The organism is Tenacibaculum ovolyticum DSM 18103 (assembly GCF_000430545.1).
GTDB classification, from domain to species: Bacteria; Bacteroidota; Bacteroidia; order Flavobacteriales; family Flavobacteriaceae; genus Polaribacter; species Polaribacter ovolyticus.
Map to the genome: position 1 here is coordinate 728 of NZ_KE387165.1, position 57671 is coordinate 58398.

Consider the following 57671-nt stretch of genomic DNA (forward strand, 5'->3'; position numbering starts at 1 on the left):
CCGGTTGTTGTCGTTGTTACTGTTCCTGCTCCTTGACATCGTGTACTAGTTGCTGGACTAAATGCTGCAATGGTGACTGTTGGGGTTACTGTTACAATTGGCTTATCAATAAGTTCACTACTACAAGTACCGTTTGATGCAAGAATGTTATATGTTGTATTTACTATTGGAGTTACATTAAAATTAATATTACCTCCAGTTCCTGCGATTACTGAACCTACGTTACTGTCATCACTATCCAATCTTAATTGGTAATTCACACCAGAAACACTCGAGCTTAGCGTTATTGTTGCTGTAGCTCCTAAACAAATTGTATCATCACTTACAGCTAGTGTGTCATCTACAACACACAAAGTAGCACTAGTTTTTTCTCCACATGAATTATTAGCATGTTTAACTACAACGTAATACGTTTTACCATTTAAACTTGCATTTGGATTTATTCCTAAAACTGAAGTTGTAACATTACTATATGGAGATGTGTTGGTAAGTATCGTTCCTCCTGAATCTGGATCTCCGTCATACCACTGATACGTTAAACCACCAGTTGCATTATTTGGCACACTATAATTAGGTGTTCCTGTTGTGAATGACGTCGCTTGATCAGCTGATGATACAACTGTAAAACTCACTGAACTTGTACTAACAGACGTAGAAACATTGCTTGGAGCAGTATCTATATCTATATTTACTGCTAATATTTCTCCACCTACTACTCCGTCATAACTAGTTCCTAAAATTGCACCTCCAGTTGTTACTTGACCTGATGCATTAAATCCGTCTCCATCTAATATACCATCTGAATTAGTATCTACTCCTCCTGATTCTAAAACATCATTACATCCATCCTTATCTGAATCTAAATCTTGATAATCAGGTGTTCCATCATCATCTGTATCAACAGATGTACATCCTTCAACAATAACCTCTATTGCATCTCCTCCACTTCCTTCTACTCCTGTTCCTGTCCAATTAAATGTAAGTGTCGTAAATGTTCCTATTACGGCCACAGATCCAGCAGCTGTTCCTTCTAAAAGCCCCATTAGAGCTTCTGTACCTGTACTCGTTAATCCTGTTTGGTTAGATCTTCTTATAAAATTACCTTGCACTTCAAAATCATCTGTTCCTGACAATCGAGATAATGTACCCCCTGAGGTTAATTCAAATTCTAAAGAATTAGAAGTCGTTCCACTTGCCCCTCCTAATCTATCTAAATGAATTACTGGATTAGTTACTGGATCAGTAAAGGTAATTGTAACAACACCTGAACCCTTATCATCTGCGGGTAAGTCAATATCTGTTGCAGATGCATCTGGTGTACTATCCCAATTAAGATCTAATAAAAAAGAGTTTGCTCCAACTAATGAACCTGATGCTGATGTCCAAAAATCAGTCGGTCCAAAATTTGCTGAAGTACTACTTCCAAAATTATTTGCATTTCCTGAAAAACTTGTTGTTACAGTTACTCCCGTTCCACTTCCTACCGTAGATGTAAATGAAAAAGGTGCTATTGAACCATTACTCGGGTTTGTTCCTGCCCAAACTCCACTCGCTTGCCCAGTACATAAACCTTCAGCAGTATCTAATATTCCATCATTATCATCATCTAAATCAGTAGCATCATCTATACCATCACCATCATTATCCGGTAAAACCGTAACCGTAACTGTAGATGAACTACAATTGGTAGGCGCTGGCTTACATGTACTATAAAATAATGTATATACACCAGGCGCTGTTCCCGGTGCTACATTAACTGCTCCTGTACTTGTATTTAAACTAACTCCCGCATTTGTTGAACCTACTTCTACCAAGTCTACCTCTGAGACTGGAGGGTTTGTTACAGACCCTACAGTATCATTTACTAAAACGTTTGCCACTGCAACTCCTCCTGAAGTTGTAACAACAGTTCCAGAGTCACTATTTGCTATAATAACTGGAAGCCCCCCTACGCTTGACACAAATACACCTGAATCTAAGCTTTGATCACCTACATCTGCTATTGCAATTTTCATATGATAAGTAACACCAACTATTAAATTTATATTTGTTGTAAATTTTTTAGTTATTCCATTAAACTCTACGTTAATAGGCTTTGCCTGATCATTTAAACTACAAGTAGCTGAATTATTAGGGTCTGCATCATTATCAAGACTATGCCCATTATTAATATATAAAGCTGATTGTGTTAAATCTGTTGGAGTTGTCCCATCTTGTGCACAACCTTTAAACCCCGCATTTAAATTATTAATTGACACCGCATTAGAAGTACCTGGTACTATTGCTAAATTTAAGGCAGGTGTTTCTCCAAAATCATAAGTATTGTTATTATTTATATCTCCATCTGGAACTCCAGGATCAGACCCTGTGGGATCTGAAACAAAGAAACCAAATACATCATTAAAAACTGACCCAACATAATCTGGAAATTCTTCTGAACCAAATTGATACTCAACCAAAACTCCTGTGTAATTTGGTTGCGCAACAAAATCAAATTCAAAAACAACAACATCTCTATTTGCTGTTGTATTTATATTTATTAAATCTTCATCATTAAAACCAAAGCCTCCATCAAATCCTTCGGAATTATAATTATTTAGATTGTTATTATTAAAAGTTGTTGCTATAGATGCAGTGGAAAATGCAATTCCACTATCAACTTCTAAAGCAGCTCCAGCAATTCCATTTGAGAAAATACCTAACTGAGTTCCTACTCCAGAAGTTATTACAGGATTACTAATAATAATACCTGATGACTGCAACTCCGTAGCTATTGCTGCGGCTGTAGGATTTGTACTATATGTTGCTTGTGAAAAGGTTGCATTTATTTTTATAAATAAAAATAGAATGAGTAATAAAGAAAGTTTGTTTTTAAAAAAGTACTTTTTAATCATAATTTAGAGGATTAGATTAATTAATTAATTTTGGTTGTTGATTATATAAGCTATAAACAGATAGTTAATCTGTTTATGAATTAATTTTTTATTTTAAATTTTTAAGTATACTTAAACAGCTTCATTTTCTTAAAACATTAATATACATTTTGGTCTAAATAATTCTTCTTTAACAGAATAAACAAAAGACATATTATTATTTATTTTATCTTGTTAACACACCACAAAACTACTTATCAGCTCCGACACAAAGAATAACAACATTTATACTTAACTGATACACTTACTTATCTTGAAAACTATTTTCAAAAAAAACGCACCAATTACTAAAAGTTAGACTACTTAACTATTAGCTAAAAATGTTAATAAAAAAATCATTTGGTAACTGATCCCCCCATTGGAAGCAATACTCAAAATATTAACAACAATTTAACAAATAATTCGGTTAAATCCAAAAAAATATTTTTCACTAAAAAAACAAAAAAAAACAATCATCTAACAAACAAACATTTAAAATATATTCTAATAAAAAAGTGTGCCTAAATAATTACTCAATGTATTTAATAAAAAAAGTAAAACAACTTATTTTACCATAAAAAAAGTATGGTAAAACCGTAAAATTCACAAAATAGTCAACACCTATATTAAGCGAGTATTAAACCGCACAAAACAAACATAAAGGACTAACATACAGTTTGTTGCGAAATTAAATTTCTATAAAACAGACACATACACAAGCTATTTCACAAATAAATTATGACTCTTCATTAAATACTTACTACATTAATCATAATAGTAAGACACTTTTATTTGTAGCAAGTCACATAAATTAATCTTTTAGTTATTGTTAAAAAAAATAAAATCAAGTAAATAGAAATACCATAAGAAAAAACCAAAAAGAAGAGGTCATAAAATTAACAGAAAGCAAAAAAAGAGCTTTTAAACTAAAATAACAATTACCATAAGAAGTCAATACTCTTTGTTACCTACAGAAAAAGAAGTGTAATAATTTATTATTTTCAAAACGAAATTACCAAGAAGCTAACACATAATTCATGAGCAATAATAATTTGCTCTAGTAGCACTACTCAAACATCTTTTATTAAATATTTAGAAACGATTAAAAATAGTATCATTGTAAGTCATCTTACTATACAGCCCTAAAACTGAAAAGAACTACTCTTTTTCATAATACCGAAAGAGAACTGTAAAATATACTGTAATAGAAAAGACCTTAAACTTTCGTTTAAGGCCTTTTCATCTAACCAAACTTAGTATAAAAACTAACTACTACTATTTTTAATCCCATAAAACATTTTAATAAACTTCTCCTTTTAGAGTTTCCTTAAAAAAGGTTTTCATCTTACTCAGAGAAGTTATGCAAGGGGATATATCTTTTAATATTTTCTTGACATATAACTTTGTCTACATTAAATAAGACACTCTTATTTATGATAAGTCACATAAGTTCAAAAAAAAACTCAAAAAAAGTTTTTTTTGAGTTTTTAATATAAATATTTTCTTAAAATGATTCGATGTTCTGGCTTAGACTTATCGTAATCATCTACGAGTACTTCTAATATTTCTGGCTTTTCGAAACCAACCTCTAATTTTGATTTATATTTAGAGACATATAATTTATAAACTTCTTTATTTTTTTCGAATATTAAAAAATGATGTTCATTTAAGATCGAAAAACAGATTTCATTTCCTGAAAAAACTTCTGATTTATCTTTTATAAAATCAGAAAATTCGTAGTATCTAAAAACACTTTCCATATTAAACAATCTCTGCCGATAAACCTAACTGTAATAATCTTGAGCACTTAGCTTCTAAATCTTTGTACTCACCTGTTTTTACCGCGCACTTACCTTTATAATGAACTAAAACAGAACATTGCTCTGCCTGCTCTAATGTGTGATCACAAACACTTACTAGACTATCAATAACAAAATCAAAAGTATTTACATCATCATTATGTAAGATAATTTCGTGCTTTTTTGTTTCCTGAATTAAAACATCTAGCTCTTCTTGTATTTTTTCTATCGTACTCATTTATGCCGTTTTTTGATACTGCAAAGCTACCCAATTATTTCTTTTAATTGTCTTATTTAATGTTAAACCATATTTAGACACCTCTTCATCAATAATTATAATATCCTCACTATAAAATCCACTTAACAATAATACACCTGTTTTATTCAAACAACTAGTATATATCTCCATATCACTTAATAAAATATTACGGTTAATATTCGCAATAATTAAATCATATTTCTTATTTACTAATAATGATGAATCTCCTTCGAAAACAGAAATATTTTTACAACCATTTCTTTCGACGTTTTCTAATGAGTTTTCATAACACCAAGCATCAATATCAATTGCATCAATTGGCTGTGCTCCTTTCATTTCAGCAAAAATTGCTAAAATTCCTGTTCCACACCCCATATCTAACACTTTCTTATTTTTAACATCTAAGTCAAGTAAGTGTTGTACCATCATATGTGTTGTTTCATGATGCCCTGTACCAAAACTCATTTTAGGCTCAATAACAATATCATACTTTAAATTTGGGTTTTCATGAAACGGCGCTCTTATACTCACTAAATCATCAACTTTAATTTGATTAAAGTTCTTCTCCCATTCAGCATTCCAATTTGTTTGCGCTATTTCTTTGTAATTAAAGTTAATTACAAACGCTTCTGATTTTAAAATATAAACGTCTTCTAGCATATTTTCTTTCCATTCATTTTTTTGAATGTATGCTACAACTCCGTTTTCGTTTTCAACAAAACTCTCAAAACCAACTTCTCCTAACTCAGCTATTAAAATTTCTGTTGCTGGTTCTTTAGGTGTTACCTCAAAAGCATATTCTATATAAATATTATCCATTAAATCGATTTAATAATATCAATAAAGTCGTCTGCTTTTAAAGCTGCTCCTCCAATTAATCCTCCGTCTACATCTTCTTTTGAAAAAATCTCTTTAGCGTTGGCTGGTTTTACACTCCCTCCATATAATACAGAAATATTATTCGCTACTTCATTTCCGTATTCATCTTTTATAATACCTCTAACAAAAGCATGCATTTCTTGTGCTTGTTCTGGTGATGCTGTTTCTCCAGTTCCGATTGCCCAAACTGGTTCGTAAGCCAAAATTATTTTAGAGAAGTCTTCTTTTTTAAGATGAAACAATCCCTTTTTAAGTTGACTTTCAACAACCTTAAAGTGATTATTAGATTTTCTATCTGCTAACAATTCACCAAAGCAAAAAATCACTTCTAACTTATTTACTAACGCTGCATTTACTTTTTCAGCAAGAAGCTCGTCCGTTTCTCCGAAATATTCTCTACGTTCTGAATGCCCTATAAGAACTATTTTCAAACCTAAAGAAGTTAGCATATCAGCTGAGATCTCTCCTGTAAAGGCACCACTTTTTGTTTGGTGCATATTTTGTGCAGCTACTTCTATTTTAGATTTTTTTGTTCTTTTTACAGCAGTACTTAAGTTTACAAAACTCGGTGCAATAATCACCCTAGTATTATCGTCTACTTTTTTCTTGATTCCTTTCTTAATTCCCTTAATTAACTTTTTAGTTTCATCGAGGTTATTATTCATCTTCCAATTACCTGCTACTATTTTTTTTCTCAAAATTATCTTATAATTTATGTTCTTATTTTTCTTTTAACGCTGCTTCTAACCTTGGGTCAAACGACTCCATTACACTAGCTAAAGAAATAATACCTCTCTCGTTTACCACCATGTAACTTGGTACATCATTAATACCTAAACTTTTTGCGTACCCAGATTTAAGAGATGCTGGCAAGAAATAATGATCTCCCTCAATATTAAAGAATCTCTCTATTCCTTTTTTCCATTGAGGAATGGATTTATCTATTGATAAAAACACAAAAACAACATCAGGATTTTCTGCTTTTAATTTTTTAATTTGTGGTATACCTGAAACGCATTCCGCGCACCAAGAAGCACAAACTTCAAACATTACTTTTTTACCTTTATATTTCGCAAGGATTTCTTTAAAAGTAATTGTTTCTTCGTTTAATGTTAAAAATTCTTCATTTAAAACCTCTTTTGAAAAAGCGGCTGGTTTTTCTGCATTACAAGATGCAAATAAAACAAAAACAGTTAAGTATAATATTATTTTCATTGGAAAAATTAGTTTTACAACTGTTAAAAATAAGTTATTTTTTTAATATTTCAGTTATTAAATTGTCAGTTATTTTAGTTTCGTTAAAAATAATTATTTTACCATCTTCATTTAGCACTAAATAACGAGGAATCCAGCTTAATCCAAGAAACTTACAAAAATCTCCTTCCCATCCCGTTTTTAGATAATAATGTTGTCCTTTTATTCCTAACTTATCAACTGCTTCTTTCCATGGTTTTACACCTCTATCTAATGACAAAAACATATATACAATTTCTGGATTTGTCTTTTGAAGCTTCTTTAGTTTTGGCAGCCCTTTTAAACAATCTTTACACCAAGATGCCCAAATATCAATCACAATTTTTTTCCCTTTATTTTGTGTTAAAATATTTTCAAACTTAATCTCTTCGTTATTCATTGACACAAAAGTATCTTCCAATGCTTTACTCGAAAACTCTACGGGATTATAAACTGAGCAACTTAACAATAAATAGGTTGCAATAACCAATACTAAATTTTTTCTCATTTTATTTTATTTTTCACTTTCTGTGACACACTTGATGATTTGTAGAGTTTTATTTCTCCGTTTTCATCTAGTATTAAAAACCTTGGTATTGTTTTTAGTTTTAAAAACGCACCTAATTTTCCTTTTCCTTTTTTAGGAATGTAATAATGTTGCCCTGTTACCTTTATATTTTGTAATCCTCTTTTCCAATCAAAATAAGAATGATCTACTGACAAAAAAGCATATTTAATTGATGGATTTTCTTTCTGAAAAGCAATAACATCATTAAAACTATCTTGACTTACCGGGCAGTAGGTTGCAAAAACCTGTATAAACAATTGTTCACCTTTATTTTTCGCTAAAATTTCTTTTAAAGTAATTGAATCTCTATTTATAGTAACTAATTTCTCTTCTAATGCTTGTTTATCAAAAGATTTAGGCTGAAAAACAGCACAACTATTTAGTGTTAAAAACACTACAAAAAATAAAAATATTTTCATTTTAATTTAGTTTAATTCGAGGGTCTAACCAACTATAAATAACATCAACTAATATATTTATAAGAATAAATAATGTTGCTACTACTAAAACACTTCCCATTATAACAGGTAAATCAAGCGTATTTAATGAGTTTACAATTTCTTTCCCTAATCCATTCCAGTTAAAAATATACTCCACAAAAACTGCGCCTGCTAACATAGAGGCAAACCATCCTGAAATTGCTGTTACAACTGGATTAAGTGAGTTTTTAAGAGCATGTTTATAAACTACTTGGTACATCGTTAATCCTTTTGCTTTGGCTGTTCTTATGTAATCTTGGTTCAAAGTTTCTAATAAAGAGTTTCTCATTAACTGTATTACAACTGCTAACGGACGAATACCTAGTACTATTGCTGGTAATAATAAGTTTTTCCATTGAATATGAGTTCCTTCTCCAAAATCATCAACCTCAAACAAACTACCCGTCATTTCTAAACTGGTATATTCATGTAATACAAAACCAAAAAACCATGCGAATAAAATTGCCGAAAAGAAAGATGGTACACTCATACCTAAAGTACTTATTATCGCAATAACACTATCGAAAAAAGTATCTTTATATAATGCTGATAAAATTCCTAAAAAAATTCCTAATCCTAAGGCGATGACTATTGCAAAAACAGCCAGAATTGCTGTATTAGGTAATGTTTCAGAAATAACTTCTGACACATTTTTTCCGTTTTTTTGAAAAGATTGTCTCAAATACGGATATTTAACAACCACATTTATATCGTTTATCGAAAACAATTTTAATGCGTCATATTTATCTTTAGTCAAAAACGTATAATCATCAACCTGCTTGCTATGTAATGACAATAAAGAAATATCATTTAAATAATATAAATACTGTGTAAATATAGGTTTATCAAAACCATATTTTTTTCGGATATTTTTAAGTTGCTCAGTATCTTCTCGTTGATCTAACATCATTCTAGCAGGATCACCAGGCAGCACGTTAAATAAAAAGAAGATAACAGTAACAACACCAAAGAGTGTCAAAAAACCGTATAAAAATTTATTAATTACATATTGAAACATATATAACAAAGATAAAAGAAAGTGTTAAAAAAGTGTACTTTTGCTTAACTTTTACAACAACTCATGACTACACAACAATTAGTTAACGAAATTAGAAAAAAGAAATCGTTTTTATGCATCGGTTTAGATGTCGATTTGACGAAAATACCGCAACATTTATTAGAAGAAGAGGATCCTATTTTTGCCTTTAATAAAGCCATTATTGATGCTACTCATCATTTATGTGTTGCCTACAAACCAAATACAGCTTTTTATGAAGCTTATGGAATTAAAGGGTGGAAATCTCTTGAAAAAACAATAAGGTACATCAACGAAAAACATCCTGAAATTTTTACGATTGCAGATGCTAAACGTGGAGATATAGGAAACACATCAACAATGTATGCAAAGGCTTTTTTTGAAGATTTAGCTTTTGATTCTGTTACTGTTGCTCCATATATGGGAAAAGATTCTGTTGAGCCTTTTTTAGCTTTTAAAGACAAACATACAATCATGCTTGCCTTAACATCTAATCAAGGAGCTTTCGATTTTCAAACAAAAGACGTAGAAGGAAAGGAATTATATAAACAAGTTTTAGAAACTTCTAAGGCATGGAAAAATTCAGAAAATTTAATGTATGTTGTTGGTGCTACCAAGGCTGAATATTTTTCTGAAATACGTAAAATTGTTCCTGATAGTTTTTTATTGGTTCCAGGTGTAGGTGCACAAGGCGGAAACTTACAAGATGTATGTAAATACGGAATGAACAGTAATGTTGGTTTACTAATTAACTCTTCTCGAGGAATTATTTACGCTTCTAATAAAGAAGATTTTGCAAACAAAGCAGCAAACAAAGCAGAGGAATTACAATTACAAATGAGTGAAATATTATAAAAAAAGCCAAGGTTAATGACTCCTTGGCTTTATAAATAAAATACTACAATTTAAAAATATAAGCTTAAAATTGGTTTACTTAAAACAAACCAATTTTAAACTTCATTAATTAAAGTGGATTTTGAACCATATTAGGGTTTGCATCCATTTCTAACTGTGGTATTAACCATTCCCATTTAATATCTGAAGCAGGAATGTTTATGTTATTGTCAGCCAAAGCAGCAGAATGATTTGCTCCTGATCTATCTAAAGGTAAATTTAACCTTTTAAGATCTAAAAATCTAAATCCTTCTCCCCATAATTCAACTCTACGTTGAATTAAAATTTCGTCAATCAATGCAGCTCCTGCATTCGTTGATAAAGTATAATTACTATCTCTCGATACAGCTAACGTAAATAATGCAGCAGCAGCTAAGTTATCACTACCTTGTCTTGCTAAAGCTTCAGCTTCTATTAAATACATCTCTGCAGCTCTCATATGAGACACATCAACCCTACTATCTCCATTATCAACTGCAATGAATTTTTGACTTGTATAAGGCTTTCTTGCATGAGAACCTAACAAAGAAACTCCTGATGGTAAATTTAAATGCAAACCAGTTGGGTCAAATAAACCTTTTCTTACATCTGTTGCAGAAATTTTATCATATAATAATGAGTTTATAGATCTAGGGTTTCCTCTAATTGCTGATGAACTAAAGTTTCTAGACATATAAGCGCCAAAGTTACCCCATTTATCTGTCTGATCTGCTATAATATGACTTGCCCACATAAATTCAGAATTACCTTGTGAATCAATACGGAAACCTTTTGCATAAGTTGATTGACTCATTAAAGGATATCCTGCTCTAGCTTGTGCTGCCATTGTTGCAGCTATAGGCCAATTTCCTTGAGTTAATGCTACTCTTGCTTTTAATCCCATAACCACATTAGCGTTAAAATGTGATTTATATTCTCTTGAATAACTTGCTAAAGCTATTAACGCAGCATCAAGATCTATATTAACCTGACTATAAACCTCTTCCACTGTAGAACGAGCCGAGTTTAAGGTTTTCGTATCCAACTTAATAGGAATTCCTAATTGTGTATTTCCTCCACCTACAACGTATCTACTTCCATACATTTGAACTAATTGATAATGACACCAAGCTCTATAAGCTAATGCCTGACCTTTAATAGCCATTTTATCTTCTGTTAATCCTTCTGCAGCATCTACACCATTAATTAAAATATTAGCATTCGCTATTAACTCATAATAATATTGCCATTGGTACCTATTGTAATTATCAGTAGTACTCCTCCCTGAATTCCATTTATAAACAGCATTAAACCATTGTTCTCTATGTACAATTTGATCTTCACCCAAAGCATCCATATAAATATAAATTGCTCCTTGTCCAGACCTTCCTTGCGCTCCAAAATCTTTTCTATAGTATAAAGACCTGTGTATTCCATTTAATAATGACTTTGCATTATCTGTTGTAGCTACAGTAGCACTAGCAGACACTTCGTCAGTAGGTACTGTATCTAAGAACTCTTCTTCACATGAAGTGAAAAAAATCATTCCAATAACTAATAAACTATAAATATATTTTTTCATTTGTTAAAATTTTAAATTAACCCCCATTGTAATCACTCTAGATGGCGTATATACATTTGATGTATTCCCACTAAACTCTTGCTGCGAATTAAACCCCTTACGTGCATTTAAAGAAAATAAGTTTTCTGCGTTTGCAAAGAATTTAACACTTGACATATTCAATTTATTTGCTAAATTCGATGATAAATTATACGAAAAACTAACTTGCCTTAAGTTTAAAAAAGAAGCATCAGTTAACCATCTATCAGAAGTAGCTCCCCATTGAGAACTAAAACTAGAATCTAATCTTGGAACATCTGTAACATCTCCTGGCTTTTGCCATCTATTTAATATATCAACACTTTTAGAGCCACCATAATCACCAGCGCTCATAATACCCGCATAATTAAAGTCTAAATTTTCTCCACCTATCTGATAGGTAAACATAAAATTCAAATCAAAATTTTTATAACTTAAAGAATTTGAGATAGAACCTGTTAAATCAGGAATAACAGTACCTGCATAGTGATATTTAGCATTATTAGAATCGGGGGTAACAGCTACCCCATTAACAGTTCTAACACCCGTTGCTGAAGCGTCTTCTGCAACAAACAAACCAGAACCATCTGTTGGATCTACTCCATACCAATCTCTAATCCAATAATCAAATAAAGATCTACCTACTTTTAGTTTTTTAGTTCCGTTAATAATTTCTTCCTGAGGTAAGAATGTAAACTCATTCTGTAAAGTAGATGCATTTACATTAATATTCCATTTAAAATCTTCTTTTTTAAATATATCATAACCTAAACTAACCTCGATACCCCTATTAAATAATGTACCTATATTTTCTTTTTTTGAACCAATTCCATCAGACAATGCAACAGGAACATCAAATAATAAATTATCTGATTCTTTATTATAAAATTCAACAGAAGCATTTAACCTTTCAAAAAGACCAAATTCTATAGCTACATCAAAGTTTTTACTAGTTTCCCATTGTAACTCTGGGTTACCTAAACTAGACCTTAAAAACCCTGATTCGCCTCCATTATTATAATCTAATTCAAATAAGGCCTGAAAAGGATAATACCCAATACCTCTACTATTACCTAACTCACCGTATGAAGCTCTAATTTTTAAATCATCAACCCAAGAGATACTTTCCATAAAGTTTTCTTTTTTCACACTCCAAGATCCACCAACAGACCAGAAAGTACCCCATTTATAATCTGGACCAAATCTAGATGAACCATCTCTACGTAAAGAAGAACTAAAGAAATATTTATTATTAAAATTATAATTAGCTCTACCAAAATAACTTTCTTCTTTTAATCTATCTACAACAGAACCTAAATCTGTAGTTGTAACAAAATTAATTAATTCTGTATTTCCATCTATAATTAACCCTGCTCTATTACCATATAATCGATCTATTTTTAAATCTTGAGATTCATGTCCTAATAAAAAATCTAAATTATGATCTCCAAAAGATTTTTTATAACTTAACAACTGGTTAAACCCTAAAGTTGTAGTTCTTGTATATGATTTAGAAGCATCTCCACCTGGAGCACCATCACCAACTAATTTATTTCTAAAAGTACTTCTATAATAATTTTGTTCTTCATAAGATAAATTAGTTCTAAAAGATAATCCTTCTGCTAAAGTTAAATCAATATAGGTTTTGGCGTTCAAATTATTTGTTTCTCTGAGCTCCTTATTTAACAAAATTTCTTGTACTATATGTCTTCCTGCACTTGCTCCAGAAGGCCTTACCCCTTGATAATCAAATAACTTATCACCATTACTATCTAAAATATAATCTCCAGTAACTGGATCATGCTGGTGAATTGGGTAAATAGGCCCCATCCCTCTTGTAAATCTAAATGGGTTTACAAAAGAATTACTTCCTTCTGTTTGTGCTTGATTTCCTTTTGAAAAAGTACCAGCAATATTTAAACCTGCTTTCAACCAAGGTCTTGCTTCATAGTTTAAATTAACACGTGTAGACACTCTTTCAAAATCAGAATTTAAAAGATAACCATCTTCTTTTAAATACCCCATAGAAGCAAAATAATTTGCATTATCACTTTTTCCTTGATAACTTAAGTCATAATTACGCCTAATACCAACTCTGGTAATTGCCTTTTCCCAATCTAAATCATCAGCATATAACAACCTTGCATTTGGATTCAATTTACCATCAACCCCTACAATTTGATCATTGGGTACATTAAATGGATTGTATCCTAATAAATTAAATATACCATTTGTTGCTCCTGTATTAGCTGTAGCTAAATCCGCAGCTGAAGCTGTACCTGGTACTGCATTAGAATTACGTAAAGCTTCCCACATGATTGGATAATAATCTTTTGCATTAATTCTATCATATTCAGCTATACCTCTTGTAACAACACCTGTTGAAGCACTAAATCTTAATTCTCCTACTTGAGACTTTCCTTTTTTTGTTGTAACAATAACAACACCATTTGTCGCTTTATTTCCATAAAGAGCAGTTGAAGATGCATCCTTTAATATAGATATACTTTCAATATCATTTGGATTAATAGCATTTAAGTCTCCATTAATAGGGATACCATCAACTACATACAATGGAGAATTAGAAGCTCCAAACGAACCAAAACCTCTAATTCTAATAGATTGTCCAGATCCTGGCTGACCACTAGACGCAGTTACAATAACCCCTGGAGAAGCTCCTTCTAAAGCTGTTGATATATTAGAGACAGCTCGATTTTCAATATCTCCTGTATTAATAGTTGTAACAGCTCCTGTTAATGCCTCTTTGCTCGAAGTACCATAAGCTACAACAACAACTTCATTTAAAAGATTACGGTCTTCGACCATCATAACATTAACAATACCTAAATTACCTATTGTCTTTGTAACAGTTTTATAACCTAAGCTGCTAAAAAGAAGAATATCTCCTACACTAACTTTCAAAGAATACTTTCCATCAAAATCTGTTTCTGTACCAGATGTAGTTCCTTTTATAAGAATACTAACACCAGGAATACCTCCTAAATCTGAAGAAACTGTTCCTGAAATAGTTTTTTTTTGCGCCAATAATGATGTGGAAATAAATAAGAACATCAATATTAGAGAAATTTTTACTTTCATAAAATAAGTTTTTAATTATAAATTTATTTTTAATTAATCCGAGAAATAACCATTAATTCAATTAACCATTATCAATAACACTTACCTCCCCTACAATATTAACACTTTTTAGCAATTAATTAACACTAAAACAACTAAATATATCATTTTTTAAGAATCACAACAACAAAACCCCACAATCTATTATATCTCAAAAAGCTTCTCTAATACAGAATACTATTGAATAATAACTTGTTTCTATTTAATTTCAAAAAAATATAACCCTACAAGTTAATACAACCACTTACGAAACAATTCGAATAATCCTTCAGAAAGAAAAACACAAAAAAATAAAACTTTTTTAAAACTATTATATCAAACAAAAAGAAATACAAATCAATATAAAAACTATAGACATATAAAGAAAATCTAATATCGCAAAAAAGAAAAGTAAAACTATTTCATTAGAGTAAAACATAATTATATATTTGTTTCTAATTACCATGTCGAAATTTTCACAACAGATAACAGAAAATACTTATTAAGAGAGTCTTTATCTAGTATTATAAAAAGACTAAACTCTAGCCAGTTTATTAGAATACATAGATCTACAATTATAAACTCAAACTTTATAGATGAAATAATTGCATCTAACTACGGAGAAACAGATGTAAAAATAAATGATAATAAAACTTTTAGAGTTAGTAAAGGTTACAAAAAAGAGTTTCAAGAAATCATGGGAGTTAAATAGTATTAAACTTCACCTTATTCATGAATAAAAAAAGTGCAAAATCTTCATATAAAAGAATAATTTCATTAGTCCCTAGTCAAACAGAATTACTGGTTGATTTAGGACTTGAAGACTCTATTATTGGTGTTACTAAATTTTGTATTCACCCAAGTCATTTAATAAATAACAAAACGATTGTTGGAGGAACAAAAACCATTAAACTTGATAAAATAAAAGGGTTAAACCCTGATATTATTCTTTGTAATAAAGAAGAAAACACTAAAGAAATTGTTAAAGCTTGCCTACAAATTGCACCTACACATGTTTCAGATATTTTTACACTTGATGACTCTAAAAAACTTATAAAAGAATACGGTGATATTTTTTATTGTAAAACACAAGCTCAAAACATCATTAAAAAATTAGATTCTGAAATTTTACAATTTCAGAAATTCATTAAAAACAAAAGAAAAAAAACAGTTGCTTACTTTATTTGGAAAAACCCATGGATGGTTGCTGCAAATAACACTTTTATTAACCACCTTATAGAATTAAATAATTTTAAAAATATTTACAAGAACTTAAACCGTTACCCTGAAATTGAATTACAGGATATTAAAAAAGAAAATCCTAATTTAATTTTACTCTCATCTGAACCTTTTCCTTTTAAAGAAAAACATATTAATGAAATGGCATCAAACGACATTCAATCAAAAATAATTTTGGTTGATGGAGAAATGTTTTCTTGGTATGGTAGCAGATTACTAAAAGCTTTTGATTATTTTAAAAAATTACACAATAGTATTTGATAATTCTTTGTATAAATACTTTACTCGGTTCAACTTTTCTAATATCTGCATTGCTTTAAATGCAGATCGATCACTTTTACACTCGTCTTCATATTTATAATCATTAGCTCTTTCAACTAATTTACGATACCTATCTTCAAGATGTGTTCTATAATTCTGTAATTGATTAATTCTTGACATTTTAGATATAATTAAGGGCTTTATAAATATACGTAAATATTTGACTAACAAAAACATAAATCAAAAAACATTCTTTTTTAAAACAAAAAGAGTTCGCAAATTAGCGAACCCTTCTGTTGGTGTTTTCATAAAATTTTAGAACTTGTCTTGCAAAGCAAATACTTGCTTTAACAAAGCTGTATTACGTAAACCTACTTTTTCACGAATTCCTTTTTCTTCAACAGCTATCATTGTAAAAACTCCTTTTAAAGCTTCTCCTGTAACGTAATCTGTTAAGTCTGGATTTACTCTTTTTACAAAAGGAATACTATTATATTTATTAATCAAATTCGACCAAATTTTATCAGCTCCTACTTTCGCAAAAGATTTTTTAATTACTGGATTAAATTGATTGTACAATGCTGTATTTGTTTTTCCTTGTAAATAAGAAGTTGCTGCGTTTTGCTGACCTAATAAAATATTTTTAGCATCGTTAAAACTTATTTCTTTAACTGCATTTACAAAAATTGGTGTTGCTGTTTTAACAGCATCCTCTGCGGTTCTATTAATTGCTTTTAACCCTTCATTAGCTAAATTACTTAAGCCTATTTTACGTAAACCTTTATCAACAGCCTGTAATTCTTTTGGCAAAATAATTTTAACTAATTCATTTCTATAAAAACCATCTTTAGCTGTTAATTTAGTAACCTGATGTTTAATCCCGTTATCTAAAGCTTGGCGTAATCCATTTCCTATTTGTTGTTGCGATAAAACACCTCCACCTTGAGGTAATTGATTCACTACTTTTTGTAATTCTGCACATCCTGTTAATAAAACTACAAATGCTACTGCTACTATTTTTTTCATTCTTAATTTGGTTTATATATTTTTAGAAACAATTATCTATTAATTGTCACATTATTTAAAACTATCTGTTTTTTTATCGTAACCGTAAGGGCAATGTCTACAACCGCTTTTACAGCAATAACCTCTTTTTAAATGATAACTCTCGGTAAACACTTTATAACCATCTTCATTTAAATAGTAATCCTCTTCAGTTAACTCTATTCGTTTATTGTACATAGTTACAAAAGTATTCTTTTTTAAACACAAAAAGACTGCCAAATTTGACAGTCTTTTATTTTAACAACTAATTTTCATTACAATTTCCTTCTATTATCATCAGATTTAGTATCTATTAACTTATTGTAAGGATCTACACCTACCTCTATAGGTTTCTTGTCTACAATAATAGAAATTTTGTTATCTATTTGAGTAACCTTATGTTTTTGCAAATACAATTCTACTTCTTTTTTCTTACCATCAACTTCTTCTTCTCCAAAAACACCTATATCAATATAATCAGCTAACTTCACTGATAATACTGGTTTTTTCATTTTATCTGTTTTGTAAGTTAATGTGTCTCCTGCCTGTTCTCCATAATAACGTTTTCCTTTTTCATTATTACGATATTTAGAAACTTCAAACTCAATATCTACTTGATATTTACCATTCTCTAATTTTTTAGAATCAACTTTTGTTACTCTATTTTTATATAAAGTAATTGTTTCAAACATGTCTTTAATTACATATTGTAAACTATCTGGTGTTACTTTCCTTATATAATCAACCATTTCTATTGAAGTAGTATATGGCGCTTCTTGAAACTTCACTTTCTGTACATATTCTTTTAAAGTACCATTTAGTTTTTCTTCTCCAATGTAATCGCTCAATGCGTATAAAACCATTGACCCTTTTTGGTAATGAATATATCCTTGACCATCATTATACATTAACGCTTTTTCACGTTTACGCTCAAAAGTACGTTGCTGTAAATAACCATCTAAAGCTTTCTTTAAAAATTTTCGCATTTTTCCTTTACCGTATTCTTTTTCTAATACTTTTAAAGAAACATATTCAGACATACTTTCAGACATCATAGTCGCTCCTAAAACATCAGCACCTATTACCTGATGCGCAAACCACTGGTGCGCAACCTCATGTACAGTAACTGCAAACGGATAATCCACTCCTCCTTCATCAGTATCATCTACATCTGCAATAAAACCAATCGTTTCTGAAAACGGAATTGTGTTTGGAAATGATTGTGCAAAATTCACATCTCTTCTTGGAAACTCAATAATACGGACTTGTTTATGTTGATACTTACTAAAATTAGTAGAATTATACTCTAAAGATGCTTTAATACCTTTAAACATTCTATCTAAGTTATATTCATGTCCTTTTTGATAATAAATTTCTAAGTTCACATCGTTCCATCTATCTTTTTTAACTTCATATTTTGCAGAATTAAACGCATAGAAATTTAAAATTTTACTATCCATTTTATAATGAAAATAACGACGACCATCTTTTACCCACTCCTTCTGTAAGTACCCTGGAGCTATTGCTATTTGATCTTCAGATGTTGAAACAGTTGCTTCAAAATCTATCCAATCTGCATCTTTAGAAATATAGGTATCTCCTAAAGCTGTGCTATCTGATGGATGTGGACGTAATTCATTCTTTGGTAAATCGAATTTTTTTCGTGTTTTATCATCTCTTAATTCTCCTGAAGAAGAATACCCTAAAGATGGATAAATACTACTGTTCATAAACGTTCCATTTTCTAATACTGGAGAGTGGCTACGTAAAAAAGTGTTTTCTTTATTCTGAATCGTAAATTTTAATTCTAAACTATCCCCTGGTTGTAACGGAGTATTAAATTTATAAATATCAAAATTTTGTATAGAATCTTCTAATACCAATGTATTTGGCTTACTAAATTCAAACGTACTTGGGTATTGATTATGATTTAAGAAAACACTATCAATTGCTTCATTGGTTTTATTAATCATTTTATAAGTCCCTGAAGATTTGAAATTCCTCGTTTTAGGAAAAATATTCATAGCAACATTTACAGCTACAATACGAGGTTGCGCCTTACCTTCATACTTTTTATAGTCTTTTTCCCAGCGAACCTGTAATTGTTCACTTTCCTTAGAAGAACGTCGTGTGTTTAAAGTATTATTTTCATAATAAATACGTGCTCCTATGCTAAAGAAACCTATTAATAATAACGTTAAAACTCCAACTACTTTTAAATTGAATCGTTGTTTAAAAATTGCTAATCTCTCTTTAAACGAATGTGGTAAACCACGTACCCAAAATAAACTTGCCAAAACCAAGGCTATTAATCCTCCTAATAACCAATATATTTTATATGTAAAATACCTACCTAACGAAGCTCCATATCCATTCATATCTGAATACGAATAATTTGGACCTTGATTATACTTAAATACCGCTTGTTCTATACCTGCAAAGCTTAAAAATCGAATTCCTATTGACAATACTAATAAGACAAACAATCCTAAATATGGATTTCCAAACAACGATTGAATAAACAATGCTAATAATGCCCATATAACAAAGTGGATAAATTTTAAAGCGTACACTTCATATAAATAATGCCCAATTTCGAAATTATAATAACCTTTATAAATTTGAAATAATATACCTGCAACCACAATTACAGCCAACATTACTAATTGCATTTTTAATAAAGCTACAAATTTTGATACTAATAATGTCCAATTTTTAACTGGTGTTACATCCACAATATGATTTGCCCCAGCAATTTTTGCCCTATGAACTAACATACCCGCATATAAAAAGGTCATTAAATTAATAAACAAACTAAACGAACCTCCAGGAACTAATAACATTTGCCATGTAGTAGGATATGTTTTTGTACCAAACATTTCTCCTGCTGTTACAGCACTTATTAAAATAAAAATTAACCCAACTAATAAAATACTAATAAAAGGTAAGCTTGTAACAATGTATTTAAAATCGATATTTGATAATTTCCAAGTAGTTTTTATATCATTCCAAAATGAATACTCATATACTACCTTAGGTAATTCAACACGAGTTATTCCTCCAAAATTTTGTTTAATAACACGTTCTCCTTTATTCTTTTTAAAACTGAACGAGATTGCATTCTGACTGAATGAAAATAATTTATAAACTCCTGCCAACATCAAACTAGCTAAACCTAACCATAACAATCGGTTATAAACTACTACGCCTTTAAACGGCGGCATTAATTCGTTTTGCTCTGCAACGGTCCAATAACGTGTATAATAATTAGCTGCCTGACCTCCGAAAGGATCGAATAAAGCAGTCCAAAAACGATTGTCTGGATTTGCTAATAAACTCTCTGCCATTGCCTGAACAAATATCAATAATAAAACAGTTATAAAACCTGCTGCTATATTTCTTGTAAAAGTTACGACACCAAAAACAATAACTCCAAATAACAATACATTCGGAATAATATACACTAAATAAGAATGTGAATATGCTGAAAAATTAAAGGCTCCAACAATCTCAGAATTTGTTCCTGGCAATCTAAATCCTATAAACATACCTAAACCAGCAACTAAAATAATTAGTAACACAATTAAAAAAGAGCTTAAAAATTTTGCTGATAAATAATTAATTTTGCTAAATGGATAGGAGTATAAAATTGAATGCATATTACTTTTATAATCTCTATATACCGATGTTCCTATTATAGATGGAAATAAAAAGAATAAGAAAATTGCCAAGGTATTAAACATCCCGTTAATTGCCATTGGTGAATTTACAATTTTAGAGGATCCTGTTGTTACAGTTAAAAAGTCAAAAATACCCGCAGAACTTGCAGAAAAGGCTAATGCTAACAAAAAGAAAATTGCTGCATATATATAAATTGCTGGTTTATTAAACCAGTACTTTAATTCGTGTTTAAATATGGTAAAAAACATATATTTTATTTTTTAAGTTAAAAAATGATTTTGTTGATTAATTACGCCGTTACTGGCTGATCATCTTTTAAAGCGATAAAATACACATCGTCTAATTGAGGTGCTGTTGCTACAAAATCTTCTGTTGGTTTTTCATCTGAAAAAACACGGACATTTAACGTATTATCTTGATTGTAATTAGATGAGAGCACATTAAAAGTAGCTTCTACACTTTCTAAATCATCTCTATTGATAACTTTTGTCCAAATTTTCCCTTCAATTTCTGCTGTAGCTTCCATTGGTGTGGTATGCTTTAAAATACGTCCACCGTTTAAAATTGCCATTTCCTTACATAACTCCTTTACATCTTCAACAATATGAGTAGAAAAAATCACTGTACAGTTTGTTCCTACTTCACGAAGTACATTTAAAAAACGGTGACGTTCTGCTGGATCTAAACCTGCAGTAGGCTCATCTACAATAATTAATTTAGGATTATTTAAAAGTAATTGAGCAATTCCGAATCGTTGCTTCATTCCTCCTGAATAACCAGCTACAAACTTTTTACGAACTTCATACAAGTTTGTAATTTCTAATACTTTTGTTACTATTTTTTTTCGATCAGATTTTGAACTAACTCCTTTTAAAGTTGCAAAGTAATCCAATAAATCCTCAGCAGACATCTTTGGATACACTCCAAAAGCCTGTGGTAAATACCCCAATACTTTACGTAAAGACATCTTATCTTCTAAAACATTAATATCTCCAAAAGTTATTGATCCAGAGTCAGGACTCTGTAAAGTTGCAATCGTTCTCATTAAAGATGATTTACCTGCTCCGTTAGGTCCTAATAAACCAAACATACCTGTTCCTATTTCTAAATTTAAACCATCAATAGCTTTTACGCCATTCTTGTAGGTTTTCGTTAAGTCTTTAATAACTAATTTCATATCTTTTGGTTTTATTGATTCTTAATAGTTTACATATCAGTAGCCTTTAAGATCAAATTGTTACAAAAAAAAACTCTTTTCGGAAAAAACTTTTCTACATACGGAAACAATAAGCACAACTATTTATTTAAAAGTGAAATATTCGCCACAAATAAATTATACTATTATGAAAAAATTATTTCTATTACCAATTGCTTATTGCATGTTAATTATTGGATGTCAAACTACAGATTCTGATGTTTTAGATAACGAAAAAAAAGAAACACTAACTGTTAAACAACGATCGGAAGATATTCCTCTTATAAGAAAAGTTTCAGCTACTTTTAATAAAATTGTTCAAAATAAAGAGGCTTGGAAAAAAATAAAGGCTTTTGTTACTGAAAATCATGTTATACTTAAAAAGAATAATGTTTTCGAAGATCATTTTATAATGAATGCTTTTACTATTAAAGATGATGTTTTTATTGGGAAAACTTCTTTTAAAAATACTTTTTCAGAAACTTATAACGCTCTTTATCCTGAAGATAATATTAATTACACTACTGTTTTGAAACAACTTCCAAAACTTCATTTTGGTTTTCCTGTATCTGCTTTAAATAATTATGATGTATGGAAAGAAAGTGGTTTTCCTATTTTAGCTAAAAGTTATGATGTAGGCAATAATAAATTACAAATAATCAACAAAGAAGAAGCTATTAAATTAGTTGGTATCGATAACTTTAATGAGCTTATTAAAAATTATAAGCAAGAATATGAGAACTATTACGTTTCAAAATCAGATGTTATTTCAATAATAACGGCTAGAGAAAATCAAGGTCATATTATGACTCTTAAAGAAGGTAACTCTACCATTGCTTCCTTTGAAATTAATACTAAAAAACACTACAATCAATTTAAGATTAATGAAAGTAAAGAAACATACTCTATATCACAAAGTAACATGATGTATCAAACTTATATTGATCTACCTAATGGTTGTAATGGTTATTATAGTTTCATTTGTGGAAGCTTAGAAATGAATACTTATACTGAAAAAATGCAAGCTTTAGCCAATGAAACGTGTAATACTTTTTGGAGATGTATTCCTTGTTGTGATCCTTATTCTGGCGGCATCTCTTATTATACAATGATTTTTGAACCAACAGCAATAAAATGTAAAAAAGCACAAAACTATATACAAGCACTAAGTATGTACTCTTTAGAAATTAACAAATAAATAAAAAAGGGTACTTGAAATATTTCAAGTACCCTTTTTTACAATTTCAGAAAAAATCTTATTTCTTATCGCTTCCAGGAGGATATTTTGCCATTATTTCATTTACAAACTCCTTAATACGAGCTTCTTTTTGCATAACACTAGTTGTTTTTAAAGCTCCTGTTCCAATACCTTGCCATACCAATTCTTTCTTTTTAGCATCTAAAATATCTAAAAACAAAGTACCTTCTGTATATTGGTTTACATTTAAACGATTAGCTCCGTTCCACATCCAAGGATTCCAACCCAAACCATAACCATATCCCCAATTATTATCGGCAATATTAACTCGTTCTCTACTCTTTGTAAAAAGACTCACCAACACATCTGGAGTAGATGATTTTGTCATTCCTTTTGCTACTAATTCTGATTCAACAGCACGCATAATTCGTTTTTTATCTAAATCAGAAATTGACGCTTTATCAATTCCTTTTTTATAAAACGCAAACGTTTTGTATTGGTTAAAATTCACTTTAGTATCATAATCTGTAGCTACTCTTACAGAGCTACATGATGTAATAACTAAAGCAATAATTGGCAATAAAAGTAATTTATTTATTTTCATTTTCTTAGGATTTACATGTTATCTAACAATGCATCATCCACTAAATTAGGTACTGTTACTTGCAAGTCTTTTTCAGATTTCATTGCTCGTTTTATCGTAAAAACAGCTTCTTCATTTCTTGCCCAACTTCTTCTTGCTATTCCGTTATTAACATCCCAAAAAAGCATTGATTTTAAGCGTCTTGATGCGTCTTTAGAACCATCAAGAAGCATGCCAAATCCACCGTTAATAACTTCTCCCCAGCCTACTCCACCACCATTGTGAATAGAAACCCAAGTAGCTCCTCTAAAACTATCTCCAATTACATTTTGTATTGCCATATCAGCTGTATAACGAGAACCATCGTAAATATTAGAGGTTTCACGGTAAGGAGAATCGGTACCAGAAACATCATGATGGTCACGACCTAATACGACATTTCCTATTTTACCTTTCTTAATCGCTTTATTAAAAGCCTCTGCTATTTTCATTCTTCCTTCTGCATCTGCATATAAAATACGTGCTTGAGAACCTACTACCAGTTTATTTTCTTGCGCTCCTTTAATCCACTGAATATTATCAGCCATTTGTTGCTGAATTTCTTCTGATGAATTCTTTTTTATCTTTTCTAAAACTTTACATGCAATTGCATCCGTTTTTGCTAAATCTTTTGGATCTCCTGAAGTACACACCCAACGAAATGGTCCAAAACCATAATCGAAACACATTGGCCCCATAATATCTTGTACATAAGATGGATATTTAAACTCTCTTCCAATTGTTGGATTATCTGACATTACATCTGCTCCCGCTCTACTTGCTTCTAGTAAAAAAGCATTTCCGTAATCAAAGAAATAAGTTCCCTTAGCTGTATGTTTATTAATCGCTTTTGCGTGACGACGTAGTGTTTCTTGTACTTTTTCTTTAAACAGTTCTGGCTCATTTGCCATCATTTCATTGGCATCATCAAATGAAATATCTGCTGGATAATAACCTCCTGCCCAAGGATTGTGTAATGATGTTTGATCTGAACCTAAATCTACATGAACGTTTGCTTCATCAAACTTTTCCCAAACGTCAACAATATTACCTAAGTAAGCTAGTGATACTGTTTCTTTGTTCTCTTTTGCTTTCTCTACTCTTGCTACTAATGTATCTAAATCAGTAATTTTTTCATCAATCCAACCTTGATCTAAGCGTACTTGCGTAATTTTTGGATTTACCTCAGCACAAACCGTAATACAACCAGCAATGTTACCAGCCTTTGGTTGTGCTCCACTCATTCCACCTAAACCTGCAGTTACAAATAAGTTCCCTTTAGGTTCTTTATTTATTTTTCTAAATCCGTTTAAAACGGTTATTGTTGTTCCGTGCACAATTCCTTGTGGACCAATATACATGTAACTACCAGCAGTCATTTGCCCGTATTGAGAAACCCCTAAAGCATTAAATTTTTCTAAATCATCTGGCTTAGAGTAATTAGGAATTACCATTCCGTTTGTAACTACAACTCTTGGCGCATCTTTATGTGATGGAAATAATCCCATCGGATGACCAGAATACATGGTTAATGTTTGCTTATCTGTCATTTTAGACAAGTACTGCATCGTTAATAAATACTGTGCCCAATTAGAAAAAACAGCTCCATTACCACCATAAGTAATTAATTCATGTGGGTGTTGCGCAACTGCATAATCTAAATTATTCTGAATCATTAACATGATTGATTTTGCCTGCTCACATTTACCTGGATATTCTTTAATATCTCTAGCATGCATTTTATAAGTAGGGCGAAAACGGTACATATAAATTCTACCATATTGTTCCAATTCATCAGCAAATTCAGGTAATAAAACTTCGTGATGTTTTTTATCAAAATATCGTAAAGCATTTCTTAAAGCTAACTTTTTTTCTTCAGCAGTTAGAATTTCTTTACGTTTTGGCGCTCTGTTTATTGAAGAATCGTAAACTGGCATTTCAGGTAATTCGTTTGGAATACCTTGCTTAATCTGTTTTTTAAATGACATCATAATTTCTTTTTTTAACGGACTGTAAATTCTTGATTTTTAACCATACTTATTAATGCGTTTATATCATCTTTAAGTACACGATCTTCTTCTAATTTAGCAACTTTACTTCTAATTAACTTAAAGTTTTCTTCAATAATAGGAGAAAATGTATTTGGCCTTCTAAAATCCATTGCCTGCGCAGCGTACATAAATTCAATTGCCAATATCTTATCTAAGTTTCCTAAAATTTGATTAAATTTTCGTCCAGAGATACTTCCCATAGAAACATGATCTTCTTGTCCTAACGAAGTTGGAACACTATCTGCTGATGGAGGAAAACATAATGATTTATTTTCAGTAACCAATGCTGCTGTTGTGTATTGTGGAATCATAAATCCTGAATTTAATCCTCCAGCCTCGGTTAATAACCTAGGTAAACCGTGCTTTCCTTCTAATAATAAATAACAACGTCTGTCTGCTATATTTCCTAGCTCAGAAACGGCTATTGATGTATAATCTAATGCCATTGCTAATGGCTGACCATGAAAATTACCTCCTGAAATTGCTTCTGTTTCACTTAATACAATAGGATTATCAGTTACAGAGTTCATTTCTATTTCTGCTAATTCTTTTAAATGCGCATATGCATTTCTCGATGCTCCATGTACTTGAGGCATACAACGGATTGAGTATGGATCTTGTACTCTTGGAAAACTATCATCAGCTGCGTTTTCAGAATCTTTTAACAACATACGCATGCGTTCTGCTACTTTTAAATTCCCTTTAAACGGACGAATCTTGTGTAATTCTTCTTTAAATGGAGAAACATTTCCTGAATATCCCTCTAAAGTCATAGCTCCAGTAACATCAGCTAAATCTAACACATATTCCATTTTATTTAAACCTAAAATAGCATGCGCTAAAATAAACTGCGTTCCATTAATTAAGCCTAAACCTTCTTTTGCCATTAAAGTTAACGGCGCTAAGTTATTTTTCTCTAATACTTTTTTCGCTGATAAAATATCATCTCCTTGCCAAAATTCTCCTTCTCCTAATAACGGTAAAAACAAGTGAGATAATGGTGCTAAATCTCCTGAGGCACCTACTGATCCTTGTTCAGGAACAACAGGTAATAAATCGTTTTCAATAAAATAAATAATACGCTCAATCAATTCTATACGTACTCCTGAAAAACCTTGACAAAGTGCTTGCACCTTACAAATCATCATTATTTTAGATAATTTTTTATCAATAGGATTTCCAACACCAACAGCATGTGTAATTAATAAATTCTCTTGTAATTTACTTGTTTCTTCTGGAGAAATTTGCACATCACATAAAGGACCGAAACCAGTATTTATACCGTAAGTAGCAACATCTGAATTTGCCATTATTTCTACCTTTCTTCTACATTCATTTACCTTATTTTCTGCATCACTAGTAATTACAGCTTTTAAAGTACCCTCAGCAATTGCAATTACCTTATTTACAGTTAATTTATCTATTCCGTATTTAAACATCCGTTTTAGTTTTATTTTTAACAAAGTTATTTTTATTTTTGATAACCAACAAGACTTATAAAGTCATCAACTGATAACTATGAGTAATCAAATAGAACTTCGTCATTTACGTTATTTTTTAGCCGTTGCTGAAGATTTACACTTTAGAAAAGCTGCTGAACGTCTTTATATTTCTCAACCTGGATTGAGTAGGCAAATAAAACAAATGGAAGATGACTTAGATATTAAGTTGTTTATTCGCAATAATAGAAAAGTCGAATTAACTGAAGTTGGGAAATACTTAAAAAAAGAACTTACGCAAAATTTAAAAAACTTAGCGCACGTTTTTAACTACGCCAGATTATTACAAGATGGAAAAGATGGACATTTAAATTTTGGTTATGTAGGTTCTGCAATGCAAGAAATTATTCCTAACCTATTAATTGAATTTAAAAAAGAACACCCTAATGTTCAATTTGGTTTAAAAGAACTAGATAACGAAAAACAAATTGATAGCTTATTATCTCAAGATATTGATATAGGTTTTGTAAGATTAGATCGCGTACCAAGAGGACTTTCAATTAAACCAATTTTAAAAGAATCATTTTGTTTAGTATTGCCTAAAAATCATTTAGTAAATAAAGATAATTTTAAAGGTTTACATCAATTAAAAGATGAATCTTTCATTCTATTCGATCCCTCATATAGTCCCTCTTATTACGAAAAAGTAATGCAGATTTTTGATGATAGTAAATTTGTTCCTATAGTATCTCACAATACAATTCACGCTGCATCAATTTATAAACTGGTAGAAAATAATTTTGGCTTGTCAATTGTTCCTAAATCGCTACAGTATGGGTATGATATGAATGTTAAGTTTATTGAACTTTCTAACATTTCTCAACGCACCACGCTATCTGTAGTTTGGGATAAAAACAATAGAAATCCTATTGTTGACTCCCTTCTAAAAATAATTTAAATAAAAAAGGTTGTCTAAATATTTAGACAACCTTTTAAGCTTTACAACGAAAACTATATTATTATTTAATTCTAATTTTTTTAGTATAATTTACATCTCCTGAATTCATCTTTACGACATAAGTTCCTTTTGCTAATTGCCCTACATTAAAACCAATGTTATAAATTCCTTTAGCATGTTTTTTATTTGAAATTAAAGTTTTTATTTTTATACCTGCAAGATTGTATATCTCTACAGTAATACTGCATTCTTTTTGAACAAAATAGTGAACATTACCTTTTTCAGACATTGGATTAGGATATATTCCTAACACAACAAATGTTTCTTTAATATCTTTATTTTCTTTTGCTTTTATATAATTAACATAATCTCCATAATTTTTATCAGCAGATTTTTTTGACACATTACTTGTTAACTTCACACCGCATACTCCTTTATCTACGTAATAACTTTTGTAGTGATATTGACCTGTATTTGGCTTTGTAATATCTTTCATAAAATACCAATCTGCCTGTACTCTATCTTCTTTTACATCTAAAATATAATAACCATGTTTTGTTAAATTAACATCTTTCATGTGTTTATTTAACTTTTTGGTATACCATTCTGCAATACTTGCAGCAACACCTCCTGCTGCATCTAAATTTTGCGAGGTTACACTTGGCACAATAAATTCTGCCGCTAAACATTTATCATTGTACATTGTATTACCTATATAAGTACTATGAATATCTCCTGTTAACACTACAATATTATCAATACTATTATCGCTTATGTATTTATAAATCTTAGCTCTCTCTTCTGTAAATCCATCCCAAGCATCTTTTGTTGGCACTCCTTTATAGTACATCATCATTACTTGATTTCCTATAATTCGCCATGTAGCACTTGAACTTGATAATTTATTTAATAACCAATCAAACTGAGGTTTCCCTAATATTGATTTATAAGATGCGCTTCGTCCTGCCGTTTTTTCTATTGACTCTTTTTTTAAATCACCCTTCTTAAGTGATTTTTCAAGTAATGAAACTAATTTATCTTCATTAAACCTTGAATCTGCCCTTCTTTTTCCAACAGTTTTATAACTATATACCAAACTTGTTATTCCATCTAGTACAAATTCTTTTTCTGATTTTGTTAGCTTTGATGTTTCAATAAAATATGGCATAATTTCTTCTAAAGCTATTTTAATTTCTTCTGGAGTTTCAACAGCTTGTGTTTTAACCATCCTTTCTACCTTACTTTTCAGCTTTTCTTCTTTAGTATGCTTTTTCTTTTCTTTTACAACGACTCCTTTATTAGCTAATGTTTCCCCTCTTCCTTCTATTCGAGTATCTAACATTAACAAATCTGCTAAATTTCCATAAGAAAAACTTCTATATAATCGATATTCTTGTATTGAATTAGCTCTAACTGGTTGCCATTCAAAATATGCTTTGTAAGCATTATTTTTCCTTGTTTCCCAACTTCCTTCCTTTGATTCTGTATGATTTTCGGCTCCAAATTTATCTGCATCATTCGCAAACTCATGATCATCCCAAATAAGAATAAAAGGATGTTGTTGGTGTAACTCTCTTAACATTGGATCTAAACGATAATATGAATAACGAATTCTATAATCATTTAAAGTTACAATCTCGTTCTTAGGTAAATGCCCACGGCCTATAGATTTTTTATATCCATAACCTCCGCTTTCATATTCATAAATGTAATCTCCTAAATGAATTACAGCATCAATGTCTTTTCTTTTTGCTAATTCTTTATAAGCATTAAAATATCCATTTTGATAATTTGAACATGAAACCACTCCAAAACGTACATTACTCACGTTCTCTGTTGGTGAGGTTCTTGTTTTTCCTATTATCGATTTTTTTCCTAGTGCTTCAAATTGATAATAGTATGATGTATTGGGTTCTAAATCTCTAACATCTATTTTAACAGTATAATCTACCTTATCGTTTGTAACTACACTTCCTTGTTTTACAATGTTTGTAAAATTAACATCTGTTGCCATTTTCCAACTAACATTAACTGCTGCATTATTTGTTGTTATACGTGTCCATATAACCACAGCATCTTTTAAAGGGTCTCCTGAAGCTAATCCGTGATAAAACGGAGCTAAAGAAGTATCAAAATAATCTTCTATGGCTCCATTTTTAGATGATCTCGCAATTTTAGTTACAACACCTTCTTCTTGGGCATTAATCGTTGTAATAGCTAGCAATAAAACTGCTATTATAATGTAGTTTAATCTTTTATACATTTGTGTTAGTTTTTAATAAGTTAATTGGTAATCGTTTTATTAGTATTGTTTCCTTTTACTTTAATAAAGTATTCTCCACTAAAAAAAATTCAGTGTTAATCGTAATGGTTTGATTTTTTTAGAGCATAACTATCTTTATACATCAATTTCCTAAAGCTGAGTATATCGCTATTTCAATATTCCCAACTTCTTTAGAATCTTTAATTCCAAAACATAAGTTGCATTAGAGATTAAGTTCGATAACTTTACAAAACTGTTATTCATTAATTTAGAATTCACTTGCTTAGTGATTTCTTTTTATAAAGGATAATTGTATCAATCTATACCAAAAAAATTCAGCTTCATAATACGCTCTTAGGGTTGTTTTCTGAAGTTTGATGCCAACCAATTATAATAGTAGTTAAAGGATTCTCGGTTAAGACTAATCGGTATTTTATCATTACCTGCCAATGAGGTGAATACAATACTTAAATGAAGTGTCGTTAATAGTTTTTGAAGGGACATATTTTAAAATTTTTACACGAAACTAAACTATTATTAAAGTAAATACTATGCATGCATAGTAACTTAACCAAAAGTTAAATTTCATAACATTACTGTAACTTTTATTTAAAAAACTACTAACCAATAGTTAACACTTACAAAGGCAACATATAATAATTTAGCTAATTATTTAATTCGTTTTTATCAATACTTTTATTCAACTATTTATCAATTCCTCTTGGGCTATCTCATATACTTGTATATTAAATTTTAAATCATTCCATAAAAAAATGAGTATCTTTGGCCAGTGATTTTCATCTCTAAACATATCGTTCCCAAAGGGTTTGTTGGTATTACGCTCTTTCCTTTCATCTTTTTAAAACGAAAAGATTTAAAACTTAATTATGAGCTTGTAAATCATGAAAAAATTCATTTACGTCAACAAAAAGAGCTCCTTATTGTTTTCTTTTACCTTTTTTATTTTTTTGAATGGTTTGTTAAATTTTTAAAATATCGAAATAGTTTTAAAGCATATAAAAACTTAAGTTTTGAGCGAGAAGCCTATCTAAATGAAGAGAATTTGTATTATTTAGAGAAAAGAAAAACTTGGGCTTTCCTTTACTATTTATAATTAATGAAAGAATCCTAATTTCTTTTAAGAAATTCGTAAATTGCACCATCAATTTTCTATAAAATTTACGAATGGAACAAATAGCACCTTATAAACCAATACATAAAGTAAGAATTGTAACAGCCGCTTCATTATTTGATGGACACGATGCTGCCATAAATATTATGCGTAGAATTATTCAATCTACCGGAGTTGAAGTTATTCATCTTGGGCACGATAGAAGTGTTGAAGAAGTAGTAAACTGTGCAATACAAGAAGATGCTAATGCTATTGCAATGACCTCTTATCAAGGAGGACATACTGAGTATTTTAAATACATGTATGACTTACTAAAAGAAAGAGGAGCTTCTCACATCAAGATTTTTGGTGGTGGTGGTGGTGTAATCCTTCCTGAAGAAATTAAGGAATTAATGGATTACGGGATTACTCGTATCTATTCTCCTGATGACGGTCGTGAGTTAGGATTACAAGGAATGATTAATGATTTAGTAAAAACTTCTGATTTTGCTATTGGAAATATTTTAAACGGAGAAATTAATCATTTAGCAGAAAAAGAAATAGGAAGCATTGCTCGTATTATCTCTTCTGCCGAAAATTTTCCTGAAGTAGCTAAAGAAACTTTAGATACAATTCATGAAAAAAATAAAAATTCTAAAACACCCGTTTTAGGAATTACAGGAACTGGTGGGGCTGGTAAATCGAGTTTAGTAGACGAATTAGTTCGTCGTTTCTTAATTGATTTTCCAGAAAAAACTATTGGTTTAATTTCTGTAGATCCATCAAAACGTAAAACAGGTGGTGCTTTGTTAGGAGATCGTATTCGTATGAATGCCATTAATAACGAACGTGTTTATATGCGTTCTTTAGCTACCCGTCAATCAAACTTAGCCTTATCTAAATATGTAAACGAAGCTGTACAGGTTTTAAAAGCTGCTGAGTTTGATTTAATTATTTTAGAAACTTCTGGTATTGGACAATCTGACACAGAAATTATAGAGCATTCAGATACTTCATTGTATGTAATGACTCCTGAATTTGGTGCTGCAACTCAGTTAGAAAAAATTGACATGCTTGATTTTGCTGATTTAGTAGCCATTAATAAATTTGACAAACGTGGTGCTTTAGATGCAATACGTGATGTTAAAAAGCAATACATGCGTAACAACAATTTATGGGATGTTCATATGGATGACATGCCTGTTTTTGGAACTATCGCTTCTCAATTTAACGATCCGGGAATGAATACGCTATACAAACGTATTATGGATAAATTGGTTGAAAAAACTGGAGTTGATTTAAAATCTAGTATGGAAATTACCAAAGAAATGTCTGAAAAGATATTTGTAATTCCACCTAGTAGAGTTCGTTATTTATCAGAAATATCTGAGAGCAACAGAGCGTATGATAAAAAAGTAGATGACCAAGTTATCGTTGCTCAAAAACTATATGGTATTCATCAAACAATTCTTTCGATTGTAAATGTCACGTCGAGTGCGCTCGAGACGTCTTTCATTTCTAAAAATGGAATTGATCAGGATGAAATTTTATCTCTCGACTCCGCTCAAGACGACAAAGAGTTTTTAAAATTATTAATTGCTCAATTTGATAAAGTAAAACTAAATCTTGATCCACATAACTGGGAAGTTATTTTAAACTGGAAAGAGAAAGTTAAAAAATACAAAGACCCTGTTTATAGTTTTAAAGTAAGAGATAAAGTTATAAATATAGATACACACAGTGAGTCTTTATCACACACACAAGTTCCGAAAGTAGCCTTACCAAAATACCAAGCTTGGGGAGATTTATTACGTTGGAATTTACAAGAAAATGTTCCTGGAGAGTTTCCATATACCGCAGGATTATATCCTTTTAAAAGAACAGGGGAAGACCCAACAAGAATGTTTGCTGGTGAAGGTGGACCAGAACGTACAAACAGACGTTTTCATTATGTAAGTTTAGGAATGCCTGCAAAGCGTTTATCTACAGCTTTTGATAGTGTAACGCTGTATGGTAATGATCCAGGAGTTAGACCTGATATTTATGGAAAAATCGGTAATGCAGGAGTTTCAATTTGTTGTTTGGATGATGCTAAGAAATTATTTTCTGGTTTCGAATTAACACACGCTTTAACCTCTGTAAGTTTAACGATTAATGGTCCTGCGCCAATGTTGTTAGGTTTCTTTATGAATGCGGCTATCGATCAGAATTGTGAGAAATACATTAAAGAAAATAACTTAGAAGAATTAGTTGAAGCTAAATTTAAGGAAATTTATGATTCAAAAAATTTAGAAAGACCTGTTTACCAAGGAGATTTACCTCAAGGTAATGATGGTTTAGGATTACTATTATTGGGATTAACTGGTGATATGATTTTACCTGCAGATGTATATGCAGAAATTAAAAAAACAACACTAGCTCAAGTTCGTGGTACTGTACAAGCTGATATTTTAAAGGAAGACCAAGCACAAAATACGTGTATCTTTTCTACAGAATTTGCATTACGCTTAATGGGTGATGTACAAGAATATTTTATTAAAGAACAGGTACGTAATTTTTATTCAGTTTCTATTTCTGGATACCATATTGCCGAAGCTGGAGCCAACCCTATTACACAATTGGCTTTAACATTATCTAACGGATTTACTTATGTTGAATACTATTTATCTCGTGGTATGGACATTAATAAATTCGGACCAAACTTATCATTCTTTTTCTCTAACGGAATTGACCCTGAATATTCAGTAATTGGTCGTGTTGCTCGTAAAATTTGGGCTAAGGCTTTAAAATATAAATACGGTGCTAATTCAAGAGCACAAATGTTAAAATATCATATTCAAACTTCTGGTCGTTCTTTACACGCTCAGGAAATTGATTTTAACGATATCCGTACAACGCTTCAAGCTTTATACGCTATTAATGATAACTGTAACTCATTGCATACAAATGCCTATGACGAAGCTATTACAACACCTACTGAAGAATCGGTACGTAGAGCAATGGCAATTCAGTTAATTATCAACAAAGAATTAGGTTTAACTAAAAATGAAAACCCTATTCAAGGAGCTTTTATTATTGAGGAGTTAACCGATTTAGTAGAAGAAGCTGTTTTATTAGAGTTTGATAGAATTACTGAACGTGGTGGTGTTTTAGGAGCTATGGAAACAATGTATCAGCGTTCTAAAATACAAGAAGAGAGTTTGTACTACGAAACCTTAAAACATACAGGAGAATTCCCTATTATTGGTGTAAATACTTTCTTGAGTTCTAAAGGTTCTCCAACAGTACAACCTGCAGAAGTTATTCGTGCTACCGAAGAAGAAAAAAAGTATCAAATAAAAACAAAAGAGATACTAAACAAAGCCAATGATGGTAAAGTTCAAGAACAATTAGCGATTCTTCAAAAAGCAGCTGTTCAGAATGAAAATTTATTTGACAAATTAATGGAAGCTACAAAGTTCTGTTCTTTAGGTCAAATTACCGAAGCTTTATTTAAAGTTGGTGGACAATACAGAAGAAATATGTAAGCAAACAATGTTTGCTAATAATTATAGAACCTCACATTTACTTGTGAGGTTTTTTGTTTTTAATACGTAATGTTAATCATAAAAAAGAGACTACATTTTAAAATGTAATTATGACACTTACACAACAATTAAAAGAATTAGCCGATAATAGTGAAAAAAGGCATCCTGGTGAGCCTCAAATCATCATGAAAGCTGCTATTACCGAACTAGAAAAAACAAATATATTAGCCGAGGTTATAAAAACAGGTGATACATTTCCTGATTTTTCTTTACCTAATGCAACTGGTGAATTAACCGCTCTTAATACACTTCTTAAAAAAGGGAAAATAGTACTTACTTTTTACAGAGGCGGTTGGTGCCCATATTGTAATTTAGCTTTAAAAGCATTGCAAAACGCACTTCCTGAAATTAATGACAAAGGAGCTACGCTTATTGCAATTACGCCAGAAACGCCTGATAATTCTCTTAATTCAAAAGAAAAAAATAATTTAGAGTTTGAAATCTTAACAGATAGCAATAATGATTTAGCAAGGTCTTTAGGTTTACTATATAAATTACCAGAAAACTTAACAACTCTTTATAATAGCTTTGGAATTAACCTTCTTAAAAGTCAAGGAAATAATGAGAACGAATTGCCTATTGCTGCAACTTATATTATTGATACAGATAAAAAAATAACGTACGATTATATTGTTGAAGATTATAAATTAAGAGCCGATCCTTTAGCTATTATCGCTGCTCTTTAAAATATTTTAATAATGTATAAACACTTAAATAAACTTTCTGAGCAACTTTTACTTCATGTAAAACTAGATAAAAACGTCTCAGAAATTCGTTTAGAGTTAGCCTGTTTCGATTTTAAAAAATTAAATAATTCGCTTATTAATGATACTCAAAAAAAAGCATTTTGGATTAACATCTACAATGCTTTTTATCAAATATTAAGAGAAAAAGAGAAAGTTAACAAACAAATTATCTACAAGAAAAAGCTATTTACAATTGCTGGTACAATGTTTAGTTTAGATGATGTAGAACACGGAATATTAAGAAGGTATCGTTATAAATATTCATTGGGTTTTATTGCTAATTTATTTCCTCCTAAAATAATTAAAAAACTTGCCGTCTCTAAAATTGATTATCGTATTCACTTTGCATTAAATTGTGGTGCAAAAAGTTGTCCGCCAATTGCCTTTTACACTCCTTTAAATCTTGAAGAAGAATTAAACTTAGCTACTCAATCTTTTTTAGAAAGTGAAACCGATTTTTATCCTGATAAAAAAGAAATACATACAACAGCTCTTTTTAAATGGTTTTTAGCCGATTTCGGAGACATAAAAGGAATTAAAAATATATTTAAAACGCAACTAGGTAAAGATATTTCTGATTATAAAATAAAGTACAAAGAATATTCTTGGGAAGAAGATTTAGCGAACTTTAAAGATGAAATTTAAATACCATCGCTACCAAATTCTTCTTTTCTAAGTCAAATTACCGAAGCTTTATTTAAAATTACGTAAACAATATAGAAGGCAATGCCCTCACATCCATTTGTGAGTTTTTTTGTTTGCAAAATTTTCTATTTATAGAATATTTGTAGCTTTAAATATTTAACAAAAAACTATTCAATTTTAATGTGAATTCGACAGAAGAAAAAGGTGTCAGTTCGAGTGAAATTCTGGAAGAATTTATACCAATTCGGATATAAAATGATTGTAAATAAATACGTTTTAATTTTCGCTAGTTTAAGACATAAAATTGAAACATAGCCTTAGCTATATTTCAATTTTATAACGAAGAAATAGTAGAAAAGTAAATGTATTTTACCGATTATATTATGTCCGAATTGATATTAGTATCGAGAACAACCTTTTTCCTTTTTAAATTATACTTCTCGATACTATTTTCTATCAAAAATCACTCGAAGTGACAATTTAAAAATCAAAAATTTTCATGTCGAGCTCATATAATTTTAGGGAATGATGATAAAAGTCATTTTTCTAAAAAATTAGTAGTCGTAAATTAGTATAAACAAAAATCAAAAGATCAATTATGAAATTAAGTACAACAGAAGGACAGTTAAAAATTGTAATGGATAAACCTGCTTTTAACAAGTTTTCTTTAGAAGAGGCTGGTTTAAAAGAAAGTTCGTACACTGTTGAAGGTGGTAATTTACGTTTAAAAATAGAGTTAGGCTATATACAAGATTATCGTTTTTATAAAATGCCAATAATCGAATTAGAGTACGAAAAGAACATCAAAGAAAGTGGATGGATTATTGAATTTAATGGTGAGAATATTTTAGAAGCTAAAGATCATTCTGGTTCTAAAACTGTTTTATTATTAAACCGTAACAAAATGAGTAAATTAATTAATCGTCATGAAAATAATTTAATTATTCATGGTGATTTTTCTGAGGAAGTAAACATTAAAAATTCGAGTAGTTTTAACTTCTTAGAAGAACAAGGACACTAATTTAATTACCCCCAACCCAATAAATTGTGTAAGTTTTAAATTCTCAGGTAACATTTACCTGAGAATTTTTGGTTATAAATACAATAGGTTTAAATACATGTTTCAATAACAAAACTATCTAACATAAAAAAACCGTTTTATAGCTTATAAAAAAGTACTACATTTATTATTCAAAAATTCTACATAGATCTCTAATATGCCAGAATAATAAGGTAAGAAGAATATATATAAACAAGTTAAGAAACATTTAAAAATGACGAATAAACAGTGTAATTCCAATGGATTAGTTGGAGGTATTTATAACTATGGTACAAGGAACCCAAAAATTCATCGGATTTTAAGTATGTTAATTGACCATATAATAATGTGTCTTATAGTTGTGCCATTGGCAATTTTAATATTTGTTTTTGTGTTAAATTTTGAAGATAATTTGAATAAAGAATTTGGAATAGCCTTAATTTTCATTCCATTCTTTATTTACCTAAACAAAGATTTTTTCAATGCCAAAAGTCCTGCGAAACGGATTTTAGGATATCAAGTAATCGACCGAAAAACAAATAGTCCAGCCAATGAATTACAATGCTTCATACGGAATTTGACAATCTGTATTGCTTGGCCATTAGAAGTGGTTATTAGTTTATTAAGTCCTAAAAGACGAATCGGAGACTTTTTTGCTAATACAAAAGTAATCGCATCTGAAAAAGAAAAATTAAAATCGATTTGGACAGATTTAAAAAGTACAACATTGAAACTGAATTTTATCGGAATTTTAGTAATTGGTGGATTTTACTTTTATGGATTAAGTTTAATGTGGCCAAATATGAATTAAAAAAAACGATTTACCTACAAAGTATAAAATTAATTACTGGTTTTAACCTGTTTACAAAATTTTTCACGGATTTTATTACTTAAACACCATTGACCATACACAAACACGTTCTACACAATTTGAAAAAACTAACAATCATATCTATTTTAATTCTACTATTTAGTTGTAAACAGAAAGCTAAAAAAGTAACATCTGAATTTACCGAACAAGATGCGTATGAAATAATTAACGACCACTTTATCGAACAACTAAAAAAATATGAAGGAGACTCAATAATATTTTGGAATAATAGACAGTTGAAAAAACCCAAATTTAAACATACATTTATAGAATCTGATAAAGTTTTAAATTTCCCTGAAAACCCAGATTTTTATCCGATTTTCATTTCTGAATATTGGAAAACAGCCAAAATAAAAAACATAACAGTAGTGGAATGGGATGAATACAATACCTTCTTTAAAAAAAATGATTCTATAGATTTAAAAGCATTATGGAATATAAAATTTAATGGAAAACATGTTCATAATGTTTCCTATCCTATTTATAACCCTGAAACGAAAACTGCAGTTATTAGAGATTATGATTATCGACCATTTCTAATTTGTGGGACTGGATTAGATAACTTGTATCATTATGAGAAAACAGAAAATGGATGGATTATTTTGAAATAAAAAACTATGTACAACAAAGAACTGAGGTAAAAATAAAAACGAGCTCTTCATTAGTTTTACTCAATATTACGCTAAGCTCAAATTAATATCCTTCTCTATTTTTAGCTGTTTTTTTTTAGAACACTATTTTATTCTCTACTGAAATCTCTGAGCCTTCCATTAAAAATACGGAGGTTGGTTTCTGATTTTCTAACTCTTCAAAGCACTTTCCATAAGTTGCTAAAAAATCTATAGCAACTTTATAATCTTCCACCAAATACTGTTTCCATTTTGGGTGTTTCACTTCATACTCTGTTGTTATATTTTTATTTTTAGCATAGCCCCAATAATGTTCTGCAATAAATTCAGCTTCTGAATTCTCTTCAACTCCACACAAAATATTTGAAACCTCAACAGAAATTTCATTCCACTTCTTAGCTTTTTTCCATTGGTAAGAAACCTTTAATTTTTCATCAGACTCTTCCCATACATGTTTCATTGGTAAGGTTTCATAATTTTCATTATAAATGGTATTTGCAACAAATGTAATTGCCGATTTTGGTACGATTTCTTTAATAAACACCACACCTCTTTTGTATTCATTATTAACTTTCCTTTTTACATAAAACCGAAGGTTTACTTCTTCAAAGTTTCTATGAAACGGAATCTTCATTCCTAATATTTTAGTATCTAAAAACATAAAACCAATAACACTAACATAGCATTTATCATTAAAAAAATCGAGTTCAGTACCATTCGGCACATACTTTTGTAATATTTCTGGATTTACTTCGTAATTAATCATTACTAACTTTCGCCACTCTGCATTTAAAAAACTCATATTTTTTTAATTTAAATATATTATAAAAAAAACCGTACTTAAATACCCCCAAAACAGTGTAAACAAAACATGCATTATTGTTTCAAATATTTTCCCTTTCCATAACATCGGAGAATATACAAAGAATTGAAAAACGAGCCTCACAAACCAAAAAAGAGATAAACCAAAGGCTATTTTTCTGCCTAAGTTTGTTTCAATAATTTCTTTTGTTGATGTAAAACATAAAACACCTATTAAAAAAACAACAAAAGCTATAAAAAAGGTATGAACCTTCATCATTTGTTGATTAATTAAACTCAATGTACTTAACTCCTCTTTCCAATTAAAATATTTTGAAAATCCGATATGCAAAAAGGCTAGTAGAGTTAATAATACTCCTATTATTTTTAAATGAATATACATAGATATTTTTTATGGATTGCAACTAAAAACAGACATAAATGGCGTAAGTTTAACCTCTGAAACAGAATTAAAACCTGCTTTTTTGAATACTCTTTTCCATACTTTTCGAGAAAAAAAATGTGTAAATCCTATTGAAAATGCTAAGAAATTTGGAAAATCTCGTAAATGTTCTACCATTATTATTTTCCCTTCTGGTTTACAAATTCTGTAACACTCTTTTAAAAACTGAACTTTCTCAGATTCTTTCCTTATTTCATGAGCTGCTGACAACAAAAAAACAACATCTACAGATGCATTTTCTAATGGAATATAACTTGTCTTAATTTCTTGTGTGTTTGGATATTCCGTTGTTACCTTTCTAGCTCTTACAATAGCTGCTTCGGTATGTTCTTTTACATTGTAAAAATCAAAAACTTTTAAGCTTGCATTTGGAAATTTACGTTTAATAATAAAACTTGTTTCATCAAATCCTGCATTTATATTTACCATACTTTCAGGCTTAATTTTTATAATACTATCCAACCAAGACAATGTATAATACTTTGAAAAATCATACACATACATCGAGACTATTAATGGCATTATAAACCCATAAAGAAATAGTAATAGCCCCCCCAAGAACAAACCATTTGGCCATTTTAATAAAAACTGACTGCCAATTAATACTGCTAGAACGATTAAACCGACAATATAGAAGTGCCTATTAAAGCTTAAAATATTTAAAACTCCTTGAAATTTTCTTCTCGCTACTTCCATAACTCTACGACTCCTTTTTTCCAGTAATACGGTACGTTCTCTATTTTAAAAGCATTGGCTAGCACACTTTTTTCTAGTTTTAAATCATCTAAAAAAGAAATATCATACGCTGTTATATTTACAGGTTTTGGTTTCCAGTTCTTCCGTACTCCTTCAATAATTAAGACTTCTTTTGATTTTTCATTATACGTAAACGTAAAGGGTAACGGGCCTGCAAACCTTCTTGCTTCTTTCCAACTATCAAAAGGTGATAATTTAGGTAAATCAATAGCGCCTATAGTTTCTTTCGTTACGATCTTAAATTTAGATTTTTTTGAATATATTTCTGTAACAACTTCTTTTTTAATTTGATTAATATCTGTAGTTGTATAATTATAATGTGTGAATATATTCCCCATAAAAGCCATCTTTTTTTTATTTGTTTCTGACTTTAAAATATACAACCCTCGTAATTTTTTTCCTTTTGCATTCGTATAGCGAACGAAAACACGGTAGCCTATTAGAAAGAAATCATTTCCTAAAAACTTAGGAAACCCTTTTGGTCTTAAGTTTTTTGTTTGCACTGTTGCCATTGCTATAAACGCCCATTTATCTTTAAATAAATCCAACTCTAAACATTCTGGTATTAACTCTGCTAATTCTTCTTTTGGTACAGCAAAAGTTAAAACAAGTGAACTTTCAAAAAAAGCCTCTACTCCAAATAAATGATTCTTAAGAAACGACATCTTTATTTATTTTTTTAATTAATACAAATTCATTGTAATACACCAATACAACAAACAAGCAGGCATAAACAATATTGAATTTACCCCAAAGTAATATATCTGAAGCAAAGAAGAATTCTATAACATTCATTACAAGAACTATTGTTATTTGAAAAATAGCATTTAATCTAGATTTAAATTGGCTTAAAATCCAAACCACCATTACTAGTTCTGATAATCCTATTAATAGGGTTAATTCACTAGCATATTCACCACCTAAAATTCTTGAAACAATTTGTTGATGCCTTGGTTCAAAATTTAAAATCTTGCAGAAAAGTCCATTTATTAGCCAAATAGCACTAATAAAATAAGTTACTAAACTATTGATTACTTTTAAACTCATGTAAGTATTTCTTTCCATTTGTCTGTTTCTGCAAATTCTTTTATGGTATCATTTCTAAGAATTAGAAAGTTGGTCATATACCTTTTCAAAAACAATAGGTCTGCTAATTTACCCAACATTCCTAATGGAGAAACATACTGTAAAACATCCACCAAAGTTGTTATATTATCTTCATATGAAAAATAGTGTTCATGCCTAAAACTTTTAAAAGCACCTGAAAGCATTATGTCTGCAAAATAATCTGGTGAATCACAACCTATTACTTTTGATGTGAAATTCTGATATATACCCAAATGCTTCGCTCTCCAAGTAACCGTTTCATTTAACGCTATTAATCCTTCCGTTTTCCCTGAAATTGCTTTTTCATTTGTTTTTTTAGTAGAAATTTTATGTAAATCTATACTTCTAGAAAGGTCAAAAACTAATTTTTGAGCTGCTTTTACTTTGGTGAATAATACAATTGTAGGCATAGTTTTTCTTTTTAGGTGATCATTATTTTTTACACGAACTACTTACTCTTTTATTGTTTCAGTTTCTCCTTGCCTACTTGCTTTTCTTCCTTTTAAGAAAAAGAGAATGAAACAGATCATTACAACTCCTAAATAGATTGAAAAACCACCTATTTTACTACTTAAGGTTTCAACTAGATCTTTATAATCTACCAATCCATAGATTTTGATAATTCTTAACGCAAAACCAATATTTAATAAATAAAAACCAATTTTAAAAAGCTTATTGGTTGCCATAGCTATTTCAACTTTTTGATGAAATATATCTAACATAAAAATTTTACTATTTTTAAAAAGATGTTGAGATACAAGTGTTGTTAATCCAATACTAATTGGTAAATAAATTAAATACGCGATTAATTCTAATGATGTGTTCATAATTTTATTTTTAATTGTTTTTATTATAATTCTCTAGTCATTTTACCTAGGTTTATTTTTTCTGCTTTGGTAAACTTTACTTCACGTACCATCGGCATATCTCCCCATAAATATTTATTTCCTTTTAATATTTTGGTTGATTTTACTCTTCGTTGCATAGCGCGTAGTTCATTACTTGTAGCTATTCTTTTTACACCTAACTCACCATACAATTTCACAGCTGGATATTCAGAAAAAACACCTTTAAACAAACTTTTAAGCCAAAGCCATTTACTTGAATTCACTGCTAGTATGCAAACACTTTTATTTTCTTTAGCATTTTCACCTAGTTTCGTTGCAAATTTTTCAAAATAAAAACCTGTTTGATTTTTATTTAAAAACAAAGAACCTATTGGTGTAACTGTTGGTTCATTATGTACGTTTACTGAAGCTATAGAAACGTGCATATTTACTCCGAAACTTTTTTTAAAGTGTACTTTAATTTTTTGCCAATCTTTTTCTAAACTTAACTTCATACTGTTTTGTTTTTAAATTGTTTATGAATTAGATATACTGTATAAATATTTAGCATGTGTAACAAAGCTATAATCAATAAAATGTAACTCAATCGACTACTTATTTCTAGAATCATTGCTACTGTACTAGTAATTTCTTTTAATGAATGTAAACTCCAAACAGCTAAACCTATATTCAATAAATAATATGCAATTCTTAGTAGTTTGTTAATACCATTTCCAAAAGCTATTCTATCTGGAAAATAATTTAAAATATATACCTGTCCGTTTTTATAGCACATATTTCCTACCCAAATAACGATAGCACTTGATAATAAAATATAAATAACATAAGTGAGTTGATTCATATTTCTTTTTTTAAAGTTTCTAAAATATATGTCCAAAAGATTGATAACAATACTGGTATAACACACATTGTTATCCAAATAAATCCTTCATTTATAGAGTTTTTATAAAAATAATCTACAACATACAGTGAAATAAAATAGATTATTACCATACTAAAATAACCTAGAATTAGCCTGCAGTATTTCATATCTATAAACCTCAAATAAAAAAGAGTCATTAAAAATGAAAACACTTGATAAATACCAATAAAAAAAGCTAAAACAGCTGCTAATGAGAAATATTCTTTTTCTACGATTCCAATTAATAGTAATACTAAAAACGGAATTATTAAAATTCTATTAATCCACGTCATAATTGAGATATTTATTTTCATAGTTTCAGAAATTATTGAAAGTTTATTTTCAAATTTTTTTACTTTTTTATCATTTTTGTAAAGCTTGATAATAACCAGTGTTCATCAGCCTTTATCGTTTTATCAAGAATATTATTTACAGTAGTTGTTACGGTAGATAGGTCTTTCATTACCTTTTTAAAAGCTTCTACATCTTCCGATTCTTCTTCAACATCCGTTTGTAATTCTTCTAAAACTTTTAAAACAGGTTCAATCTCACGCTTCTTTCGCTCTTTGGTAACTTGCTTAAATAACTCCCAAATATCTTTATCTGCTACAAAAAACTCTTTACGTTCTCCCATTACAAATTCCTTGCTTACAATTCCCCAATCAATCAATGCCCTTACATTCATATTTACATTTCCTCTCGAAATTTGTAAAGTTTCCATAATATCATCTGCCGATAAAGGTTTTGTAGACACTAATAATAGTGCATGAACTTGCGCCATTGTTTTATTTATACCCCAGCTAGTTGCTAAACTTCCCCAGGTATGTATGTACTTTAATTTTGCAGCTTCTAAATTCATACAGCAAATATATAACATTTTATTAAACTTTCAATAATTATTGAAAATAAAATAATTTATTTTTTTACGCTATCTTGTAATACTTTTAATTCTATGAATACTAATCAATAAAAAACAATTTTGAGTAACGACTTTTACACAACATCTATAATGCCGCATGCAGGGCTTATAATTAAAATTTGTAGAGCATATACAGATTCTCAAGAGGATTTTGAAGATTTTTATCAAGAGGCATGTTTGCAAATTTGGAAAAGTAAGGATGCTTTTAAAGAAAAATCGAAGTGGAGTACTTGGATATACAGAATTACCCTAAATGTTTGCCTAACATTAAATAAGAAAAACAAACGAAGAGGTACTAATGTAGAAATACTTCATGAAGAGTCTGAAAAAAACACCGCTTTTAAGGATGAGAATTTGAATTTACTGTATGACGCTATAAAAAAATTGTCAGAGACAGACAGAGCGGTTATTTTATTGCATTTAGAAGAAAATCCGCACAAAGAAATTGCTGCAATTATTGGTACCAGCCCAAATAACATTGCAGTTCGTATTAACAGAATTAAAAAACAATTAAAAATTATACTAGATGGAAAAATCAATTGAAAAAATATGGAACGAAGCATTTATTAACGAACAGGCCTTAATTGCTCCAAAAATAAATGGATTATACAATCAAAAATCAAAATCGGTTATCAATAAAATAAGAAGAACCTATGAGATAGATAACAAAGGGTTATTACCTATGGCAGGAATTGTTCTTATTGGCGGTATTCTTTTATCAGAGCCTATTATTGGAGCTTACGGAACTTTTTTAATTTTATGTTTATATTATTTTAATAGCAAACTACTAAGTCAATTTGATAGTATTGATGTAGGATCAGATAATTTAACCTATTTAAAAAATTATAAGAGCATTATAAACTCAATAATGAGGGCAACAAAAAAGTTATTTATGTTTGCAATTCCTTTAGCTGTATTATCAATTTTTACACTAGCCTATACTGTTAAAGAAAAAAGCTTCTTTTCTAATTTCATATCAAGTGATACTACAATTTTTGAAGTTTTAGGTATTGGTTTAATCGTTGCTATTATAGTTTTTTTTATTGGAATAATCGTTTATAAAATATCTACTAAAATTTTATACGGTACATTAATTTCGAAATTAGATACTATTATTAAAGAGATGGAAGAATTAAGTTACTAAAACGTATAACTGCTATTTAAGTTCTGATTTTTTTGTTTTCCACAACTTATTTTTTCATAATAAATAATAAAACTACGGCATAAATTTTATTACTTTTTTTACTTAAAACATTGTGTATTAAAGTGTTTTGTTTGATATTTAACATAATTAATGTATAACCCCCGTAAAACTTAATTATTTATTATGAAAAAATTAGCTACAATAGCTTTATGCTTATCTTTTAGTCTCTTTTCATTTTCTCAAGACCTAAGTAAAAGAGTAACAATCAAAAGCCCATCTCAACAAATTCAACAACTTTTAGTAAAAAACGGAATCGATCTCAGATGTGGTAGCACTCACAAAGAAAATAGTATTCAGTTAGAACTATCTACATCTGAATTAAATATTTTAAAAAAAGAAAAGATTCCCTATTCCATCGATATTGAAAATTTAACCAGCTTTTACCAAAAAAGGATCTCAGAAAACTTACCAAAAGCAGTTCGTAATCTTCAGTTAAGAAAGAGTAGAAAATTAGCTAATAAAACTGCTGTTTCAAATACTATAATAAATAGTAGTTTACAATATAATGGCTGTAGTGAAATAGACTGGCAAGTGCCTACTAATTTTAACTTAGGTTCTATGGGTGGTTGTTTAACTGTTAGTGAAACAATTGCTGAACTTGATGAAATGAGAACAAAGTTCCCTAATTTAATTTCAGCTAAAGCTGATGCTTCTCCTACAAATCAAAAAACACATGGAAACCAACAAGGAACAACCACATGGAATGGTCAAACAGTTTACTATGTTAAAATAACGGGAAACCAGAGCTTACCAGAAGGCTCTAAACCTCAAGTATTATACACTTCAATGATTCACTCTAGAGAGGTTAGCAGTTTAATGAGTAACATCTACTTTATGTGGTATTTATTAGAAAATTACGCTACCGATACTGCTATAAAAAATTTAGTAGATAACAACGAATTGTATTTTATTCCAATAGTAAATCCTGATGGCTTACGCTGGAACGAACATGTAGCACCTAATGGTGGAGGTATGCAACGTAAAAACTTAAAACCAAATACTGGCGGTACAGGTAATACCGCTGTTAATAGAGGTGTAGATTTAAATAGAAATTTTGACTATTTCTGGGGTACTGCTGGTAGTGGATCTTCTGGAACTCCAACTAGTGAATCTTACAGAGGGCCTAGTGCTTTTTCAGAACCAGAGTCTCAGATTTTAAGAGATTTTGTTTTAAATAGAAATATTAAAACATGTTTAATGAATCATTCATATGCAAATGGAATTCCTCATCCGTATGGAGGAAATCCTACATTTACATCTGGTAGAGAAGATGAAATGCACAAATGGCATGAAGACATGACTAAATATAATAGATATGTTTCTGGTGCTACCATATTTTCTGCCGCTAATGGTGTTGCCGACGATTGGATGGTAGGCGGTAATACAGATACTAATGGTTCTGCTGGTTCTGGTAAAAACATTCTTGCAACGACTCCTGAACATGGTGATTCTGGTTTTTGGCCAAATCCAACAGAAATAGTACCTATTGCAAAAAGAGCCGTACGTATTTATTTAATGAGTGCTTATCAAGCAGGTAAATATGCAAAATTGCATGATTTAACACAAAGTAACATTACCTCTCTTACAGCTAATTTAACTTTTGGTATAGAACGAATTAGTCAAACTTCTAGTGACTTTACAGTTACTATAACTCCTATTTCTACAAATATTAGCAGTATAATCGCTCCTACTCCAATAACTGGAATTAATATTCTAACACAACAAAATGTAACAGGAAGTTTAGTCTTAAACAACAATATAACTGCTAATGAAAAAATAGAATATAATGTTAAGCTATCTAATGACGAGGGAATCTTTTATGATGCTAACTTCGAAAAATATTATAATCCTACAGTTTTATTAAGTGATTCTCCTGATACTGATGGACTTTCTAACTGGAATAATAATAATGGTTGGGTAAGTAGTACAACAGATGCTTTTTCTGGCAACACAGCATTAAGAAGTAATAGTACTAGTCCCTACCCTAACAATAGTACTAAAACACTAACTTCTAAAAATTCATATGATCTCTCAACCTCTAGCAAAGTGCTTATTCAATTTTATACAAAGTGGGATATCGAAAGGAATTTTGATTTTGTAGAAATACAAGCAGCCACTAATGGAACTAACTGGCAAGCTTTATGTGGTAATTATAACAAACCAAACGCTACTTCTTCTACTAATAGCGCTCATTCTCAAAAAAACGGTACTAGCAAAGCTTTTCAAAGCACAAATAGTTCAGGTAGGGTATATGATGGTGACCAAATGAATAAATGGGTTATGGAAGAAATAGTAATAGATGCTAACAATAATAGCTTTTTATTAAACGCAACGAATGCTTCCTTTAGATTTAGATTCAAGTCTGACGCAAATAATAAAAAAGAAAGTTATTCAACCACTTATGATGGTTATTTTATAGATGATTTCAAAATTATAAGCATTAGTGTACCCTGTGAAGTTAGCATACCAAATAGTATAACAACAAGTAATATTACGAGTAATACTGCAAAAATAAACTGGAGTAATGTTCCTTCTGCTAATTACGATTTAAGATATCGTAAAACAGGTACTTCTAACTGGTCTGTTGTTACAGACATAGTAGGTGCTACAAATACCATAACAAACTTATCTCCTAGTACCGAATATGAAGTACAAGTTCGATCAAAATGCGATACCAATAACACCTCAGCATATTCAGCATCGGTAAATTTAACAACTACAGCTATAAATTATTGTACCTCTAAAGGAGCTAATGTTAACGTTGAATATATTCAAAAAGTAGTTTTAGGAACAATCAATAACACCTCTACAGGAGGTAATGGTTATTCTGATCATACATCAATTTCTACGAATTTAACAAAAGGTGAAACTAATACAATTACAATTACTCCAAAATGGACAGGAACTGCTTATGATGAAGGTTATGGTGTTTGGATTGATTATAATAAAGATGGAGACTTCTCTGATGCTAACGAAACTGTTTGGACAAAAGCAAAATCTAAAACAACTCCAGTTAGCGGAACGTTTACTGTACCAACTTCTGCTATAGAAGGGCCTACAAGAATGCGTGTTATTTTAAAATACAATGCTACACCAGTAGCCTGTGAAGCATCCTTTTCTTATGGTGAAGTAGAAGATTATACAGTAACTATTATTAGTGCCGCACCAGATACACAAGCACCAACTGCTCCAAGTAGTTTAGCTTCATCTAATATAACAGAAACAAGTTTAACCTTAAATTGGGTAGCTTCCACTGATAATGTAGCTGTAACATCGTATGAAATATATAACGGTAGTACAAAAATAGGCACTACGACTAATGCAACCACCTATAATGCAACAGGGTTAACAGCAGCAACAGCATATACCTTTTTAATAAAAGCAAAAGATGCAGCAGGAAACATATCACTAGCAAGTAATACTCTAAATGTAACTACAAATGCTCCAGATACACAAGCACCAACAGCTCCAATAGATGTAATTGCTTCTAATATTACACAAACTACAGCGACATTAAATTGGACAGCTTCAACAGATAACGTAGCTGTAACAGCCTATGAAGTTTTTAATGGAGCTACAAGTATAGCAATCGTTAGCGGGACTTCGGCTAACATTACTGGGTTAATAGCAAATACATCGTATACCTATACCGTAAAAGCAAAAGATGCGGCAGGGAATGTATCAATACCTAGCAGCAATGTAACATTTACTACTTTAAATGCAGTAATTAACTATTGCGCATCAAAAGGAAATAGAGTAACCTACGAATGGATTGATTATGTTTCTTTTGGAGGAATGACCAATACAACTGCAGCAAATGGAGGTTATGGAGATTTCACCTCTAAAATTGCTACGGTAACAAAAGGAAGTACTACTCAACTAGTGGTTAGTGCAGGTTTTAATAATTCAGCTTATTCAGAGTTTTTTACTGTATGGATTGATTATAATCAAAACGGGACTTTTGAAATAAATGAAAAGGTAATGTCTAATTCTTCAAACAGTGCTACAAATAGATCTTCAAACGTAACCATTCCAACAACTGCACTTTTGGGCGCAACAAAAATGCGTGTATCTATGAAATATAATTCAGCATCGACAGCCTGTGAAACTTTTGCTGATGGAGAAGTTGAAGACTACACTGTAAATATTACTGATAATATTAGTAGACAAACAAATATTTTAACCTCGTCAGACTCTCATTATATTATATATCCAAACCCAGCGGCATCGTTCATAACGATAAAAAATTTAGATTTAAAAAGAACCACTTTCAAAATTACAAATGCAATTGGTCAATTAGTAAAATCTGGTCGTCTTATTAATGATAATTTTATCGATATCTTATCATTAAAAAAGGGTGTATATCTGATAGAAATAAATGATGGAGGAAAAAAAACAATAAAAAAGTTCATTAAAAATTAAATACCCAGTATTATACCCTCATCTTATATGATGAGGGTATAATTATTTAGTTCTTGTTCTTTTTTTTAATTTAAAAATACGATCACTGTAATAAGCTACTAATTCATTTACAAATAACATTGGTTGTGTATAAGATGTTAAAACGGTATAGGTATGTGACGATACTAAGTTTTCTAACTGATATTCTAACGTTGTTATTTCGTTTTTTAAATAGGCATTGGTATCAATACTATTCTTTTGTTTTGAGCTATTTTTTAGTACAATTGATGTATTTCCACTAAAAATGTGTGCATGATACGCCTGTAATTCTTCTAAAGTACCTGTTTTATATATTTCTATAAGTTTAGTAGTAATATCTGTCGCTAGTTCTTGTTCATTTTCTTTTAAAGAAAACTTATCAGGATGTACATGAAACATAGCCTCTTTGTATAATCGCTTTTTTTCTTGTTGATTAGAAGCATCAGAAAGTGACGCACTTTTATCAATTACTTTTAAACCTGTTGAAGCAACATAATTTTTTCCTTTCTTTTTCTGCGCTAAACGTTTTTCTTTTTTAGCTTTCTTTTGATTTTTATATAAAGTAGTTAACTCTCTCTCTTCAACTAATAAATCTGAAATAGCATTTCTTAAAGATTGTTCAAACGGAAATAATCTATTTTCTATTTGACTAATTTCATTCTTTAAATAAACTATTCTTTCTTTTAAATCTAAAAAGTCTACATCTGTTTTATTGGTAGGAGATTCACTTTTTTTCATTGAACAATCTTATCTTTTCTTTTGTAAAATAGTAAGTCCTATTCTTATTTGCTCATACGGAACTTTTTCTCCTAAAAACTCAAAATAAGGTTTTAAAGTAGGTTCGTTTTTTAATACTTTTTTTGCGTTTGCTATTAATTTAATCGTGTTAGCATCAATAAACTCATCTAAACTCACGTCTTTTCCTTCTAAATATAATTTAGATAGATGAGAAAAAATTGTTTGTGCTTTTAAATTACGTTTATCAGCAATATCATCTATTGAAAAACCTTCTTTATATAAAGCATAGGTTTCTAAAGTTGTGTCTTTTTTACCTTTCTTTTTTTCTTTTACAAAGGTTTTAATCTCTTCCATAAACTCACCTCCATAAACTTCTAACTTTCGTTTTCCTACTCCGCTTATTGCCATAAATGCGGAATCTGTTTGTGGTCGTTCGTTTTCTAATTCACGTAAAGTCGCATCACTAAAAACTAAATATGCTGCAATATCTTCTTCTTGTGCTATACGGTAACGTAATTTTCGTAAACGTTCGAATAATGTATCCTTTACAGCTTTCTTTGCTACCTTTCTTCCTTTGGCATTCGTTACCTTTTCTTCCTTCTTAAGTTCAACTGGTATTGTTAATTGAACTTTTTCGCCATCAAAAAGTACTTTTTTAGAAAAATCAGTTAATTGCAATGTGTTATTTAAATGGAATGCGATTTGACAAAATCCCTGATTTATTAACTGAATAATATAGTGCTGCCAATCTTTCCACGAAATATCTGCTCCAATTCCGTAGGTTTTTAAAGTTTGATAATTTTTATCTAAAACACCCGCATTTTTGGCTCCTCTTAATACATCAACCACTGTACCCATTGCTTCTTTTTCTCGTAATCGGTAAATGGTAGAAAGTGCTTTTTGTGCTATAATTGTTCCATCAAAAAACTGCACTGGATTTTTACATACATCGCAATTACCACAATCGTTTTCTATTAATTCACCAAAATAACTTAGCAGAACTTTTCGTCTACATGCAGTTGCTTCAGCAAACTGCTTCATACGATCTAACTTTGCTTCTTGTACTTCTTTATTGCTTGTATTTGCAATAAATTGACGCAATTGAATTACATCGGCATAACTATGAAACAACAATGCTTTTGCCGCTAAACCATCACGCCCTGCCCTACCTATTTCTTGATAATAGCCTTCAATATTTTTGGGCATATTGTAATGAATTACCCAACGTACATTCGATTTATCGATTCCCATACCAAATGCAACAGTTGCACAGATAATTTGAACCTCATCTTTAATAAAATCTTCTTGGTTTTTAGCGCGTTCTTCAAAAGTTAAACCAGCATGATATGCCTTTGCATTTATATTTTGCTGCTTTAACTTCCCTGCCAATTGCTCAGTTGCCTTTCTACTTAAACAATATACAATACCAGCTTCATTTGGTTTTTTATTAATAAATTTAATGATTTGCTGCACCCTATCATTTGCAGGTCGTACTTCTAAACTTATGTTTTCTCTATTAAAAGAACTTACATATTTTGTTGCATGAGGTACCGCTAATTGTTCTAAGATATCTTCTTGAGTTGCTTTGTCTGCTGTTGCGGTTAATGCAACAATAGGAACATCAGGTAGTGTTCTTTTTAAAAATGATAATTGCTTATATGACGGTCTAAAATCATGCCCCCAAGCAGAAATACAATGTGCTTCATCAATAGCAATACAGCTTATATATGTTTGGTTTAATATATTCTGAAGCAATGCTAAACTTTCAGGAGCAACATATACTAGTTTAACTGTTTTATTTACAATACCATCAAAAACTTGTTGTTGTTCTTCTGGTGATTGACTACTATTATAGTAAGTTGCAGCGATTCCGTTTGCCTTTAAACTATCAACTTGATCTTTCATTAAGGCTATTAATGGAGAAATAACTAATGTTATTCCTTCAAAAAACAATGCTGGTAATTGAAAACATATCGATTTCCCTCCACCTGTTGGCATTATTACTAACGTATCTTTTTTTGCTAAAACATTTTCAATGATTTTTTGTTGCTCTAATCGAAAGCTATCATATCCAAAATTTTCTTTTAACTTCTCTAATAAATCGTTCGCTGTTATCTGCATCATACCTGCAAAAATAATCATAAAAAAAGCATAGAAAATAATTTCTATGCTTCATTTTATTTTTAATAAAACTGTTTCTTATTTTAAATCTTTTAATAAAACATCAACCGCCTTCTTTAGTTGTGCATCTTCACCTCTTTCTTTCCATCCTGGTGCGTTTTTAACTAAATAATCTGGTACTGCTGGAGCTTCATTCTCCATATTTTTTCCTGATTTTTTAACAAACCAAGCTCTAAAAGGCATACGAATTGCTCCGTTTTGTAATCTTTTTCCTCCAGTAGAAACTACTGCTCCAAATGTTGGTTGCCCTACTAACTTACCTAATCCTAAGTTTTTAAAAGCATGTGAAAAAATTTCAGCATTCGAGTAACTATTCTCATTACACAAAGCAACTACTGGTTTTGTGTTTACTGATAAGATTGCACGCTCATTAAACGGGTAATTCCCTGCAAATTTCTTATTATTTTTCAAACTCTTAACCGCTCCTCTAGGTATTGTATAAGCATGTTGATCTACATTTAAAACAGCCATTAATCTGTCGGTTGTCCAACCACCGCCATTATAACGCACATCAATTACAATTCCTTTTTTACCATAACCACTAGCTTTTAATTCACGCTCAAAACGCTCGAAACTTGGCATATTCATTCCTTGAATATGTATATACCCTAATTGTCCGTTAGAATATTCATCTACTAATTTTTTACGAGAAGTTATCCACGCTTCATACTGTTGTCCTCTAATAGATCTTTGTGGTCTTATTACCACATCTTTTTTATTTTTTAAACTCAATAACACTTCGTTTCCTCGAGTTTGTTTTAATAATTTATAAAAATTAGTGTTTTTATAAATCTTCTTACCATTTACAGCAACGATAATATCACCTTTTTTCAATTTACTTTTTGACTTGTCGGCAACTGTATTTTCTAAAACATAGTTCACTTTTACTCCATCATTGGTATTTGCTACCTCTAAACCTAATAAACCAACTTTATCACTTGTGTTTCTAGGTGCTGATCCTCGATACCCCATATGACTTGCGTTTAACTGACCTAACAATAAATTATACATATACGTATAATCTTGATGTGTGGTTGCAGATAATACCCAAGGTCTATATTTTTTAACCAAGCCACTCCAATCATATCCATGAAATTCAGGATCATAAAAACCAGCCGTTAAAGCTCTTATTCCTTCATTAAAAACTTGCTCGTATTCTTTCTTTACGTTTTTAGTATACGTAGCTGAATGTGGTAATTTGGTTACTTTATCAGACTTTGTATCTAATTTACTTAAACTCCCTCTTGAGGTAAAGTAAACTTTTCCTTTATTTTCTGAAATGCCTCTAGCGCCACGTACTGCTTTAATTGCTTTCGGTTTACTACCATCCCATTTTACTTTGTAAGTACTTCTTTTTTTACTTGCAGGGTCTGTTGCTGAAAAATAAATAAATTTACTATCGGCACTAAATATAGGACTGTACTCATTGTCTTGTAAAGATGTTACCTGAACTAAACGGTTATATATTCTATCTTCATCAATCTTAACAATTACTTTTTTCTTCTTATCCTTTTTACTAGATTTTCCTTTTTTCGTGTCTTTTTTCTCTGGATAATAAGAACCTTCTTCATGATCTTTCTTAGATTTTTCCCAGTCAGATTTGTCTAACCAAACCATCCAAACATCATAATTAATTCCGCTTCTATTAGATAAAAATGCTAACTTTTTACCATCTGCACTCCAAACGGGATTTCTATCACTTCGTGGATGCATTGATACATTCATTTTAGTTGAAGGATTTTTTATCGATTGAATAAATATTTCACTATCAAAATTTAAATCTTCTTGTGAGTATGCGATATATTTACTGTCAGGACTCCATGAAACGCTTTCGGCCGCTGCCCATGAATTTGAATATTCTTTTGATTTAACAATTTTACCGTCTTTTAAATCGGCAATCATTAAAATTCCTCTACCAACTTGATATGCTATTTTCTTACCATCAGGAGAAACCAAAGAACTTTCTACATCTTCCTTACTTTTGGTTAGCTTCGTAACTTTCGTTTTTAAACTTCGGTGTAAACCGACTAATGTATCTGTAGAAACTACACTATATAATTGATAAACACCATCTCTATCTGATGAAAAAACAACCGTTTTATCATCTATCCATTGTGGGTTTCTATCTCTAAACGAATGTTTACTTACATTATTAGATCGTTTCTTTTCTTTATTATTTTCTTTTACAAAAATTTCTCCATTAATTTCAAGTGCTATGCTTTTTCCGTTTGGTGAAATTGCATAACTACTAACACCGTTAGAAACTGTTTTTGTTTCTTCTTCTTCAAAACGATTGTCTGAAGGAATTGCTAAGTTTATTTTTTGTTTTGATCCGTTTGCAACCTTAAATAAGTTTACACCACTTATATAAACAAATGTTCCATTATTACTTACCGAAAATGCTCTAACTCCATCTTTTTTTTCAGATGTTAATTGAGTAGCAACACCGTTTGACGTTCCGTTTGAAGAAATTGATTGCTTATAAACATTATATCTTCCACTTTTTGCACTTATATAATATAAATTACCTGTAGCATCCCAAATAGGTGAATAGTCATTTATTTTGTTATCGGTTATTTGAATGTATTTTTTCGTTTCTGTATTATAAATCCAAATATCTCTTTGTGCTGAACCTGAATAATCTTCACGAGCAATACGACAAGCTCCTTTAGTAAAAGCAATTAATTTTCCGTTTGGTGAAACCGTAGCCATTTCTCCGTAGGCTGTTAATAAACGTTGTGGAGTTCCTCCTTTTTCGTTTACAGTATACATTTGTTTATCCCATTCTGGCCCACTATACGCTCTTTTAGTTGTAAAAACTATCTCTCCCTTTTTAGTCCAATTTGTAGGAATATTTGCCGTAGGATAATACGTTAACTGCTTAGGTACTCCTCCGTTTACAGAAGTTGTAAAAATATTATCATTTCCTTTTCTATTTGATGAAAAAGCTAATGTTGTTCCATTGGAGTTCCAAACTGGGTTACTTTCGTACCCTTTATGAATTGTTATTCTTTTTGACTCTTTACTATTAAAATTATATACCCAAATATCTCCATGATAACTAAATGCCATTTTAGAAGCATCATTACTTATTGCGGGTTTTCGAATTAAAGCATTTTGTGAAATTGATACACCTATACTAAATAGTGCACCTAGCAGGAATAAAGTTTTTTTTAACATCCGTTCAGTTTTATACCAACGAAATTAAAGTTTTATGATTCTTTTACATAAACTTTAAGATATTTTAACTTTTTATGAATAATTTTTCTTTTTCTGTTAATAATATTTTTTCACTAGTCTTTTTTAAATTACTAGGTATATTTTCATAAAAAGGTTTATTAAAATCAATGTTTCCTTTTTTTATTTTTTCACCTAACTTACTTTCATTAATAAATAAACTTTGTTTAGCCCTAAAGCCATTAATATATCTTTTTGTTTTTATTACTCCATTCATTTGTGAAATAGAATAACTTATACCATACTTATTGTTTTTCATTTTATTAAATGAAAGTTCAATAGTATGGCTTTTCATCTTAATTTTATAAGGCTTCTTAGTTCTCTTTGTCGTTGCATCCTTAAAATCAGAATTATAAACCATATTAAGCTTCAAATTCTTTATAGATTTGTAATCTTTATCAAATACAATTAAACTGTTTTTTAAATTAAAAATATTTTTTCCATTTTGAATACAAGTAGCATTAAAATATACATTAATAGTATTCTTGTTTTTTTCAATAACTTCTATCTCATAGTCTTTAGCTGAGTTCACTAAAATATATTGTAATAGAAAATCTAAATGTAAGAACTTAAAAAATGATTTATTTTCAACATGACCACTATTCGAGTCGACAAAATCCTTTTTTATTTCTTTAATTTTTGAGAAATCTATAGATTGAAGAGTTATTTTATTCTCTTTTTCAATTGTTATATCAGTTTTAAACAATGAGTTTTTACTGTACCAATCTAATTGAACTTGAAA

The 57671-nt window shown here is 30.1% G+C and carries 49 protein-coding genes (1 of these 49 cut by a window edge); 14 read left to right on the forward strand and 35 right to left on the reverse strand.

Going from position 1 to position 57671, the window contains the following annotated elements:
- The 9 genes from H518_RS20095 to H518_RS0116405 form a co-directional block, all read right to left on the reverse strand.
- A partial coding sequence (locus H518_RS20095; RefSeq protein WP_043707178.1) for a choice-of-anchor L domain-containing protein occupies window positions 1-2894 on the reverse strand: 2894 nt, incomplete at its 3' end.
- 1505 nt (window positions 2895-4399) lie between these two features.
- Window positions 4400-4672, reverse strand: a complete 273-nt coding sequence (locus H518_RS0116370; protein WP_028890070.1) for a hypothetical protein — start codon at window positions 4670-4672, stop codon at window positions 4400-4402.
- Window position 4673: 1 nt separating this feature from the next.
- Window positions 4674-4949 carry an ATP-dependent Clp protease adaptor ClpS gene (locus tag H518_RS0116375; RefSeq protein WP_028890071.1) on the reverse strand — a complete coding sequence of 92 codons (276 nt, stop codon included), beginning with the start codon at window positions 4947-4949 and terminating at the stop codon, window positions 4674-4676.
- The gene (prmA, locus tag H518_RS0116380; protein WP_028890072.1) at window positions 4950-5789 is read right to left on the reverse strand and encodes a 50S ribosomal protein L11 methyltransferase; all 840 of its coding nucleotides are present in this window, start codon (window positions 5787-5789) and stop codon (window positions 4950-4952) included. It lies immediately after the preceding gene.
- Window positions 5789-6547 carry a triose-phosphate isomerase gene (tpiA, locus tag H518_RS0116385; protein WP_028890073.1) on the reverse strand — a complete coding sequence of 253 codons (759 nt, stop codon included), beginning with the start codon at window positions 6545-6547 and terminating at the stop codon, window positions 5789-5791. The genes prmA and tpiA overlap by 1 nt, the downstream gene beginning before the upstream one ends.
- A gap of 22 nt (window positions 6548-6569) precedes the next feature.
- Window positions 6570-7064 (reverse strand): TlpA family protein disulfide reductase, encoded by a 495-nt coding sequence (locus tag H518_RS0116390; RefSeq protein WP_028890074.1) that lies wholly within the window; start codon window positions 7062-7064, stop codon window positions 6570-6572.
- A 34-nt stretch (window positions 7065-7098) separates the two neighbouring features.
- A complete protein-coding gene (locus H518_RS0116395) occupies window positions 7099-7590 on the reverse strand; it encodes a TlpA family protein disulfide reductase (protein ID WP_043707181.1) in 492 nt (163 codons plus the stop codon).
- A complete protein-coding gene (locus H518_RS0116400) occupies window positions 7587-8069 on the reverse strand; it encodes a TlpA family protein disulfide reductase (RefSeq protein WP_028890076.1) in 483 nt (160 codons plus the stop codon). Before H518_RS0116400 ends, H518_RS0116395 begins: the two co-directional genes overlap by 4 nt.
- 1 nt (window position 8070) lies before the next feature.
- Window positions 8071-9147 carry an ABC transporter permease gene (locus H518_RS0116405; RefSeq protein WP_028890077.1) on the reverse strand — a complete coding sequence of 359 codons (1077 nt, stop codon included), beginning with the start codon at window positions 9145-9147 and terminating at the stop codon, window positions 8071-8073.
- 63 nt (window positions 9148-9210) lie between these two features.
- On the opposite strand from H518_RS0116405, the gene pyrF reads away from it, so the two are divergent.
- Window positions 9211-10020 carry an orotidine-5'-phosphate decarboxylase gene (gene pyrF, locus H518_RS0116410; protein WP_028890078.1) on the forward strand — a complete coding sequence of 270 codons (810 nt, stop codon included), beginning with the start codon at window positions 9211-9213 and terminating at the stop codon, window positions 10018-10020.
- A 109-nt stretch (window positions 10021-10129) separates the two neighbouring features.
- Here pyrF and H518_RS0116415 read toward each other — a convergent pair whose 3' ends face one another.
- Together H518_RS0116415 and H518_RS0116420 are read right to left on the reverse strand one after the other, a co-directional pair.
- Entirely contained in the window at window positions 10130-11620 is a 1491-nt protein-coding gene (locus tag H518_RS0116415) for a RagB/SusD family nutrient uptake outer membrane protein (protein WP_028890079.1), read from the reverse strand.
- A 3-nt stretch (window positions 11621-11623) separates the two neighbouring features.
- Entirely contained in the window at window positions 11624-14737 is a 3114-nt protein-coding gene (locus H518_RS0116420; protein WP_028890080.1) for a SusC/RagA family TonB-linked outer membrane protein, read from the reverse strand.
- A 463-nt stretch (window positions 14738-15200) separates the two neighbouring features.
- Between H518_RS0116420 and H518_RS21580 the strand changes: the two genes are divergently transcribed.
- Both H518_RS21580 and H518_RS0116425 read left to right on the forward strand, forming a co-directional pair.
- Window positions 15201-15467, forward strand: a complete 267-nt coding sequence (locus tag H518_RS21580; protein WP_407635137.1) for a LytR/AlgR family response regulator transcription factor — start codon at window positions 15201-15203, stop codon at window positions 15465-15467.
- A 20-nt stretch (window positions 15468-15487) separates the two neighbouring features.
- Window positions 15488-16255, forward strand: a complete 768-nt coding sequence (locus H518_RS0116425; protein ID WP_028890081.1) for an ABC transporter substrate-binding protein — start codon at window positions 15488-15490, stop codon at window positions 16253-16255.
- On the opposite strand, the gene H518_RS0116430 is transcribed toward H518_RS0116425, so the two are convergent.
- The 5 genes from H518_RS0116430 to H518_RS0116450 form a co-directional block, all read right to left on the reverse strand.
- A complete protein-coding gene (locus H518_RS0116430) occupies window positions 16238-16435 on the reverse strand; it encodes a hypothetical protein (protein WP_028890082.1) in 198 nt (65 codons plus the stop codon). The genes H518_RS0116425 and H518_RS0116430 overlap by 18 nt on opposite strands.
- 135 nt (window positions 16436-16570) lie before the next feature.
- Window positions 16571-17281, reverse strand: coding sequence for a DUF4197 domain-containing protein (locus H518_RS0116435; RefSeq protein WP_028890083.1), 711 nt, complete (start codon window positions 17279-17281; stop codon window positions 16571-16573).
- A gap of 51 nt (window positions 17282-17332) precedes the next feature.
- Window positions 17333-17497 (reverse strand): DUF5522 domain-containing protein, encoded by a 165-nt coding sequence (locus tag H518_RS21250; RefSeq protein ID WP_162143119.1) that lies wholly within the window; start codon window positions 17495-17497, stop codon window positions 17333-17335.
- A 77-nt stretch (window positions 17498-17574) separates the two neighbouring features.
- On the reverse strand, window positions 17575-21228 hold the full coding sequence (locus H518_RS0116445) for an ABC transporter permease/M1 family aminopeptidase (RefSeq protein ID WP_028890084.1): 3654 nt from the start codon (window positions 21226-21228) through the stop codon (window positions 17575-17577).
- Between the two features lie 41 nt (window positions 21229-21269).
- A complete protein-coding gene (locus H518_RS0116450) occupies window positions 21270-22157 on the reverse strand; it encodes an ABC transporter ATP-binding protein (RefSeq protein ID WP_028890085.1) in 888 nt (295 codons plus the stop codon).
- 166 nt (window positions 22158-22323) lie between these two features.
- On the opposite strand from H518_RS0116450, the gene H518_RS0116455 reads away from it, so the two are divergent.
- Window positions 22324-23373 carry a hypothetical protein gene (locus tag H518_RS0116455; protein ID WP_028890086.1) on the forward strand — a complete coding sequence of 350 codons (1050 nt, stop codon included), beginning with the start codon at window positions 22324-22326 and terminating at the stop codon, window positions 23371-23373.
- A 58-nt stretch (window positions 23374-23431) separates the two neighbouring features.
- On the opposite strand, the gene H518_RS0116460 is transcribed toward H518_RS0116455, so the two are convergent.
- The 3 genes from H518_RS0116460 to hutH are packed head-to-tail and all read right to left on the reverse strand — an operon-like array spanning window position 23432 to window position 27485.
- Window positions 23432-23977 carry a DUF4136 domain-containing protein gene (locus H518_RS0116460; RefSeq protein ID WP_028890087.1) on the reverse strand — a complete coding sequence of 182 codons (546 nt, stop codon included), beginning with the start codon at window positions 23975-23977 and terminating at the stop codon, window positions 23432-23434.
- 11 nt (window positions 23978-23988) lie between these two features.
- Entirely contained in the window at window positions 23989-25983 is a 1995-nt protein-coding gene (locus tag H518_RS0116465; protein ID WP_028890088.1) for a urocanate hydratase, read from the reverse strand.
- A 14-nt stretch (window positions 25984-25997) separates the two neighbouring features.
- A complete protein-coding gene (gene hutH / locus H518_RS0116470) occupies window positions 25998-27485 on the reverse strand; it encodes a histidine ammonia-lyase (protein WP_028890089.1) in 1488 nt (495 codons plus the stop codon).
- 79 nt (window positions 27486-27564) lie between these two features.
- Here hutH and H518_RS0116475 point away from each other — a divergent pair, with 79 nt between their 5' ends.
- Complete coding sequence (locus tag H518_RS0116475) at window positions 27565-28443, forward strand: LysR family transcriptional regulator (RefSeq protein WP_028890090.1); 879 nt, start codon at window positions 27565-27567, stop codon at window positions 28441-28443.
- Window positions 28444-28504: 61 nt separating this feature from the next.
- Here H518_RS0116475 and H518_RS20645 read toward each other — a convergent pair whose 3' ends face one another.
- Window positions 28505-30706 (reverse strand): alkaline phosphatase D family protein, encoded by a 2202-nt coding sequence (locus H518_RS20645; protein WP_051263821.1) that lies wholly within the window; start codon window positions 30704-30706, stop codon window positions 28505-28507.
- A gap of 1185 nt (window positions 30707-31891) precedes the next feature.
- Here H518_RS20645 and H518_RS0116490 point away from each other — a divergent pair.
- The 6 genes from H518_RS0116490 to H518_RS0116515 all read left to right on the forward strand — a co-directional run bounded on the left by H518_RS0116490 (window position 31892) and on the right by H518_RS0116515 (window position 39316).
- Window positions 31892-35344, forward strand: coding sequence for a methylmalonyl-CoA mutase family protein (locus H518_RS0116490; RefSeq protein ID WP_028890092.1), 3453 nt, complete (start codon window positions 31892-31894; stop codon window positions 35342-35344).
- A gap of 110 nt (window positions 35345-35454) precedes the next feature.
- Entirely contained in the window at window positions 35455-36090 is a 636-nt protein-coding gene (locus H518_RS0116495; protein ID WP_028890093.1) for a peroxiredoxin-like family protein, read from the forward strand.
- Window positions 36091-36102: 12 nt separating this feature from the next.
- Window positions 36103-36795, forward strand: coding sequence for a DUF547 domain-containing protein (locus tag H518_RS20105; RefSeq protein WP_051263822.1), 693 nt, complete (start codon window positions 36103-36105; stop codon window positions 36793-36795).
- Between the two features lie 598 nt (window positions 36796-37393).
- Window positions 37394-37816, forward strand: coding sequence for a hypothetical protein (locus H518_RS0116505; RefSeq protein WP_028890094.1), 423 nt, complete (start codon window positions 37394-37396; stop codon window positions 37814-37816).
- A gap of 253 nt (window positions 37817-38069) precedes the next feature.
- Window positions 38070-38645: an RDD family protein gene (locus tag H518_RS0116510; RefSeq protein WP_028890095.1), complete on the forward strand. Its 576-nt coding sequence runs from the start codon at window positions 38070-38072 to the stop codon at window positions 38643-38645.
- A gap of 119 nt (window positions 38646-38764) precedes the next feature.
- Window positions 38765-39316, forward strand: coding sequence for a hypothetical protein (locus H518_RS0116515; protein ID WP_155995257.1), 552 nt, complete (start codon window positions 38765-38767; stop codon window positions 39314-39316).
- Between the two features lie 115 nt (window positions 39317-39431).
- Here H518_RS0116515 and H518_RS0116520 read toward each other — a convergent pair whose 3' ends face one another.
- From H518_RS0116520 to H518_RS0116570, 11 genes are read right to left on the reverse strand one after another with little or no spacing between them, the layout of a single operon-like run.
- Entirely contained in the window at window positions 39432-40136 is a 705-nt protein-coding gene (locus H518_RS0116520; protein WP_028890097.1) for a YqjF family protein, read from the reverse strand.
- A gap of 6 nt (window positions 40137-40142) precedes the next feature.
- Window positions 40143-40538, reverse strand: a complete 396-nt coding sequence (locus H518_RS0116525; RefSeq protein WP_028890098.1) for a hypothetical protein — start codon at window positions 40536-40538, stop codon at window positions 40143-40145.
- A gap of 9 nt (window positions 40539-40547) precedes the next feature.
- Window positions 40548-41294: a class I SAM-dependent methyltransferase gene (locus tag H518_RS0116530; RefSeq protein WP_028890099.1), complete on the reverse strand. Its 747-nt coding sequence runs from the start codon at window positions 41292-41294 to the stop codon at window positions 40548-40550.
- The gene (locus tag H518_RS0116535) at window positions 41285-42019 is read right to left on the reverse strand and encodes a DUF2071 domain-containing protein (RefSeq protein ID WP_028890100.1); all 735 of its coding nucleotides are present in this window, start codon (window positions 42017-42019) and stop codon (window positions 41285-41287) included. Before H518_RS0116535 ends, H518_RS0116530 begins: the two co-directional genes overlap by 10 nt.
- Window positions 42006-42401, reverse strand: coding sequence for a DoxX-like family protein (locus H518_RS0116540; RefSeq protein ID WP_028890101.1), 396 nt, complete (start codon window positions 42399-42401; stop codon window positions 42006-42008). The genes H518_RS0116535 and H518_RS0116540 overlap by 14 nt, the downstream gene beginning before the upstream one ends.
- On the reverse strand, window positions 42398-42871 hold the full coding sequence (locus H518_RS0116545; RefSeq protein ID WP_028890102.1) for an SRPBCC family protein: 474 nt from the start codon (window positions 42869-42871) through the stop codon (window positions 42398-42400). Before H518_RS0116545 ends, H518_RS0116540 begins: the two co-directional genes overlap by 4 nt.
- Before the next feature lie 42 nt (window positions 42872-42913).
- Entirely contained in the window at window positions 42914-43288 is a 375-nt protein-coding gene (locus H518_RS0116550; protein WP_028890103.1) for a hypothetical protein, read from the reverse strand.
- A 23-nt stretch (window positions 43289-43311) separates the two neighbouring features.
- On the reverse strand, window positions 43312-43803 hold the full coding sequence (locus H518_RS20110) for a hypothetical protein (protein WP_051263823.1): 492 nt from the start codon (window positions 43801-43803) through the stop codon (window positions 43312-43314).
- Window positions 43800-44150, reverse strand: a complete 351-nt coding sequence (locus H518_RS20115; RefSeq protein ID WP_051263824.1) for a hypothetical protein — start codon at window positions 44148-44150, stop codon at window positions 43800-43802. Before H518_RS20115 ends, H518_RS20110 begins: the two co-directional genes overlap by 4 nt.
- A complete protein-coding gene (locus H518_RS0116565) occupies window positions 44147-44524 on the reverse strand; it encodes a hypothetical protein (RefSeq protein ID WP_028890104.1) in 378 nt (125 codons plus the stop codon). The genes H518_RS20115 and H518_RS0116565 overlap by 4 nt, the downstream gene beginning before the upstream one ends.
- Before the next feature lie 38 nt (window positions 44525-44562).
- A complete protein-coding gene (locus H518_RS0116570; RefSeq protein WP_028890105.1) occupies window positions 44563-45069 on the reverse strand; it encodes a GbsR/MarR family transcriptional regulator in 507 nt (168 codons plus the stop codon).
- 120 nt (window positions 45070-45189) lie between these two features.
- Between H518_RS0116570 and H518_RS0116575 the strand changes: the two genes are divergently transcribed.
- The 3 genes from H518_RS0116575 to H518_RS20650 all read left to right on the forward strand — a co-directional run bounded on the left by H518_RS0116575 (window position 45190) and on the right by H518_RS20650 (window position 50755).
- Window positions 45190-45672 carry an RNA polymerase sigma factor gene (locus H518_RS0116575; RefSeq protein WP_028890106.1) on the forward strand — a complete coding sequence of 161 codons (483 nt, stop codon included), beginning with the start codon at window positions 45190-45192 and terminating at the stop codon, window positions 45670-45672.
- Window positions 45656-46273, forward strand: a complete 618-nt coding sequence (locus tag H518_RS0116580) for a hypothetical protein (protein WP_028890107.1) — start codon at window positions 45656-45658, stop codon at window positions 46271-46273. The genes H518_RS0116575 and H518_RS0116580 overlap by 17 nt, the downstream gene beginning before the upstream one ends.
- A gap of 183 nt (window positions 46274-46456) precedes the next feature.
- Window positions 46457-50755, forward strand: coding sequence for a M14 family zinc carboxypeptidase (locus tag H518_RS20650; protein WP_051263825.1), 4299 nt, complete (start codon window positions 46457-46459; stop codon window positions 50753-50755).
- Window positions 50756-50797: 42 nt separating this feature from the next.
- Here the strand turns inward: H518_RS20650 and H518_RS0116590 are convergent, their stop codons facing one another.
- The 4 genes from H518_RS0116590 to H518_RS0116605 all read right to left on the reverse strand — a co-directional run.
- Complete coding sequence (locus tag H518_RS0116590; RefSeq protein ID WP_028890108.1) at window positions 50798-51511, reverse strand: hypothetical protein; 714 nt, start codon at window positions 51509-51511, stop codon at window positions 50798-50800.
- Window positions 51512-51520: 9 nt separating this feature from the next.
- A complete protein-coding gene (gene recQ / locus H518_RS0116595) occupies window positions 51521-53653 on the reverse strand; it encodes a DNA helicase RecQ (protein WP_231891920.1) in 2133 nt (710 codons plus the stop codon).
- A 57-nt stretch (window positions 53654-53710) separates the two neighbouring features.
- Window positions 53711-56872 carry a S41 family peptidase gene (locus H518_RS0116600; protein ID WP_028890110.1) on the reverse strand — a complete coding sequence of 1054 codons (3162 nt, stop codon included), beginning with the start codon at window positions 56870-56872 and terminating at the stop codon, window positions 53711-53713.
- A 64-nt stretch (window positions 56873-56936) separates the two neighbouring features.
- Window positions 56937-57671: the 3' portion of a hypothetical protein gene (locus tag H518_RS0116605; protein WP_028890111.1), read on the reverse strand. It continues 441 nt past the right edge of the window; only the last 735 of its 1176 coding nucleotides appear in the window; the start codon falls outside the window, past its right edge — the gene reads right to left on this strand; its stop codon occupies window positions 56937-56939.

Coding starts and splice junctions, on each gene's coding strand:
- H518_RS0116370 (WP_028890070.1), bottom strand. CDS start 4,672: ATGGAAAGTGTTTTTAGATACTACGAATTTTCTGATTTTATAAAAGAT.
- H518_RS0116375 (WP_028890071.1), bottom strand. CDS start 4,949: ATGAGTACGATAGAAAAAATACAAGAAGAGCTAGATGTTTTAATTCAG.
- prmA (WP_028890072.1), bottom strand. CDS start 5,789: ATGGATAATATTTATATAGAATATGCTTTTGAGGTAACACCTAAAGAA.
- H518_RS0116390 (WP_028890074.1), bottom strand. CDS start 7,064: ATGAAAATAATATTATACTTAACTGTTTTTGTTTTATTTGCATCTTGT.
- H518_RS0116395 (WP_043707181.1), bottom strand. CDS start 7,590: ATGAGAAAAAATTTAGTATTGGTTATTGCAACCTATTTATTGTTAAGT.
- H518_RS0116400 (WP_028890076.1), bottom strand. CDS start 8,069: ATGAAAATATTTTTATTTTTTGTAGTGTTTTTAACACTAAATAGTTGT.
- H518_RS0116405 (WP_028890077.1), bottom strand. CDS start 9,147: ATGTTTCAATATGTAATTAATAAATTTTTATACGGTTTTTTGACACTC.
- pyrF (WP_028890078.1), top strand. CDS start 9,211: ATGACTACACAACAATTAGTTAACGAAATTAGAAAAAAGAAATCGTTT.
- H518_RS0116415 (WP_028890079.1), bottom strand. CDS start 11,620: ATGAAAAAATATATTTATAGTTTATTAGTTATTGGAATGATTTTTTTC.
- H518_RS0116420 (WP_028890080.1), bottom strand. CDS start 14,737: ATGAAAGTAAAAATTTCTCTAATATTGATGTTCTTATTTATTTCCACA.
- H518_RS0116425 (WP_028890081.1), top strand. CDS start 15,488: ATGAATAAAAAAAGTGCAAAATCTTCATATAAAAGAATAATTTCATTA.
- H518_RS0116430 (WP_028890082.1), bottom strand. CDS start 16,435: ATGTCAAGAATTAATCAATTACAGAATTATAGAACACATCTTGAAGAT.
- H518_RS0116435 (WP_028890083.1), bottom strand. CDS start 17,281: ATGAAAAAAATAGTAGCAGTAGCATTTGTAGTTTTATTAACAGGATGT.
- H518_RS21250 (WP_162143119.1), bottom strand. CDS start 17,497: ATGTACAATAAACGAATAGAGTTAACTGAAGAGGATTACTATTTAAAT.
- H518_RS0116445 (WP_028890084.1), bottom strand. CDS start 21,228: ATGTTTTTTACCATATTTAAACACGAATTAAAGTACTGGTTTAATAAA.
- H518_RS0116450 (WP_028890085.1), bottom strand. CDS start 22,157: ATGAAATTAGTTATTAAAGACTTAACGAAAACCTACAAGAATGGCGTA.
- H518_RS0116455 (WP_028890086.1), top strand. CDS start 22,324: ATGAAAAAATTATTTCTATTACCAATTGCTTATTGCATGTTAATTATT.
- H518_RS0116460 (WP_028890087.1), bottom strand. CDS start 23,977: ATGAAAATAAATAAATTACTTTTATTGCCAATTATTGCTTTAGTTATT.
- H518_RS0116465 (WP_028890088.1), bottom strand. CDS start 25,983: ATGTCATTTAAAAAACAGATTAAGCAAGGTATTCCAAACGAATTACCT.
- hutH (WP_028890089.1), bottom strand. CDS start 27,485: ATGTTTAAATACGGAATAGATAAATTAACTGTAAATAAGGTAATTGCA.
- H518_RS0116475 (WP_028890090.1), top strand. CDS start 27,565: ATGAGTAATCAAATAGAACTTCGTCATTTACGTTATTTTTTAGCCGTT.
- H518_RS20645 (WP_051263821.1), bottom strand. CDS start 30,706: ATGTATAAAAGATTAAACTACATTATAATAGCAGTTTTATTGCTAGCT.
- H518_RS0116490 (WP_028890092.1), top strand. CDS start 31,892: ATGGAACAAATAGCACCTTATAAACCAATACATAAAGTAAGAATTGTA.
- H518_RS0116495 (WP_028890093.1), top strand. CDS start 35,455: ATGACACTTACACAACAATTAAAAGAATTAGCCGATAATAGTGAAAAA.
- H518_RS20105 (WP_051263822.1), top strand. CDS start 36,103: ATGTATAAACACTTAAATAAACTTTCTGAGCAACTTTTACTTCATGTA.
- H518_RS0116505 (WP_028890094.1), top strand. CDS start 37,394: ATGAAATTAAGTACAACAGAAGGACAGTTAAAAATTGTAATGGATAAA.
- H518_RS0116510 (WP_028890095.1), top strand. CDS start 38,070: ATGACGAATAAACAGTGTAATTCCAATGGATTAGTTGGAGGTATTTAT.
- H518_RS0116520 (WP_028890097.1), bottom strand. CDS start 40,136: ATGAGTTTTTTAAATGCAGAGTGGCGAAAGTTAGTAATGATTAATTAC.
- H518_RS0116525 (WP_028890098.1), bottom strand. CDS start 40,538: ATGTATATTCATTTAAAAATAATAGGAGTATTATTAACTCTACTAGCC.
- H518_RS0116530 (WP_028890099.1), bottom strand. CDS start 41,294: ATGGAAGTAGCGAGAAGAAAATTTCAAGGAGTTTTAAATATTTTAAGC.
- H518_RS0116535 (WP_028890100.1), bottom strand. CDS start 42,019: ATGTCGTTTCTTAAGAATCATTTATTTGGAGTAGAGGCTTTTTTTGAA.
- H518_RS0116540 (WP_028890101.1), bottom strand. CDS start 42,401: ATGAGTTTAAAAGTAATCAATAGTTTAGTAACTTATTTTATTAGTGCT.
- H518_RS0116545 (WP_028890102.1), bottom strand. CDS start 42,871: ATGCCTACAATTGTATTATTCACCAAAGTAAAAGCAGCTCAAAAATTA.
- H518_RS0116550 (WP_028890103.1), bottom strand. CDS start 43,288: ATGAACACATCATTAGAATTAATCGCGTATTTAATTTATTTACCAATT.
- H518_RS20110 (WP_051263823.1), bottom strand. CDS start 43,803: ATGAAGTTAAGTTTAGAAAAAGATTGGCAAAAAATTAAAGTACACTTT.
- H518_RS20115 (WP_051263824.1), bottom strand. CDS start 44,150: ATGAATCAACTCACTTATGTTATTTATATTTTATTATCAAGTGCTATC.
- H518_RS0116565 (WP_028890104.1), bottom strand. CDS start 44,524: ATGAAAATAAATATCTCAATTATGACGTGGATTAATAGAATTTTAATA.
- H518_RS0116570 (WP_028890105.1), bottom strand. CDS start 45,069: ATGAATTTAGAAGCTGCAAAATTAAAGTACATACATACCTGGGGAAGT.
- H518_RS0116580 (WP_028890107.1), top strand. CDS start 45,656: ATGGAAAAATCAATTGAAAAAATATGGAACGAAGCATTTATTAACGAA.
- H518_RS20650 (WP_051263825.1), top strand. CDS start 46,457: ATGAAAAAATTAGCTACAATAGCTTTATGCTTATCTTTTAGTCTCTTT.
- H518_RS0116590 (WP_028890108.1), bottom strand. CDS start 51,511: ATGAAAAAAAGTGAATCTCCTACCAATAAAACAGATGTAGACTTTTTA.
- recQ (WP_231891920.1), bottom strand. CDS start 53,653: ATGATTATTTTTGCAGGTATGATGCAGATAACAGCGAACGATTTATTA.
- H518_RS0116600 (WP_028890110.1), bottom strand. CDS start 56,872: ATGTTAAAAAAAACTTTATTCCTGCTAGGTGCACTATTTAGTATAGGT.